Below are 57,541 nucleotides of genomic sequence, written 5' to 3' on the forward strand. Positions count from 1 at the left end.
GGCCGTCCTGCAGGACCTCCCGTGGGATCTGGCGGGCCGCCTGGGGCAGCCGCACGGATATCCACTCGAGGTCACGTGCCACCGCGGCGAGGCCGATCACCAGCAGCAGCCCCACCCGCACCGGCGTGGTGATCGGTGCGAACAGCCCTGAAAGCAGCCACAGCGCGAACAGTGTGCACAGCGCACCACACCACGCGCCGAACCCGAAGGTGGCGACGCTCAGTCGCCCGGTCCACGTCGTCCGCCACACGGGCGAACCCAGCGCATCAGCGCCGTTGAGGCTTCAGGGTGAGGCGGCGAGCGCGTACGCGGCGCTCGCCGCGGCGAGGAACCACAGCCACCCGGCCGCGCTCGTGACCGCCGCGATGACGGCGACGGTGGCGAGCACGGCCAGCACGCCGTCGGGGCGGTGGCGCAGTACGCCACGCCGCCGTGGTGCGGTCGTGCCCGACTGGGACGTGTCCGTGGTCACAGGCAGCCGATCCGCGTGCGGCAGATCGTGCGGAGCGCGCCCGCGTCACCGATCGTGTAGCCGTCGTGGCAGCGGTTGGTGCGCTTGCCGGTCGTGCCGTTGGACTTGCGGCAGTTGCACGCGCGCCAGAACCACCCGTCCTTCGAGCGGTTGCCGCCGCCGGCGTAGCACTGGTTCGGGCGCAGTCGGTGGATGCCGGTGCGTTTGTGCCAGCCGTTGAAGTTGCAGCAGCTGTAGCAGACCGTGCTGCAACAGCAGTCCTTGCAGTTCGCGTAGCCGATGCCGTTGCAGCCGTACCGCGCGATGTCGTAGCCGTCGGCCAGTGCCTCACGCGCCGGGGGGAAGACCCCGAGGGCCGACATGCCGAGCGCCGTCGCGCCGACGAACGCGGTCCGCAGCATTCCGCGGCGCGAGACCCGCGGACGCCACGACGGCGAGCGCAACGTGGACGCGTCGGCGTTGGCGGGTCGGCGGCCGCCGATCGGCGCGATGGCGTCGAGATCCAGCTCGCACCCGGCGTCGTCGACCGTCCGTCCGGCGGCCTCGCCGTCTGCGGTGCGCGGAGCGATTCGGGTGTGGTCGTCGATCACTGGGCCACCTCCGGGCGGGCGTGGTCGGGCAGGTCGAGGCCGGCGGCGGCGATCAGGGGCAGCAACTGCGACACCCCGCCCACCGGGGTCGCCGCGGCGACGCGACCGTCGGCGTCGAGGGCCACGCCGTACGGCAGGGCGGTCGCGCCGACCGCAGTGAAGACGTCGTCGGCACCGGCGACGACCGGTGCACCGACCTCGGCGGCCGTCGGGTCGGTCCCGTCGGCGTACAGCAGCGCGATGTGGTCACGCACGACACGGGACGACAGCGTGGTGCGGACGCCCGCGAGCAGGCCGGCGCAGGCCGAGCAGTCCGCGTCGAGAAGCAGCAGCAGCCGCACACGTGCGGTATCGATCCCGTGGATGGGGGGAACCACCGCGCCGATCCGTCCCTGCGGTGTCCGTCGGGCCGCGGCCGCCGGCAGATCGCGCTGGAGGGCGTGCACCTGCCGCACCAGCCCCGCCACGACCAGTCCCAGCAGCAGCAGGGCGACCCACGTCAGGATCAGCGCGCTAGCGGTGAACGACATGTGCGCCCTCCTCGATCGTCGCGTACGGGCGGTATGTCTCCAGCGCGGACGGTGCCGTCCACAGCAGGACCACGAACGTCGCAGCCGCCAGCCAGGTGACGGTCAGCTCGGGACCGGTGGCGCCCGTCAACGATGGCGCCGTCGTCGCGGCGACCAGGGCGAGCGCGGCGAGCACGCCGGCGCGCAGTGGCACCAGGCCGGTGACGTCCGCACCGGTGGGGGAGCACCCGCAGGGCACCCGCTCGTCGTCGGCCCGGCGCAGCAACACGATCGCGTACCCCGTGAACGCGACGTACAGCACGGTGACCACGAGGTGCGCCAGCGTGGCCGCCGACGTCGGCAGCCGGCCGGCGACCGCGATGACCGCGCCGACGCCGGCACCCATCTCGGCGACCGGCAGCGCGAAGGCTGTGGGGCCGACCATGGTCTCCCCGAGGAGTGCCTGGCGCCGCAGGTCCGAGATCAGCACGCGCGGCGCGGCGAGGTGACCGACACCCGCCACGAGCAGCAGCAGCCCTGGCACGAGACCGGTCAGGAGCTGTCCCAGCGTCTGGTCCGGCACGCTAGCGCCCCGGTCGACCGTTGGCCCTGTCCGAGGCTGGCGTGCCCTCGGTGCACGCGACCTTCAGCCGGCCGAGGCCGCGCTGCAGCGACGGGCGGGTCGTGGCCTGGTCGGGTAGGAGCCGCGTCGCCGAGGAGCGGTTGGCGATCGTGTAGACCGTCTGATGGGGATTGGACCTGTCGACGTACACCTCGCCACCGCGCGCGGGCGTCCCCGCCCAACGTGGGATCTGGCTGCGCACGTGCGGATGCATCGGCGCGACGTCGAGCAGCCCGAGGCCCGGCACGACTTTCGTCAGCTGCGCGGGTGCTTCCCACCCCAGCCCGTCCTGCGCCGGATGCAGTGTCAGACCATGCCGGCCCTCCTCGAGCTCGAGCATGGCCAGCAGGTCGATGACCGTGGCCGGCGCGGCATTGGGGTGGAAGGCGTACAACGACCACCGTCCGCCGATCCACACAACCGCGGTGTGCTGCTGATCGGGCGCGCCCTGGGCGGGTGCGGACCCGGCCAGGAGCCGCCCACCCGCGAACTTGTAGGTCAGGTCGAGCTCCAGCCCGGCGACCTCCTCTGCCGCCCAGCGGGCGAAGTCCCCGGTGCCGGTGACGAACTCCTGCCGGTCGTCGTCGACCAGTGCGATCGCGTGGCTCGTCGCCGGCCTGCCGAGCTCGAAGCCCGGCAGTGAGATGGACACCTGTCCACCAGTGGCAGTCCCGTGACGTACCACCTCGTCCCGCTCGACCATCAGGTGCGCCCCCGCACGTTGCCGCGCTCGTCCGCTCGGACGCGAACAGATCGACGTCAGATTGGCAGCGAACACTACCGTCAGGCGCAGGTCACCGTCAACGAGGCTCGGGGCGTCCCACCCGGTCCGCGCGTCGATCGCGCGCTGGCCGCGTGACCGGTCGGCCAACTTCGTCGGGGCTCAGCGCAGGCAGGGATGAGGGTGGTCACGTAGCGCCAGGACGCGTGCTGCCGCCTCGTCCAGACGTCGCCGTCGCAGGCGGCCCCGACGGACCGCGTCGACCAGTCGGTCGCGCATGCGTCGGGCCTGTGTGCCGTCGGTGGCAAGGACAGCGTCCGCACCGGCGCGGATGGCCTGCTCGGCCGCGGCGGGGAACTTCCAGCGCCGGTGCACGGCGCCCATGCCCACCGAGTCGGTGATCGCGACGCCGTCGAACCCCATGTCGCGCAGCAGGCGGTACGCGGCCGGTGACATGCTGGCCGGCCTCCGCCGATCCAGGTGGCCGTACGTCACGTGGCTGAGCATCACGACCGGCACGTCGCCGGCGATCAGCCGCTCGAACGGTGAGAGGTGGCGGGTGCGCAACTGCTGCGGCGACGCCGTCGAGAGGACCTTCCGGCTGTGGGGGTCGATGCCCGCCGGGACGGCGCCATGGCCGGGGAAGTGCTTGGCTGTGGCCAGGATCCCGGCGTCGCGCAGGCCACGTGCGAATGCCTGCGCATAGCGCCCCGCGACGTCCGGCATCGAGCCGAACGCACGGTCGCCGATCACGCCCGTCGCCGGGCCATCGTCGACGTCGGCCAGCGGCGCGAAGTCCCAGTCGACATCCAGATCCGCCAGCGACCGACCGAGCCGGCGCCCATCGGCGCGCACCTGGGCCGGTGTGAGGGTGGCGGCCATCGTCCGTGGACTCGACGAGGAGCCCAGCAGGGTGCGGAAGCTCGACACCCGCCCACGCTCCTCGTCGGTCGTGATCAGCGGTGCGGGCGCCGGCCCGGTCCGCAGCGCGCGGACCAGGGCGCCGACCTGGGTGGCCGATGTGACGTTGTAGCCGGTGAGGAACACCCCGCCGACGCCGAGCCGGGACAGTTCGGCGACCAGTGGGTCCGCCGGGTCGGTCACGTCGGGCATGCCCACGACCAGCACCAGCGCGGCCAGGCGACGCAGCGGCAGGCCGGCGCACGACGGTGGCAGCGTGACCGGAGGCCGGGCGGCGGTGCCGTCCGGGTCGGCGTCGCCGGACGCTACGTGATCACCCGCCGCCGCGTCGTCGTCCGGTCGGGTCACTTCGGTCTGCGCTCCGGCACCACCGTCGTCGACGGTGGCGGCGCCTCCGGCGCGGGGCGCGACCTGGCAGCCGACGCTGAGCATGACCGCGAGCAGCGCGGCAAGGATCAACAGCGGGGGATGGTGGCGGCGACGCACCGCACTACGGTACGCCGCGGCGACGGTGACGCACACCGACCCACCGGCGGACGGCCGGCCACGAGTGTCGCCGCGGTCATGCCAGGCGACGTGCGATCGCGGGGCGCAGCTCCGCCGGGCCGCTCGGCCGCGTCTGATGCGCCGTCTCGATGCGGACGTCGAGGGCGTCCGCGGCCGCCGTGACGGTGGCGACGTGGTTGTCGAACAGGGTCTCGCTCACGCGTTCCCAGTGCACGGGTGACGGACCCAGGCCTGCCAGGCGTGCCAAGGCGGCGGCGACGAGCCGTCCCGGCGGGCCGACGCCGACGCGGTAGGCGCGCAGCAGCAGCGGCTCGACCGACTGGCGCATCGGCGACGCGACGACCTGATGGACGGGTGTCGTCGCGTTGGGCACGTCGAGCCGGGCGATGTAGCCGTGATGCACGTCGCCGGACAGCACCGTGACCGACATCGGGCCGTCGCGGCGCAGTGCGGCGTTGCCGATCAGGTTGACCATGCGGCGGAACCCCACACGGAACGCCGACCAGTGCTCCAGGTCGAACTCCTGACGCACGTCCTCGGCCCACCGGGCCACACGTCGTCCCCAGGCGCCGCCGACGAGTCGCTCGTTCCACCGCTCCAGGTCGTGCATGCTGCGCGGCATCAGCACGGGCAGGGACGTGGCGAGCAGCAGGTGCCGGCACTGCTCGGCCGCCTTGGCCTCCAGCCAGCGCCACTCGATGTCGTCGAGCATGTCCCGCTCGCCCTCGGTGAGCACGCGAGCGGCGCGGCTGTCGACGACGATCAGGTGGTCATCGCCCAGCCAGCGCTCGAAGCTCCACCGGACGGTCTCCGGGTCGGCGTCGGCGTCCTCGGCGAACCGGTCGAGCAACGTGCCGGCGTCGTCGGACCGGCGGACCCGCTGGTAGAGGTCGTCGGCTGCCAGCGCGGTGGGGCTGAGGTTGCCGATGTGCTGGTAGATCCAGTAGGCGACCAACCCGCCGACGATGCGCTCGTGCCACCACCCGGTGGCGCGGATGTCGTGCAGCCAGCGCTCGGAGATGTTCCAGTCGTCGATGATGTCGTGGTCGTCGAAGATCATCGCGACCGGAACGGTCGACAGCAGCCACCGCACCAACGGCGCCGACCAGCTCTCGCGGTACAGCTGCGTGTACTCGGTGAAGTCGGCGATCTCCTCCCACGGCGGCTGGGTCGTGTCCCGGCGTTCGCGGATGAACGCGCGTGTCTGTGGTGACGCGTCGTCGGCGTACACCTGGTCGCCGAGCAGCAGGAGCAGATCGGGCCACTCGTCCTCGTCGGCGTCGATCATCCGGTGGGCGTACGCGGTCAGCGCGTCGGGACCGAGGCCACGCTCGTCCTCGTACCGCTCCAGGTTCCACGGCGGCTCGAGCGGCGCCGCACCGCGGCACGACCCGAACGCGATCTGCGCGTCCCCGTGGCCGCCCGTGCGGATCACCGGGTCGGGCCGGTCGTAGTCGACCGGCGGCCACACCCGGCGGCCGTCGAGCGCGACCTCGTAGGGGTAGGTGGTGCCCGGCTCGAGGCCGTCGATCTCGACCAGGGCGTAGTGGTGGTCATGGACGGAGAAGGTGGCGACCGTGCTGCCGAGCACCGTGACCTCGCACCGCTCGTCGGTCTCCACCCAGACGGTCGCGGATGTCTCATCGGCGAACCGCTGCAGGGGTCCGAGGACGAGTTCGGCCATGCGCCCTCCCAGGTCGCGGGGGATTGTGGCGGGTCAAGCGTGCCACGCCGGCCGACCGACCGGCGCATCGTGCGACGGAGCCGGGCCACAGGGCCCGGCTCCGTCGTCGACTGGAGGGTGCCGCGTCAGCTCGCGACGTCTCCTCGTGACCGATGTCGCTGTCGCCGCCGCCATTCTGGTCGATGGTCAGCTCTGGCCCCGTCGGCTCGGGGAAGGCGATCGGCCGGCCGTCGACCGGCTTGCCGGCGACGCCGTTCACCGACTCGGTCGAGTACGCGTACGTCCAAGACCGCGAACGCAACCGCATCGCTGCTCACATCGAGCGCCTTCAGCGAGATGTTGTCGAAGGGTGTCGCGGGCCAGGTGGTAGCACTGGTCGTACCGCTCACCAGCCACGCGGCCCCGGATGTCCTGCTGCTCTTCGGTCTTGAGCACTTCGGCGCCGGTGAACGGACCGCCGGCCGGGATGCCGAAGTTGATGAACGAAGGTCAGGTACCGCGCGATGTCGTCGCGCTTCTCGTCGCTCAGGTTCTGGACGTAGCACTCGGAGCCCACGAGACCGAACTCCTCGGCCCCACCAGGCGAACCGCAGCTTGTTGACCGGGTCGTGGCCGGCCAGCTTCAGCGCGACCTCGAGCAGCGCGGCCGAGCCGCTGCCGTTGTCCTGGATGCCAGGTCCGCGTCGGTCGCCTAGACGGATGGACCGCCCGTCGTGGGCCACATCTTCTCGATCTCGGCGTTGAACTCGGCGCCCAGCAGCACGGCGAACGCCGACACGTACAGCCACAGCAGCAGCACGAGCGGGCCGGCCAGCGGGGCGAACAGCGGGTTCGAGATCAGCGATCCCGAGGTGTACAGGCGCAACGCGGCGCTGCCGGCGAGCCACAGCACCATCGCCAGCACCGCGCCGGGGACGTCGCGCCGCCAGGGCGTCGTCCACGGCGCGGCAACGTGGTACAGCGCGGCGAGCAGGGCCGTCGCCGCCACCGCCGCGAACGGCCAGTAGGCGACGCGCCACACCAGGTCGATGATGGTCTCACCCGCGACGACGTACGTGCCGATGACGCGCCCGAACCCGGGGCCGAGCACCAGCAGCGGGATGGCCACCACGCCCAGAACGACCGCGACGATGGTCAGTCCCAGCCCCCAGACCCGGTGCTGCCACGAGCGCCGCTGCTCCGGTAGGTCGTAGGCGATCGTCAGCGCGACGACGATCACGCGCAGGGCGCGTGAGGCCGAGTACAGGGTCAGAATCACGCCGAGCGACGCCAGGTCGCCGCGCCCCTCGGTCAACACGCCCTCGACCACCGGCCGCAGCAACTCGACGGTCTCGTCGGTCAGCACCAGGCCCGCCAGCCCCAGGATCCGATTGGCGGTCTCCTGGGCAAAGCCGGGCACCGCCTCGCCGATGTACCCGACCGTGCCGAGCGCCAGCAGCAGCAGCGGCGGCAACGACAGCAGCACGAAGAAGGCGACCTCGGCGGCGAGTCCCGGCACGCGGTCGTGAAACGCGTCCTCGATGGTCCGCAGGGTCAGTTCGAGCGGGACGCGCAGGCGTTCGGGGCTGCGCTCGATGAGCTGTCGTCTGAAGCGCCACACGGCGAGCGCAGCGTAGCCCAGCACTTCGCGCCGATGTGTTCGGCCGGGCGCACGCGCCGTGCGCAGCATCCGAGAGGGCGCGCGGTTTCGCTCCGCGGCGGCCGAGCACCGGCGACCGGCCTGCCGAGCGCCGGCGATTCGGCCTGCCGGCGCAACGGAACGGGATGCCCGTGTACCGTGGACCGCAGTCGGCGTGAAGCGATGACGGTGGCGGCTGGCGTGCTCGACTGGATGCGGCGGGTCCGCACGGGGCGTGCGGACCCGCGTGACCTGGCGCGCGGACCGGTGGCGCGCCCGCCACCGGTGCGGTCGGCCGTGCACCAGACGCCGGTGCGCGCGCCCGGGCGGCTGCTGGCGATCCGCGTGATGGCCCAGTTCGCCATCGCATCCATCGTCTTCGGCCTGGTGTTCCTCGTGCTCCCGCTGGGTGTGCGGGACGCCCTGATCTACTTCCCGTCGAAGACGGTGCCGCCTCCGGCCGAGGTCGGCCTGGCGGGTGCGGAGGACCTGACGGTGGTCACGCGCGACGGGCTGCGGCTGCGCGCGTGGTACGTGCCGGCTGCCGGAGAACCGGTGGGCGCTGTGCTTGTGCTGCACGGCAACGCCGGCCACCGGGCGCATCGCGCACCGCTCGCGGCCGCGCTGCGCGAACGCGGGCTCGCCACACTGCTGCTCGACTACCGCGGCTTCGGCGGCAACCCCGGTTCGCCGTCGCAGGACGGCCTGCTGGCCGACAGCGAGGCGGCCGCCGTCGCCCTCGAACGTCGCAGCGGCCTCGATCGCGCACGCATCGTCTACTTCGGGGAGTCGATCGGCACGGCGCCCGCGGCCTGGCTCGCCGCCCACCGCCCGCCGGCGGCCGTGGTCCTGCGCTCGCCGTTCCCGAGCCTGACCGACGTCGCGCGCCGTCGGTTCCCGTGGCTGCCGGTCGGGTGGCTGCTGCGTGACCACTACCCGCTCGCGTCGTGGATCGCCGGCTACGACGGTCCGTTGCTGGCGATCGCAGGCAGCAGGGACGATCTGATCCCCGTCCGGTACAGCCGACGGGCCGTCGACGCCGCAGGTGGCGAGGGCCGGCTGGTCGTGGTCGAGGGCGCCGGGCACAACGACCCGGCGCTGCTGGACGGAGACGAGATGCTGGAAGCGATCTCCGGGTTCCTCCGCGACGACGCCGGACTGGCTGTCCGGGACCCCGCATCGTGAGCGTCGCGTCCCACGGGACGCACGGCGCGCGGACTACTGGTGTCTCACGGATACCATCGCGGTCGCCGCCGTCGCGGCACACCACCTCGTCGACTGTGAGCCCCCCATGCCCGAACGCTCTGATCTGCGCAACGTCGCCATCGTGGCGCACGTCGACCACGGCAAGACCACGCTGGTCGATGCGATGCTGTGGCAGTCCGGTGCGTTCCGCGCCAACGCCGACATCGCCGACCGGGTCCTCGACTCGATGGATCTGGAGCGCGAGAAGGGCATCACGATCCTCGCCAAGCACACCGCGGTGGCGTACGGCGGCGTGACGATCAACATCGTGGACACGCCCGGCCACGCCGACTTCGGTGGCGAGGTCGAGCGTGGCCTCGCGATGGTCGACGGGGTGCTGCTGCTGGTCGACGCGTCGGAGGGTCCGCTGCCGCAGACGCGGTTCGTGCTGCGCAAGGCACTCGAGGCGGGTCTGCCGATCATCCTGGTCGTCAACAAGGTCGACCGGCCCGACGCCCGGGTGGCCACCGTCGTCGACGAGGTCTACGAACTGTTCCTCGACCTCGACGCCACCGAGTCGCAGATCGACTTCCCGATCGTCTACTGCATCGCGCGCGACGGCCGGGCGAGCCTCGACCCCGACGAGCGCGGCGCGGACCTCGGGCCACTGTTCGAGCTGCTGCTCTCCCACATCCCATCGCCCACCTACACTGACGGCGCGCCGTTGCAGGCGGCGGTGACCAACCTCGATGCGTCCCCCTACCTGGGCCGGCTGGCGCTGTGCCGCGTGCACGAGGGCGTCATCCGACGCGGGGCGCCGGTCGCGTGGTGTCGCCTGGATGGCGGCATCGAGCGTGTCAAGGTCACTGAGCTGTACGTCACCGACGCGCTCGACCGTGTGGCGGCCGAGGAGGCGCGGGCAGGCGACATCATCGCGATCGCCGGACTCGCTGATGTCACGATCGGTGAGACGCTCGCCGACCCCGACGACCCCCGGCCACTGCCGGCGCTGACCGTCGACGAGCCCAGCCTGTCGATAACGATCGGCACCAACACGTCGCCGCTCGCGGGACGCGACGGCGACAAGGTGACGGCGCGGCTGCTCAAGGCCCGTCTGGACGCGGAGCTCGTCGGCAACGTGTCGCTGCGCGTGCTGCCGACCGACCGGCCCGACACGTGGGAGGTGCAGGGTCGCGGCGAGCTCGCGCTGGCAGTGCTCGTCGAGCTGATGCGCCGCGAGGGCTACGAGCTCACCGTCGGAACCCCGCAGGTGGTCACCCGCCAGATCGACGGCCGCATCCACGAGCCGATGGAGCGGGTCTCGATCGACGTGCCCGAGGAGTACCTGGGGGTGGTCACCCAGCTCTTCGGGCTGCGCAGGGCGCGGATGGAGCACATGGTCAACCACGGCACCGGCTGGGTGCGGATGGAGTACCGGATCCCTGCACGCGGGCTCATCGGCATCCGTACGGAGTTCCTGACCGAGACGCGCGGCACGGGCGTCCTGCACCACGTGTTCGAGGGCCTCGAGCCGTGGCACGGCGACCTGCGGACGCGTCCGACCGGGAGCCTCGTCGCCGACCGCGCCGGGATCGCCACCTCGAACGCGCTGTTCAACCTGCAGCAGCGCGGCACGCTGTTCATCGGTCCGGGCGTCGAGGTGTACGAGGGGATGGTCGTCGGCGAGAATGCGCGCGCCGAGGACATGGACGTCAATCCGACCAAGTCGAAGAAGCTGACGAACGTGCGCGCGGCTGCTGCCGACGAGTTCGTGCGGCTGGTCCCGCCCCGCCCGCTGTCGCTCGAGCAGGCGCTCGAGTTCTGTCGCGTCGACGAGTGCGTCGAGGTCACGCCCGGCGCGGTCCGCCTCCGCAAGGTCGTCCTCGACCAGGCCGGCCGGCGCCGCGCGGCGGCCCGCGCCGCCGTCGCGGGTCAGACCGGATCGTCGGTCGCGCCGCGGTAGGCTGCCGACGCTGGCGCGACGCGGTCGGAGGGAGGTCGGGGCATGATCGGCGGTGTGCGCCACGCACAGGTCGTGGTGGCCGTCGCCGTGCTCATGTCGGCTGGGTGTACGTCTGGAGCCGACGAGGCGTCGTCGGTCGCGACGGCGGCCTCGGACGTTGCGACGACCGCCGAACCGACGGTCGGTGCCCGCGCGGACGACGTCCTGAGCGAGGATGACACCCTGACCACCGACGGCGCCACGGAGCGCTCGACGGCGTCGGCCGCGCCGCGGCCGCCCCTCCCGGAACGCGATCTGCGCGGTGACGATGCCGCCTGGTTCGCGCCGCGGACGTCGCTCATCGTGTTCGGGCTCGGTGGCGATCTGAACGTGCGCAAGCAGCCTGGTGTCGTCGCCCCGATCGTCGGCTACCTGCGCCCCGCCGACGAGATCGTCGCAACGGGCCGGGCCCGGCGCATCTTCGACGAGGTGTGGGTCGAGGTCAGACTGCCGCGCACCAAGAGGACCGGATGGGCCGACCGCCGCTTCCTCGGCGTGGTCGGGCGCGCCGAGAGCATCGGTTCGGAACTGCCGGCCGCCGAGCGGCCATGGGTTGGTCCCGATGTCCTGGATCTCGGTCTCCGGGTGCTCGACGCGCTCGGGCTGCGCCAACTCGGCGATCCCGTGATCTCGGAGACACCGGTCACGCGCAGGACGGTCGCGATCGCGTTCGATCTCCGCGAGGCCAGCGAGTCGCGACTCGGGTACCGCGTCCGTGTGGTCGCGACACCGGTCGAAGCGTCGGAGCGACAGGTCCAGCTCAGCCGCGTCGAGCGCACCTACGTCTGCGCGCGTGCCGTCACCCGCGACGGTCGCTGCCGCTGACGTTCGGCGGAGCGGCCGGGTGCTGCGACGTCGTGCCAGCAGCACCTGGCCGGATCGCGGGTCATCGACCGGGGCGGCGGCCACGCCACGCCGACCATGCGCGGTACAGCGCAGCCGCCGTGCGGTCGTCGGGCTGGACGACGGCCACCGTCCTCGGATCGGGCAGGTCGATCCCGACGCCGGTCGCCGCGGCTGCCAGACGCGCCGCACCCAGCACCGACGCATGGGGTTGGTCGCGCACGTGCAGCGGCCGGCCGAGCACCGTCGCGAGCAGGTGTCGCCAGCGCGGGTCCAGCGACCCGCCGCCCACGAGGTGCACAGGTCCGAGCGGCACGTCGTCGGCGAGCAGCGCGTCGACGCCGTCGCGCAGTGCGAAGGCCACGCCCTCCAGTGCCGACCGCAGCAGGGTGGCGCGGTCGTGGTTGGCCGCCAGACCCTGCCAGGCACCACGCACCGTGGCGTCGTTCAGCGGCGTACGTTCGCCTGTCAGGTAGGCGTGGAACGTGACTCCGTCCGCGCCCACCGGCGCCGTGTCGAGGGCGGTGTGCATCTCGTCCCAGTCCGCACGCAGTACATCGCACACCCATTCGAGCGCGAGGCCGGCGTTCTGGATCGCAGCCATGGCGTACCACCCCGAACGCTCCGCCCGCCGGTAGCGGTGGGTCACGGGATCCGCGACCGGTGCGGGCAGGTCCACCGGCACGACGATCTGCGCGCCGGTGCCGACCGACAGCTGGACGTGCCCGGTTGGCAGGACGTTGCCGTGCAGCGCGCACGCGGTGTCCGCCCCACCTGCGGCCACGGGCACGGGGTCGCGCAGGCCGAGCAGTCGCGCGCCGTCGTCGGTCAGCCTGCCGGCGACGTCGTCCGAGGCGACGACCGGCGGCAGCAGGTCGCCAGGGATGCCCAGCGCATCGAGCACGGCACCGGACCAGGTGTCGGACATCACATCCCACACCAGTGTGGCGGACGCGTCGGAGGGCTCGGTCGCCGCTTCGCCGGTCAGGACCAGCCGCAACCAGTCCTTGGGTGACAGCGCCCAGCGCGTGCGGTCACGCAGCCCGTCGTCAGCGTCGAGCGCCATCGCCAGCATCGGACCGAACATGCCGGGGACGACGGGGTTGCCCAGCGCCCGCCGCTGCGCCACCGGGAGGCGGTCGTACCGCGCGCACGCGCCGGACGCGCGGACGTCCGGCCACAATAACGCGGGTCGTACGGCGAGGCCCGCAGCGTCCGTGCACACCACGCCGTGCATCTGGCCGGACAGTCCGACGGCGGTGACCGGGCCGCCGCCCGCCGCGGCCATGGCGTCGCGGGTGGCGGCGGACGCCGATGCGAGCCACGCGTCGGGTGCGATCTCGGCGGCTCCGGCCTCGGGGCGGTCGATGTGGTGCTGCGCCACCCCGAGGCCGCGTACGTGCCCGCGGTCGTCGACGACCGCCGCCTTCGTCGATCCCGTCCCGAGGTCGATGCCCAGCACGCGCATGCCGGTCAGGGCCTCGGAAGCCGGGTCGGACTACTCGATGAACCCCTCGTCCTGGAGGTACTGGGTGGCGACGTCCTCGGGGAACTCACCGTCGACGTCGACCGCGGCGTTGAGCTCGGTCATCCGCGCCTCGTCCAGCGGTGCGGTGACCGTCGGGAACAGCTCGGCCAGGTCGGGGTTCTCCTCGTTGAACGACGTCGGCATCATCACCGCGGACAGGTAGCTGATGAACGCGTTGTCGGTGTCCTCCATCAACGCCAGGTCCAGCCCGGCGATGCGGCCGTCCGTGGTGAAGACCTCACCGAAGTTGCACGGGTTGCCCTGTGCCGTCGAGTCGTAGATGACGCCGAAGTCCTGCACGGTGAGCTGGTCGTCCGGCCAGTCGACCCCGTAGGTCTCCTCGAAGCGCGGCAGTCCGTCGTCACGTGACTCGAACGTCGGGTCGAGGCACAGCGTCGCCTCGTCCGGGTTGCTCTCGACGAGGTCCGCAACGTCCTGCAACGTGGCGAGGTCGTTCTCCTGCGCGAACTGCTGGTTGGTCGCGATGCCGTACGTGTCGTCGAACGGTGCCGGCTCGGTCCAGAAGATGTCGTTCTGCTCGGCGTCCTGGTCCTTGACCGACTGCCACTGCTCCATCGGATCGTCGATGGGCTCGGCGTTGCCGAGGTAGTTGATCCAGGCGGTCCCGGTGTACTCCCATGCCGCGTCGAGCTCGCCGGCCAGGATCGCGTCACGTGGACCGGCCGGGCTGGGCAGGTCCTCGGTCAGCCGGACCTCGGCCCCGGCGGCCTCCAGCGCCTGGCGCGCGATCTGGCCGAGCACCAGTTGCTCGGTGAAGTCCTTCGAGCCGAACCGCACGGTCGTACCGGACAGATCGAAGTTGTCGCTGATGAGCTCGCCGCCACCGCCCTCGGAACCGCCGGCCGCGGCCTCGCTGTCGCCGGCGCTGTCCGCGGACTCGGCGTCGTCCCCGCCGCATGCGGCGAGTGCGAGGACGAGGGTCAGCGCGAGCGCGAGCCAGCGCGTCGTCGTGACTACCCGATGCATGTGCTCGATCCTTCCGTGTCTACGTGCAGGGTTGCCTTGTGTGATCCGCCCGTCACAGTCCCCTTGGGCGCAGGAAGTCCTCGGCGATGCCACCGAGCCAGTCCGCCATGATGGCCATGCTGGCAGCGCCGACGCTGCCGACGGCGACGGCGAGCATGCGGGTCTGGGCGAACCCGCCGACAATGAGCGCGCCGAACGTACCGGCACCGACGAACGCGCCCAGCACGGATGTCGCCACCGTGAGCACGAGCGTGGTCCGTACGCCGGTCAGCAGGATCGGTACAGACAGCGGGAGCTCGACCTTCAGCAGCACGGCCGCCTTGCTCATGCCCATGCCCCGCGCGGCCTTGATCACGCCGCGGTCGACCTGCTGCAGCCCGACCATGGTGCCTCGCAGCACCGGCAACACGGCGTAGATCACCATGGCGATGATGGTGGCCCGCGTCGGAACCCGCGAGATGCGCAGGACGAAGACCAGGAACACGAGCCCGACCGCGGGCGTGCCCTGCCCGATGTTGGCGATCGCGACCGCGTACGGGGTGATCCGTCGTGCCCATGGACGCGTGAGCGCGACGCCCAGCGGCACCGCGATCAGCAGGATGAACAGCGTTGCCCACAGGGAGATCGTCAGTTGCTCGACCGCAAAGCGGCGGATGTTCGGCGCGTTGATCAGACGGCCCTCGATCGAGTCGAGCTCGCGGCTCTGCACATACAGGTACATCGCGCCACACGCCACGGTGACGGCGAGCGGCACGCCCACATAGCGCGACAGGCGTAGCAGGTGCCGTTCCCGTCCGGCAACGCGCGCGTCGGCCTGGCCTGTCGCGACCGCCGTCACGGCGTGTCCGCCCCGGTGTGCACGTCCTTGGCGTCCCGCTCCAACGCCTCGTCGCGCATCTGGTGGATCGCCGCCGTGATCGTGTCGAGGTCCAGCGTGCCGGCGTACGTGCCGTCCCGGTCGACCACCACCGCGACGCCGTGGTCGCTGACCAGCATCTCCTGCAGGGCGTCGTTGAGCGTGGCGAGCTCGTCGACGGTGGCCTCCACCTGCGTGCCGGCGTCGCGGAGGCTGTCGTGGTGCTCGAGGTCACGGACGCTGACCCAGCGCTGTGGACGGCGCTGGTCGTCCAGGAGCAGCAGATGTCCGCGGCCCGCGTCCTGCAGGGCCTTGCGGGCGTCGGTGACGTCGGCGTCGGCCGTCAGCGTGGGCCAGTGGGCCCACGAGATGTCGAGATCGGCGATGCGGGTGAGATTCAGCCGCTTGAGCACGATTCCCGAGCCGAGGAACTGCTCGACGAACTCACTCGCTGGATCGGACAGGATGTGCTCGGGCGTGTCGTACTGCGCGATGTGGGAGCCCTCCCGTAGGATCGCGATGCGGTCGCCCATCTTGATCGCCTCGTCGATGTCGTGCGTGACGAACACGATCGTCTTGCGGATGTCCTCCTGGATCCGCAGGAACTCGTTCTGCAACCGCTCGCGCGTGATGGGGTCGGTCGCTCCGAAGGGCTCGTCCATGAGCATGACCGGCGGGTCCGCGGCCATTGCGCGCGCCACCCCGACGCGCTGCCGCTGCCCGCCGGACATCTCCTTCGGGTAGCGGTCGCGGTAGGTCTCCGGATCGAGCCCGACGAGGTCGAGCAGTTCGTCGACGCGGTCGCCGATGCGCGCGTCGTCCCAGTCGAGCATCTTCGGCACCGTGGCGATGTTCTGTGCGATCGTCTGGTGCGGGAAGAGGCCTATCTGCTGGATCACGTACCCCATGCGACGCCGCAGGTGGTCGGCGTTGACGTGGGTGACGTCGTCGCCCTCGAGGAAGATGCGCCCCGAGGTCGGCTCGATCAGGCGGTTGATCATCTCGAGCGTCGTGGTCTTGCCGCAGCCGGACGGCCCGACCAGGATGACGATCTCGCCCTCCGGGATGTCGAGATCGATCGCGTCGACCGCGGGCGTCTCCTGACCGGGGTAGCGCTTGGTCAGCTCGTCGAGTCGGATCATCGTCTCGGCGGTCCGTGGCGTCGCGGCGGTCACTGCAGTCCCCTCGGTGTCGTCAGCCGTGTGAGCAGCGCAAGGAGCGCGTCGAGGACCAGCGCGACGAGCACGATGCCGACGGTCCCGACGATGATCTGCGGCCGCGCACGCACGGACGGGAACGCCCCGATCCCACTGAACAGCTCCGCGCCCAGCCCGGGCCCGCTGATCCAGGCGCCGATGGCCGCGATGCCGACGATGAGCACGGTCGACACCCGCACCCCGGACAGGATCACGGGGTAGGCCAGCGGCAGCTCGATGCGCAACAGGCGGTTCCAGCGCCCCATGCCCATGCCGGTCGCGGCCCGCACGATCGCGGGGTCGACCTCGCGCAGCCCGGTCACCGTGTTGCGCACGATCGGCAGCAGCGCGTAGATGACGAGCACCGTGATCGCCGGCGTCCAGCCGAGCCCGACGATCGCGAGCAGGGCCCCGAAGTACGCCAGCGCCGGCACCGTGAACAGGGTGCTGGTCGCGACGAGGAGCAGGGTGACCGCTCGGTCGCTGCGGTACACGAGCACGGCCAGCAGCACGCCCAGCAGGGTCGCAATGCCCACCGCCATGACCACGGCGATGAAGTGCTCGATCGTGAGCTCGAGCACGGTGTCCCACCGTCGGGCGAGGTAGTCGGTGACGCTCACGGTGCCTCTGCCTGCACGCGGGATCCCCCTTTGGCGGGGCCTGTCCACACCGCGCGTCGACGCGCTCGCGGAGGGCCCTACGACATGACCAGTATAGGGGTGGTTCCCCGGGGCGTGAATCAGATGACGTGAGACCAGCGGGTGTGCGGGAGCTGAAACCAGGTGGTCTGACGTCCACCAAGGGCATTGAACTTCGTGGAGCCTGGTTCCACGAAACACGCGGTGGACCGGCTTCGCCGGGCAGGAACCTTCGCGGAGCCTGGTTCCACGAGCCTTGGTCGTCTCGCTGTCGCTCGACTTCCAACGGCCGAGGGAGGCTTCGCCGGACGAGAACTGCCCATTTCGCCCGGTTGACCGCTCTGGTAGACATCTGCCATGTCGGACCGCTGCAACGTACTGTTGGTGATGGCCGATCAGCTGGCCGCACCCTTCCTGCCGATCCACGGGCACCCGGTCGTCAAGGCGCCGCACGTCGAACGCCTGGCGGCCGACGGCGTGGTGTTCACCTCGGCGTACACCCCAAGCCCGCTGTGCGCACCGGCGCGCTTCGCCATGCTCAGCGGCCAGCGCAACAGCCGGATCGGCGGGTATGACAACGCCTCCGAGCTGCCCGCGTCGGTCCCGACGTTCGCGCACCACCTGCGTGCGCTGGGCTACCGCACGACGCTGTGTGGCAAGATGCACTTCATCGGTCCGGACCAGCTCCACGGATTCGAGCGGCGCCTGACCACCGACATCTATCCCGCCGACTTCGGCTGGACGCCGAACTGGGAGCAGCCCGACAGTCGGTTCGAGTGGTGGTTCCACAACACCGACAGCGTGGTCAACGCGGGTGTGGCCGAGGCGACCAATCAGCTCGACTACGACGACGAGGTCGGCTTCCTGGCGGTGCGAGAGTTGCGCGACGCGGCGCGCAGCACCGACGAGCGGCCGTGGATGCTGACCGTGTCGTTCACGCACCCCCATGACCCGTACGTGATGCGCCAGCGCTACTGGGACCGGTACGCCCACGACGACATCGACCTGCCGCGCATCGGCGCATCAGATGTCGACCAGGACCCGCACAGCCGGCGGTTGCGCCACGTGTCCGCGCTCGACACGGTCGAGGTGACCGACGACATCGTGCGCAACGCCCGTCACGCGTACTACGCCGCCGTCACCTACGTGGACGACTGGCTCGGGCTGCTCCTCGAGACGTTGGAGATGACGGGCCAGGCCGATGACACGGTCGTCATCTTCACGGCGGACCACGGTGATCAGCTGGGCGAGCGCGGCCTCTGGTACAAGATGGCGTTCTTCGAGCACGCCGCACGGGTGCCGCTCGTCATCAGCGCACCGGGCGCGGACAGAGGCGTCGAGGTCGCCGACCATGTGTCGCTGCTCGACATCCTGCCGACGCTGGTCGACCTGGCCGGCGGCGATGCGACGTCCGACCTGGGTCACGTGGTCGACGGCGGGAGCCTCGTGCCACAGCTGCACGGTGACCGCGACGCCGGTCGCACGGTGCGCGGTGAGTACCTGGGGGAGGGGGCGATCGCACCGATCCTCATGATCCGGCGGGGACGTTGGAAGTTCGTGTGGTCGGCGCCCGACGGGCCGCAGCTGTTCGACCTGGTGTCCGATCCCCACGAGCGGTCGAACCTGGCACACCAGCAGGCGTACGCCCCGGTGATCGCCGACCACCGCGCCGAGATCGACGAGCACTGGGACCACGAACGCATCCGCCGGGAGGTCATCGCCAGCCAGCGTGCCCGCCGTGTCGTCGACCGGGCGCTGCGCATCGGCCGCCACGTCCCGTGGGACCATGTGCCCATCCCTGACAGCGCCAACCAGTACATGCGCAACCACCTGGACCTCAACGCCTTGGAGCTCGCCCGCCGGCTTCCGGCGGCCACGGCGCGGCGCCGAGCCGTCGGCGATCGCGGCCGCGCCTGACCGCGACCATGAGACCGCGCAGGCGATTCGGACCACACGCGATGTCCGTCGGCCGCCGTGCCTTCCTGGCACGTGCCGGGCGCATCGGCCTCGGGCTCCTGCTCTCATCGGCGACGGTCGCATGCGCCGACACCGTCTCCGGAACGCCCCCGTCGCCGGGCCCGGCCCCACCATCGGGGGCCACACCGACGACGGGCGACACGAGCGAGCGCGCGGCCGCCGGGCTCGACTGGCACCGCGTCGATCTGGGGTTCGTGTCGGCTTACCTGCTGGTCGGCGGGTCCGAGGTCGTGGTCGTGGACACCGGCGTCGACGGCAGTGCCGGTGACATCGAGGAGGCGCTCGACGAATTGGGTCTGGGGTGGTGGGCGGTCACGCACGTCGTGCTCACCCACCACCATCCGGACCACGTCGGGGGTCTACCGGAGGTCGCGTCGGCGACCGACGCGCGGGTGTACGCCGGCGCCGACGACATCGTCAGCATCACCGGTACATCCGACATCACCCCACTGGAGGACGGGGACGAGATCGCCGGCCTCCGGGTCATCGCCACACCTGGTCACACACCGGGCCACATCAGCGTGCTCGAGCCCACCACGCGCGTGCTGGTTGCCGGCGACGCGCTGGTGGGACGCGCCGACGGGTCCGGGGTCTCCGGTCCGGACCCGGCGTACACACAGGACATGGAGACGGCGCAGGCGTCGGTGCGGACCCTGGCGACCTACGACGCCGAGACCGTCGTGTTCGGCCACGGCGAGCCGTTGGAGGCCGGTGCCGGACCGCTGCTCGAGGAACTCGCCGCTCAGCTGTGACGGGTGCCGTCGTCCGAGTACGAATCACGTGGTGGTTGCCATATGACCGAGTTTTCGCGACATCGGGCAACCACCTCGTGATCGCTGACGGAAGGTGGTTGTCGAATGACGAGGTGGGGTCGTCAGGAGGGGTCGGCGGTGGTGGCGGGGATGGCGCGCCCCAACCAGGTGTGCAGGCCGAAGGCCGCCGCCGCGGCTGCGGCGCCGACCAGCAGGCCGTCGCCGAAATCGCCGCCGTCGCTGAGCCGTGCGCCGATCTGTGGGCCCGCCAACCCGGCGACGCCCCACCCGGTGAACACCCGGCCGTAGATCACCCCGAAGTTGTCGGTGCCGAACATGTCGGCGGTGAGCGCCGGGACGAGAGCGGACTGCACGCCGTAGCCGACGCCGACCATCGTGACGAGCACGAGCACCGGAACGGCCGCACGTGCCACCGGCAGCATCAGGCAGCAGGCCGCGAGGCCGACGGTGGCGGCGCGCAGGCCCGGCACACGGCCCGTCCGGTCCGACAGCCAGCCACCGCCGGTCCTGCCGATCAGGTTCCCCGCGCCCACGAGCGCCACCGCGGCTCCCGTCGCAGCGGCGCCGAGCCCGGCGCCGCGTGCCATCGGCGCGGCGTGGGCGACGACCAACAGCGCCGGAAGGGTGCCCAGCAGGAAGGCCGACCAGAGCAGCAGGCCGGCCGATCGCGCTCGCGCGGTCGGCCCGGACGTCGCGTGGCGCTCGCCCGCTCCCGTTGGATCCCCGCCCGCCGCTCGCTGGCGCTCGCCCGCTCCCGTTGGATCCCCGCCCGCCGCTCGCTCACCCGCGCCCAGCAGTGCGGCGCCGACCGTCAGCACGACGCCGACCCCGACCGCCAGCGCGACCATCGCCGCGCGCCAGTCGGCGCGAGCCAGCAGGGCCGTGATCACGGGGGACGCAACGAGCGGCCCGGCCGCGTAGGCGCCGACCACCACGCCGACCGCGAACCCCCGGCGTCGGCCGAAGCAGCGGCTGGCCACCGCCACGGCGCTCGCGTACCCAAGGCCGTTGGCGACGCCGAACAGCCCGCTGTAGCCGACGACCACCCAGGCCAGCGACGGGGCGCGCGCCGCTACGAGCAGGCCCAGCGGGGCGCACACGGCGGCGGCCAGCACGGTCCGCGCCGGCGGCCAGCGGTCGACGGTCCTACCGCTGACGAGGACGATCGTCGCGAACACCGCGACGGCGGCGGAGAACACCGTCGAGATCGTGGCGGCAGTGGCCTCGAAGGCCGCGGCCAGCGGTTCGACGAACAAGCTCCAGGCGAACAGCGAACCCAGGCAGAGGTTGACCGACGCACCGCCGATCAACAGGCGTGCGCGCTCCCGCGGCGCCGACGTCATCGAGGGCACGCTACCCGTGCGGCAGACTGAGACCCCATGGGACTCGATGATGTGGTGCGATCGCACGGCACCATCCGGTTGCCGAGCGACGCTCTCGTCGTGCTCGTGGGACCGTCGGGGTCCGGCAAGTCCTGGTGGGCGCGCCGCCAGTTCGAACCCGCGCAGGTGGTTTCGTCCGACAGGTTGCGGGCGCTGGTGGGCGAGGGGGCACACGATCAACGGGCCGGCGGCGACGCGTTCGCGCTGCTCGACGACATCGTCGACCGTCGGCTGCGGCGCGGACTGCTGACCGTCGTCGACTCGCTCGCGCTCGACGACGACCGGCGGCACAACTACCGGCAGACCGCAGGCCGCCATGGGCGGCCGTGCTACGCGATCGCGTTCGACGCCGATCCCGCGACGTGTCGCGCGCGCAACCGGGACCGTGAGCGACCCGTGCCGGCCAAGGTGCTGGCTGCGCAACTGCGATCCTGGTCGCGGGTGCGCGACCTGCTCGGCGGCGAGGGGTTCGACCGTGTGGCATCCCCGAGCGATGTCGTCGTCGTGCCGCCCGCGCTGCTCGCGGCCCCCGACGAGGCGGGACGCCGTCACCGTGACGTCGGACTGCGCTTCGGGCTGCACATCTCGACGTTCCAGTGGCCGGGGCGGCCGGAGCAGACCGCCGAACGGCTCGCATCCATCGCACGCGCCGCCGAGGACGTCGGCTTCGCGGGCCTCTGGGTGATGGACCACATGATCCAGGTGCCGCAGGTGGGGCGTGAGTGGGAGGACATCCTCGACAGCTACTCGACCCTGGCGTACCTCGCCGCGGTCACGCGTCGGGTTCGCCTGGGCACGCTGGTCACGGCCGTCACGTTCCGCAACGTGATGCACCTGGCCAAGATCATCGCGACGCTCGACGTGCTGAGCGGCGGTCGGGCGGTGTGCGGTCTGGGTGCCGCGTGGTTCGCCAGGGAGCACGAGGCGTACGGTTGGCCGCTACCGCCACCGGTGGAGCGGTTCGCGCTCCTCGAGGATGCCCTGCAGTTGCTGCCCCTGTGCTGGGGTCCCGGCGCACCGGTGTTCGACGGTGGCGTGCTCGGGAGGCGGGAAACGATCTGCTACCCGCGGCCCATCCAGGAGCGTGTGCCGATCCTCGTGGGCGGCGGCGGTGAGCGGCGCACCCTGCGGCTGGTGGCGCGGTACGCCGACGCGTGCAACCTGATGGGTGAGCCCGGGACGGTGCGTCACAAGGTCGGCGTGCTGCACGCGCACTGTCGCGATGTGGAGCGCGATCCCGGTGCGGTGGAGATCACCCACTTGTCGCCGGTGCTGGTCGGACGCGACCGTGGGGAGGTGGATGCGCTGGTCGACCGGCTGCGCGGCCGGGCGACGCGTGCCGCCACGGCGCGGCGGCTGACCGCCGGTACCGTCGACGACCACGTCGACCGGTTCCGGCGGCTCGCCGACGCGGGCGTGCGCACGGCGATGGTCAGCCTCGCCGATCTGGAGGACGCCGCGGCCGTCGAACGGTTCGCGCCGGTGATCGCGGCGTTCGGCCCCACGTCGACCACGCGCGCGTGACGGCGGCCCCCAGTCGACCCGGCTGCGGTCACGTCGTAGGCTGCGCACAGACCACGGGAGGTCGGACGTGTACCGCATGCCGGAGTCCATCAGCGCCCGCCACGTCGACACCGACCGGTTGCGCATGCACTGCCTGGTCCGCGGCCGGGACGACGCCGCGCCGGTCGTGCTCGTCCACGGCAACCTGGCGACCGGGCTGTTCTTCGATGACCTCATGGACCGGGGGCCCGACGACCTGCTCCTCGTCGCACCCGACATGCGTGGCTTCGGCGCGACGCAACGGGCGCCGATCGACGCGACCCGGGGGGCTGCGCGACTGGGCCGACGACGTCCATGCGCTGGTCCGCGCCCTCGCGATCGCGCCGCCGCTCCACCTGATCGGATGGTCGACGGGCGGAGCCGCGATCATGCAGTACGCGATCGACCACCCCGGTGACGTCGCGTCGCTGACGCTGATCGACACGGTGTCGCCGTATGGCTTCGGCGCGACGCGCGGCGCCGACGGCGTGCCCGTGTCCGACGACTTCGCCGGCAGCGGCGCCGGCCTGGCCAATCCCGAGTACGTGCGACGCCTCGCCGACGGCGACGACGGGACCGACAGCGACGTGTCGCCACGCAACGTCATGCGCGCCTTCTACTGGCGGCCGGGGCTCGCGATGGACCCCGACCGGGAGGACGCGCTCGTCGCCGAGGTGCTCGCGACGTACGTCGCCGACACGGGCTACCCGGGCGACGCGACCGCCTCGGACAACTGGCCGGGCGTGGCTCCCGGCCGTTCGGGCATCCTCAACGCGCTGTCGGGCCGGTACCTCGACACCAGCGGCATCGTCGACATCCCGCACAAGCCGCCGATCCTGTGGCTGCACGGTGACGACGACCTCGTCGTCGGCGACCAGTCGATGTTCGACGCGGGAACCCTGGGCAGTCTCGGGGTGCTGCCGGACTGGCCGGGTGCCGACGTGCATCCGCCGCAACCGATGGCCACCCAGATCCGTGCGGTGCTCGACGCCTACGCCGCTCGCGGTGGCCTCGTCGTCGATCATGAGGTCGCCGAGTCGTCGCACGGTCCCTTCATCGACCATCCCGGCGCCTGTGCCGAGCGCATCTATGCCTTCCTGCGCCGATAGGCCCGCTGGTCGGTTGGTCGGGTGGAGCGACGAAGGAGCGGTCGGCGGGCAGGTTCGCCAGCAAGCCGTGTGAACGGCCGGAGCCCGCCGCATCTCGTCGACGCAGCGGGCTCGTAGTGGACGCCCGGCGCTACGGCACGGGGATGATCCGCGTCCGGTCCGCCGGGTTCACCGGATCGCTGTACTCGGCCGCTGTGATGGTGCCCACCCCCGCGATGTAGTCGGCCAGCGACTGCTGGTACGACACGCCGAGCGTCGTGAAGTCATACGTCTCGAACATGTCGTAACCGTCGTTGCCGGCCGCGAGGAAGTCGATCGTCGCGATCGTGACGGGCTCTGACGACACGATCGCGCCACCGGAGACGACGACCGTGCCATCGTCGAGCACCAGATCGACGATGCGGCTGCCCGCCGGCGCGGTCGCGTCGTAGGTGACCGTCATCCCGGCCCACTGCGCGAACGATCCGGCCGCGTCGGGCAGGCCGGCGAGGCCGTGCTCGACCGCTGCGACGAAGTCGGTCGTCGCGACGTCCTCGAGCACCGAGATGAAGTTCGCGAAGGGTGCGATGTCGAACGTGTCGAGCAGGGTGATGTCTCCCGGCCCGATGATCGAGTCGTTGCGGATCCCGCCGCCGTTCTGCAGTGCGACGTCCGGTTCGTTGACGCCGAACTCCGCCGCCCGGCTGGTCGCTGCGGCGAGGTGGGCGTCGGCCATCAGGTTGCCGAGGTTCGTCTCGCGCGTGCGGACGTCGGCCCGGACGCCGTTCAGGCCGACCTCGCTCGTGGCGATGACGGTCTCTGCCAGCGTCTCGAGGTAGGCCGCGACGGGCTGCTCGACGTTTGTCAGGACGAACTGGTCCTGCGGCAGGTCGCCGGTCACCGGTTCGAGCGCGCCGTCGTACCCGACGACCTCGCCCGCCTTGTTGAACTGCAGCACCAGACGACCGACGTCGAAGTAGTCGCCGGGCACGGTCACGACCGGCACGATGTTGCCGTCGGCGTCGATGGCCGTCAGGGGGTAGCTGCCGGCGATGTCTTCGCCGCCGCCGCCGCCGATCACGGCGTCGACGCCCGACAACGACGCGACGAGCGCGAGCTCGTTGTCGATGTCCTGCAGGTGACTGGACACGAGGATCTTGTCGATGCCCTGGGCCGTCAGCGCCTCGACTTCTGCCTGGATGACACGGACGAGTTCCTCGTCGATCACGACGTCGCCGGGGCTGGTGACCTCGCGGAGCTCGGGAGTGGTCACGCCGATGATGCCGATCAGCTCACCGCGCTCCTTGACGACGATGCTCGGGCGGATGCGTCCCTCGTCGACGAGCGCCTGCAGCGCCGGCTCCTGCGAGAAGTCGAGGTTGGCGGACAGGAAGAAGTCGTCGTTGCCCGAGAAGCTGTTGATGAAGTCCGCGAGCACGTCGGGACCGAAGTCGAACTCGTGGTTGCCGATGGTGAACGCGTCATAGTCGAGCGAGTCGAGCGCGATCGCGTCGTACCAGGGGATGCCCTTGTCGAAGCTTGCCTGTAGCTCCGGGCTCGCGAGGAAGTTGTCACCCGCGGTGATCGTCACGACACCCGTCTTGCCGCGCGCCTTCGTCGATCCGGTCAACGCATCGTCGCGCAGGTCATCCAGCAACCAGGCGAACCGGCTGATGCTCCCGGCACCGTTCTCGTCGGGTAGCAGATCGGACTCACCGTCGTTGTTGTGCAGCACGGTGAGGGTGAAGTCGACCTTTGCTTCCTTGTCGGGCGGAGCGGCCGCCGCTGGCATGACCAGGCCGACGACCATGAGCAGTGCCAGCAGCGCGGCCGACACGGCCGTGCCACCGCGGCGCCGAGGCGGGTGCGAGTGCATGCGGGCTACCTTTCGGACGGGACGGGAATGTCGTCGCGCATCAAACGGTACGCGATCCGCGCCGAACGCACGAACCGGTGGACCGGCAACGTCCGGTGAATGTCTGAGGGACCGCGGGCGACGCGCTCCGTTGCGTCGCCGGTCGCGGGCCGGGCTCCGTGTCGACCGGCCGTGTGGCAGGGTCGGCGCCCGAGCGCACATGGGCCGTGTGAGGTGACGATGCGACCTGGGGTGTCGTGAGGCGCTGGCGGATCGTCCTCGCGGTGCTGGGTGGCCTGCTGGCGGCTGTGGTGCTGGCCGCCGCTGTCGGTGCCGCGGTGGCCGTGCGCCGGCCTCGACCGCAGATCGACGGCACGGTGCGCCTCGACGGGCTCGAAGGTCCTGGCGAGGTGTACCGCGACGCCTTCGGGGTGCCGCACGTGTACGCCGACACGGTCGACGACCTGTTCACCGCCCAGGGTTACGTGCACGCGCAGGACCGCTTCTGGCAGATGGACGTGCGCGGGCACACGACGGCGGGACGGCTGTCGGAGCTGTTCGGCGCGGGTCAGATCGACGTCGACCGCGTCATCCGCACCATGGGCTGGCGGCGGATCGCAGAGCGCGAGCTCGAGCTGCTCTCCGCCGACAGCGTGCGGATCCTCGAGGCGTACGCCGACGGCGTCAACGCCTACCTGGCGGACCGCGGGACCGCCGCGATCGCACTGGAGTACACGGTGCTCGGCCTGCAGCGTCCCGGTACGAGCCCGAACCGTGGACGCCGGTCGACAGCCTGGCATGGCTCGACCTGCCGGCGAACGACCTCCATCCGCCGAACGTGCGCAGCAGCAGGTGGCGCCACACGGCCGCCTTCAACCGCGGTCCGGTGGCGGTCGGCGGTGGACCGTCCATCGTCCTGGCGACGGGCTGGACGGCCAGTGCGGGCTACGAGGTCGACTGGGTGCCGTCGATGCGCATGGTGGTGGATCTGGCCGACCTCGACGCGTCGCGCTGGATCGACCTGACCGGAGTGTCCGGCCACGCGTTCTCGGACCACTACACCGACCAGGTGCGGCGGTGGGCCGACGGACGCTCGCTGCCCATGCGCTGGAGCGCCGAGGCGGTCCGCGCCGGCGCGACCGACCGGCTCCGGCTGCTCCCGCCGGCCGGGACCGGGAGGCAGTCCTAAGGGGCGACGGAACGGGCGCACGGCCGCCCGGGGGTATCGTGGCGGACCATGAACGCCGATCCCATGTGGCGCGTTGGGACGGGGTGGATCGCATGAGTCCCGCTGCCGGCCGCTCGTTCGGGGGCTACCGGCTCCTCCGGTCGATCGCGTCCGATGCGATCAGCACCACCTACCTCGCCATGACCGACGACGCGGCCGCCGGCGACAGCGGCGGCCCCCGGTTTGCCGTGCGCGTGATCGGTCGGGTCAGCCAGCGCGATGAGCAGGCAGACGAACTGGTGCAGCAGTTCCTCGCCGAGGCGCAGCGGGCGGGTGCCGTGGATCACCCGTCGATCGTGCGTCCGCGGGATCTCGGCGTGATCGACGGGCATCCGTACGTCGTCGCCCCGTTCATCCGAGCCGTGCCGCTGCGCGACATGCTGTCGCACGGCGGCACCATCAACGAGGCCGCCGCCCTCGCGATCTTCGCGCAGCTCGCCGGTGGGCTCGACGTCGCGCACCGCGCGGACGTCGTGCACGGGTCACTGAGCACCCGGTCGATCTGGATCGGCCCGAGCACCGGCAAGGGGGTGGCCTACGTCGGGTACCTGACGGGGTTTGGGTCGTCGGGACTGCTGCGGGAGCGGTTCGCGCACGAACCACGGGGAGCGCCGGTCGACGACCTGCTGTACGTCGCGCCCGAGCAGTTGCGCGCGCAGTCGCCGACGCGCGCCACCGACCAGTACGCGCTGGCGTGTGCGCTGTACCACACCCTGACGGGTGAGCCGCCGTTCCGGCGCGAGGACCGTGCCAAGCTCTACGGCGCTCACCTGATGGCGCCCGTGCCGACGCTGCTCGACATCGATCCGGCGGCCGATCCAGCCACCAGCGCGGCGCTGCAGCGGGGCATGGACAAGTACCCGTCCAGGCGCTTCGCCAGCTGCGGGCGGCTGATCAACGCGGCGCTCCCGGATCGCGGCGAGACGGACCCTGCGTTGACGGTGACGCCCGCGGCGTCGCAGTCACCGCCCGACCCCTCAGCTGCGCGGCCACGGTGGCCGCTGCTGCTGGTCGTCGGGCTGGGCGTGCTGCTGCTCGGGGTTGTCTGGTTCCTGGCGCGATCCAACGGCGTGGACGCGTCGACGGCACCGGTGGCCGCGCTCGCATCGCAGCCCACGACCGAAACCGGCCGCCCGGCGGCCGCCGCCCCGCCGCGTACGGCACCGCTCGGCCCGGACACCACACGGTGGTCCACCCAGGTCTCCAACGCGGCGGTGACGGCGGTGCACCCGATGAAGGGCAGCGTGCTGGTCGTCGACGAGGACGGAACCGCCGCCCGGGTGGCCGCCGGCGGCGGACGCGTGCGCTGGCGGGCGCTGGTAGGGACCGGATCGGTCACCGTGGGTGGCGGGCTCGTCGTCCACGGCCTCGACGATCTGGGCGCCGTGGACGCCGCGGACGGCGACGACCGCTGGTCCCGCGGCGACGGGCCGACCGCGTCGTTGCACCTGTTCGACGGCACGGTGGTCGGCGCAGCCGAGACGGACGATGGCGCCGAGGTGCTGGCCGTCGCGGTCGCCGACGGTGCGGAGGTCTGGCATGCCAGCGGGCCGGCGCCGCAGTCCGACGCGCGCATCACACTGGCCACCGGCCGTGACCTGATCTACGGCCGGCAGCACGACGTGCTGTTCGCGGTCGAGCCCTCCGGTGCGCTCGGGACCGAGCAGGGCCGCCGACAGGTGGCCACGCCCCGCTGGCAGGTCGACGTACCCGGGCTGTGGCCGGCATTGACCGCGACCGACACGGGTGTCGCCGTGGCGACGCGGTCCGGCGAGGTCTGCCACCACGGGGGCGGTGGCGGGATCGTCGACTGGTGCGCGGACGTCCCGGGTGCCGATCGGGAGCAGCCGCGGCTGTCCGTGACGGGGGACGCGGTCGTCGCCGCCACGTCCCGGGCCGTCGTGGCGCTCGGCCTCGACGACGGCACGGCGCTGTGGAGCTCGGCACCCGGTAGCCCGGCGAACCTCGTCGCGGTCGGCGACGCGGCCGTCGCCATCGCGGACGGCGCGGGTGGCGTGCTCGTGCTGGACGCCGCCACCGGTGACCGGGTGCTCGCCCTGACCGACGTGGGTGTTGTGACGGCGATCGCGAGCCGGGCCGGCTGGATCGCGGTCGGGACCGCCGACGGACGCGTCCTGCGGTTCGATCTCGAGACCGCGTAACGGACGACCGCCCTGTCGTGCCGAGCGCTCCCCGACAGCTTCCAGTTCCGCCGCCACCCCCGTCGTGGCGCACGCGGCTGCGATCGTGGGTCCGGCGTCGGGACCGGAGGGGCCATCGCTGGCAGCTGCTGGGGACAGCCGCCGTGTTCGGCGGCCTGCTGGCGTGGCTGCTCGTCGGTGGCCTCGGACTGTTGCTCCAACCGAGGTTCACGGTGCTCGAGCTCGCCGCCCAGCGGCTCGCGCCGGCGTCAGGCGACGTGCAACCGCCCGTTGAGCAGGTGGCGCCCGACGGCGCGTTCGATCGCGGTTACACGGTCCGGTTCCCCACGCCGGAAGGTGGCCTGGGCACGCTGCTCGACCAGGCCAGGCGGCAACGTTGGCGTGTCGTGGCCACGCCGGGCGGGGGCCGCGCCACACTCGACCGGGAGGGGGTCGTGGCCGTGGTGCGTGCAGGTCCGGCCGTCACGACGGTCCGGACGCGCGTGGCGTCGTGGGTGCGCAGCCGCCAGCGGTGGGCACGGCGGCTGGCCGCCGTCATCGGCGCCGTGCTCGCGACCGGGTGGGTGTGGCGTCAGATCCGCCGGCGCCCGCGTGCGATCTGACGGGCCCGCGCGGCCTGTCCCGTACGCAACATTGGTGAGAATCGTCAGAGTTGATGATGCCTGACCGGCACGATGCGACCATCCTTTCGCTCGAGCCGTTCGCATTGCGGGAGGTGCACACGGCTCCGGGGCCAGGCTGCGTCTCCCCCCTCCGTAGCCTGGCCCCGGATTTCTCCCACACGAGTGGTCCACAGTCATCTCAATGAGAGTGTGCGGCCACCGTCTGCGGTGGCCCGACTGTTCGAGGGCGAGACGTGTTCCCCCCACACGGCTCGCCCTCGAACGCTGTCCGTGCGGTCCGCCAGTTCCCCATTTCTGCGGATGCGGGCGGTCTGCGGTCACGTGACGCTGGCAGCAGCCGCGGAGGACGGTCCGTGGAGGAACGGCGGGAGCACCATGTCCACGATCACCAGCATGTTCCAGAGCGCGTCGCTGCGACGGACGGCGCTGTTCGGGTTCGCCATCGGCTTCGTCGCAGGGCTCATCCCACCACTGCTCACCTGAGTGGGCGGCCGGCCGGGCGGGCCCCGATGACGGGTGCCGGTCAGATGTCCCCGGAGAACGTGTCGCACTGTTCGGGACTGCCGCTCTCGAAGCCACGACGCAGCCACCGGGACCGTTGCTCCGAGGATCCGTGCGTCCAGTTCTCCGGTGAGATCCGCCCGGTCGTCTGCTCCTGTATGCGGTCGTCGCCGATCGCCGCGGCAGCGCGCAGTCCCTCGTCGATGTCGCCTGCATCCATGAGCTCGCGCTCATAGACCGAATGCGCCCAGACCCCCGCGAAGCAGTCAGCCTGCAGCTCCTGGCGGACCGACAACGCGTTGCGTTGGGAGGGGTCGCGCTGTGCCAACCGCCGCACCTGCTCATCGACGCCCAGCAGGTGCTGCACGTGGTGACCGACCTCGTGCGCGAGCACGTACGCCTGCGCGAAGTCTCCGGACGCCCCGAAGCGCTGCGCAAGCTGGCGGTAGAAGGCGAGGTCGATGTACACCCGCTCGTCCGCCGGGCAGTAGAAGGGTCCCGTCGCCGCCGACCCCAGCCCGCAGCCGGTGCTGGTGCTGCCGCTGAACACGACCGGACCCGGTCGGGCGTCGGTCTCGGCCAGCGTCCGCGCGGGGCCGACGGGGTCGTAGCGGCGGCCGGCCGCCTCGAACTCCTGCTCCCACAGCTCCTCGATGTCTCGGGTGACCTGGGCGACGAACTGCCCACCCTCGTCAGCGGGCGGTGCGTCGGGGACCGACATCTGGCCGTCGGGTGCCGGCGGGGCCTCCCCGGGGAACTGGTCGAGCGGGGCGTCGACGTCGAAGGTGCTGCCACCGCCGAACCCACCGTTGAACAGGTACAACACGACCGCGGCGATGATGAGGAGCGGCAGGCTGACCCTGCCTCCGATGGGAATGGGGATGCCCGACATGCCCGGACGCGACCGGCCGACGCCGCCCGAGCCCCGGCGGTCGTCGATCCGGCCCCGGCGGCCCATGCGACGCCATTTCACGCGCGCTCCGTTGTCGCTGTGCGTCCCGTACCCCTGCGGATCGTGTCCCGGGGCGGTCCTGTCAAACGCCGCCGCCGACGGTCGGCGACGCCGAGGTCCGAAATCCGGTTCCGTCGAGCAGCGGGCGGGGGTGCATCTGTCGGTGCACGGCCTCCTGCTCGCAGCGTGCGAGCCAGTCCAGCGCGACGGCACGTGTGAAGGTGGCCGCCGTGCGGTGACGCGTGTCCTGCGCCTCGACGACGATGCGCACCCGCGACCCCACCGGCTCGGCCACCACGCCGTGAAGTGCGCGCCACGCGATCTGTGCGGTGTCGAAGCCCGACCGCACCGCGACGCCGAGGGCCGAGACGGCCACGGCGCTGTGCGCGCGGTTCCACAGGGTCGTGCCGAGCCACAGGCCCGTGCCGAGCACAGCGGCGACCAGCGGGACCGCCACCGGCAGTGGCGGCAGCGTGGCCGCTCCCGCCAGCACGATCAGCAGCACGCTGAGCACGGTCGACCAGAACGTCATGCGCAGTCGGGCGCCCCGTCGGTCGGCGGCGAGCCACGTCCAGCCGTCGCCGTCGGCGGCGACGCGGCTGGGTCGCAGGTCCATGGCTGTGGCTCGGTCTCGTGAACGGTGGACGACCGTGCAGCGTATGCGCCGCGGCGTCGGCATGCGCGCCGGGTTGCGGCTCGCCGCCCGGGGGCGGCGTTGCGGGTGCCGGTCGGTACACTCCGCCGATGCGCAACGAATGCCTGCAGTCGCAGGTCCGCGACCGCAGGCGCCGCCCGTCGGTCGTGCCGATGCGGTCCCACCGACGTCCGGGCCGCACGCTGGCGGGTGCGCCGATCGAACTGGACGGCACCTGAACCCCGGCGCCCCCCTGGTCCACGTCGTTCGGGACGGCGCGGTCGAGGCGCTGCACACCGGACACGTCGCGGTCGTCGAGCCGGACGGCACCCTGGTCGTCGCGCATGGTGACCCCGACGCCGTCATCTATCCGCGCTCGGTCCTCAAGCCGTTCCAGGCGGCCGCAATCCTGGGCATGGCGGCGTTGCAACCTCCGTCCGACGAATGCGCGGTGATGGCCGCGTCCCACACCGGCAGCATTGCACAGCAGGCGGCGGTCACCCGCCTGCTCGATCGGGCCGGCGTGACGGTGACCGACCTGCGGTGTCCTGAGGCGCTGCCCGCCGAGCCGGCGGTCCTGCGCCGCGATCCGGTGCCGACACGGCTGGCGCACAACTGCTCGGGCAAGCACGCCGGCATGCTCCTGGCGACGACCGCGAGCCGTGCCGACCCCACCCGCTACCTGAGCCCGGACGCGCCCGTGCAGGTCGCGGTGCGCCGGGCCCTCGCCGACGTCTGCGGCGCTGATCCGGTCGGTCCCGGTGTCGACGGCTGCGGTGCGCCGGCGTGGCGCCTGCCGGTGGCAGCCGTGGCGCGGGCCTTCGCACGCCTGGCGGCGGCCTGCGAACCCGGCGAGCTGTGGAGCGTAGGCGAGGCCATGCGGACGCATCCCGAGCTCGTCGGTGGTCACGGCGTCGTCGACACCGAGGTGATGCGCGCTGAGCGTCGACTCGTCGCCAAGCGTGGTGCCGAGGGCGTGCTGGGCATCGCCGCGAACACCGCGGCAGGACCGATCGGCATCGTCGTCAAGGTCGCCGATGGCGGGCCGCGCGCGCTCGGGCCCGTCGCGGTGGCCATCGTCGAGCGCCTGGGCCTGCGTGGGCCGGACGCCCTGCGCCGGCCGGCCGTGCTCGGTGGGGGTGTGGTCCATGGCTCGGTCGGGCCGTCGCCCGCGCTGGAGCACACGCTGCAGACGCTGAGGTGACCCGACGCGAAGAGGTGCTAGCAGATGGTTGCAGAAGTGCTTGCAAAAGTATATGTTGTTCCTGTGATCGATGACCGGAACCCACGCAGATGCCCGACGACCGCACCCCCGACGACCTGACCGAATCCGCGGCCGCACGGGTCCGTGACCTCGGCGCGTTCATCCGCGAGCAGCGCAGAGCGGCGAAGCTGTCGCTGCGCACGCTGGCGGACCGCGCAGGCGTCTCGAACCCCTACCTGTCGCAGATCGAACGGGGACTGCGCCGGCCATCCGCCGACATCCTCCAGCGCGTCGCCGAAGCCCTGCGGATCAGTGCCGAATCGCTGTACGTGCAGGCCGGGATGCTCGAGGAGCGGCGCGGCCGCCTCGACGAGCACATCCGCGCGGCGTCCGAGCTCACCGAGAGCCAGAAGCGCTCGCTGCTCGAGATCTACCAGGCGTTCGTCTCGGACGGCCAGCGCCCACAGAACACCAGTGACCGCACACCACCCGAACAGGAGTGACCATGTCCACGCCAACCCCGGAACGCATCACCCGCACCGTCGTCGATGGCGCCCGCACCGCCGGCCGCTCGACCGTCTCGGTTCTCCGCGATGGCGGGTACGCCACCATCGGCGCGACCGACGCCGCGGTGTCCTACGTCCGCACCGTCGGTGCCAAGGCCAACGAGGCGGGCGCCACGCTGCGCACGCTCAAGCTGCCGAAGCCGACCGATGTCACCGCGACGCTGCGGGACCTCGGCACCGGCGTCGAGGAGCAGTTCGAGGCTCTGGCCGGTCGCGGCCGGGAGGTCGTCGGCTCGCTGCAGGGCAGCCGTGCGACACGCGATGCGGTGGACCGCACGCGTACCGCCCGCAGCCAGGTGAAGGCGGCGGCCACCAGCGTCCGCCGTGCCGGCGAGGCGACCACCGACGCCGTCGACGAGGCGGTCGAACGTGTCGGTGAGCGCGCCGATGCCGACTACGCGGCCATGACGGTCGAGGAGCTGCGCAGCCTTGCGCGCGCCCGCGACATCGAAGGCCGTTCCGACATGAACAAGGCCGAGCTGGTCGACGCGCTCAGCAACGCCTGACACCCACCTCGAACGACACGCCCCCGGTGCGCGCCGGGGGCGTCGTCGTGCGGGTGGGTCGGGATGAACCCCGGGTCGGGACGAATCGGGGTGCGGTGCGTGCGTGCCCCGCGCCGGTGGGCATGGTTCGGCCCGCCAACGTCCACCACGCGCGGTCCGTGGCTACCATCGTCTGTCGGATCGCCCGGAGCGTTGTAGAGGGTGGGATGCCGTCATGGGCAGGAGGCGAGATGCAGGGCAGGGCCGATGACGGCGTCGACGTGGTCGACGCCAGACCGTCGGACCGTGCAGGGCCGAGGCCGCGTCGCGTCGCGCTGCTGAGCGTGCACACGTCGCCACTCGCCCAGCCGGGCACCGGCGACGGTGGCGGCATGAACGTCTTCGTCGCGGCGCTCGCCAGCCACCTGTGCGCGCTCGACATCGACGTCGACGTCTTCACACGGGCAACGGGCGCCGACCTCCCCCCGACGGTCACGCTCGACGACGGCGCGCGGGTCCACCACATCGAGGCGGGCCCGGTGTCGCTGCCCAAGGACGATCTCGCGTCCCACCTGTGCGCGTTCTACCTCGCGGTCGCGGCGCACCCCGCGATGGCCTCCGTCGACGTGCTCCACGGCCACTACTGGATGAGCGGCTGGGTCGGACGGCGGCTGCGCGCGCGCCGTGGCGTCCCCCTCGTCCAGCGCTTCCACACCCTCGCGCACGTGAAGGACGCCGGGCGGACGGCCAGCGAGGCGCCGGAGCCGATGCTGCGCCTGGCGGCCGAGCGCCGGGTCGTGGCGGCAGCGGACGCGGTGCTCGCGGCGACCACCTCCGAGGCGGCGATGCTACGCCGGGAGTACCGCGCGACGCCGGGGCAGTTGCACATCGTCCCACCCGGCGTCAACACCGCCACGTTCACCCCTGCGGCCGACCGCCTCTCGGCACGTCAGGAGCTCGGCGGAGGCCGCCTGCTGCTGTTCGTCGGGCGGCTGCAGCCGCTCAAGGGTCCCGACACGGCGATCCGCACGTTGGGCGCGCTCGACAGGTACCTGCCGGACGACGGCGTCCCGACGCGGCTGCTGATCGTCGGTGGGCCCAGCGGCAACGGCCATGGCACGGTCGATCCGCCGGCACTGCGCCGCCTGGCCGACGCGTTGGGGGTCGGCGATCGCGTCGCGCTCCTGGCCCCACGTCAGCACGCGCAACTCGCGCCCCTGTACCGCGCCGCCGACGTGGTGCTGATGCCCAGCCGCTCGGAGAGCTTCGGGCTCGTCGCGCTCGAGGCACAGGCCTGTGGCACGCCGGTGGTCGGCGCCGATGTCGGCGGGCTCGGGGAGTTGCTCGCCGGTGGGGGCGGCACCGTGGTGCGGGGACACCGGCCGGACGCCTACGCGCAGGCAGCACTGCCGTACCTCGTCGACGCGACGCATCGCCACCGCGCGTCCCAGGCCGCGGTCGCGAGCGCCCAACGCTACAGCTGGCGAACCACCACGGAGCAGACGCTCGACGTCTACCGCGCCGTGCTCGCGGCCCGGTCCGCACCGATGCGGGGGCAGCGCGGTGCCTGAAGGCCCCCGCCAGCGCGCACGGGCGGCCGTCGACCGCTGGGTCGCAGCGCACGACGGTCCGGTGGAACGGGACGACGGCCGCTGGATGGTGATGCTCGCCGGCGAGCACAAGCGCACCATCGGGGTGACGCTCTCGGTCGGTGATCACACGCTGACTGCGCAGTCGTTCTTCATGCGGGCGCCGGACGAGGACCGCGAGCGGGTCTACGACCTCCTGCTGCGCCGGCACATGCGCAGCTACACCCTGCGCTTCGCGCTCCATCCCGACGGCGACGTGCTCCTCGTCGGCGTGCTGCCGCTCGAGGCCGTGACCGACGTCGAGCTCGACCGCATGCTCGGGCAGTTGCTCGAGGTTGCGGACGCCACCTTCGACGAGGCGCTACGACGTGGGTTCGCCACGTACATCTCGCGGGAACAGGCGTGGCGCGAGCAGACCGGCCTGCCGCGCAACCCCATCACCTAGGCCGCGGCTGTGCGCGCGTGGTCGGGTGTCATCGTGGACGACGACACGAGGACGACGACACGAGAGGATCCGGGACATGGACGACGATGTCGCCGCGCGGCGGACGAGGGAGCGCCGGCGCCGTGAAGACCTGCTCGCAGGCATGCGCCTCGCGGCGCGCCTCCGTGACGCGAACCCGCCATCGCCGGGCCGCGCAGAGCAGGAACGCCACCAGCGACGGGACCGCATCGCCGGGTTGCTGCGGCAGATCGAGGAGGGCGACCCGGACGCCAGCTACATCGACGACGAGACGGCGGGGATGCTGCGGGGTGAGCTGGCGAGGCTCGACGAGGTGACGGGCGCGGACCGGCCCGATGACGCCGTCGTGCGGCCCCTGGTCACGATCACGCGACGCAACACCATCCTGTACTGCGAGCGGTGGCCTGAGACGGTCGAGTTCTACGGCTCCCACCTCGGCCTGACCGTGCTGGCGCGACGGGACTGGTTCGTCGAGTTCGCGCTCGGCGCGGACTCGGCGCTGAGCGTCGCCGACGCGTCGCGGACGACCATCGAGCCGGTCGAGGGGCAGGGCATCACGCTGAGCTGGCGCGTCGCCGACCTCGCGGCGACGCGGACGCGGCTGGTGGACAACGGGCTCGAGCTGACGCCGGTCCGCCGGGTCTGGGACGCCGTGGCCTGTTACCTGTTCGACCCCGAGGGCCACCGGATCGAGCTGTGGTCCGACGGGCCCGAGCCGTGAGCCGGTGGTCGCTGGACCGGGGATCCGCCCCTCCTTGACCGGCGCGCGCGTGCTTGGGAGGACGGGCGGCGCGCCTCGGATCCGCGCGGCGGGGGCGGTCGCCGCGGGTGTCGCCGTGCTGCACGCCCATGGAAGGCGACGGGCGCTACGGTCTGCGGATGCATTCCGACGTCGCAGCTGTGCACGAGGTCACCGACGAGCTCATCGCGGCGATGGCACGGTTGCTGCCGCAGCTGTCGCCCGGGGCGGCGGCGCTCGATGCCCAGCAGCTCCAACAGCTCATCGACGCCGACGCCACGACCGTGCTCGTGGCCCGGACGGCCGAGGGGATCGTCGGCACGCTGACCCTCGTGCTCTTCGCCGTGCCGACCGGAAGGCGGGCGCGCATCGAGGACGTCGTCGTCGACCGGTCCGCACGCGGGCAGGGCGTCGGGGCCGCCCTCACGCTCGAAGCTGTGCGGTTGGCGCGGGCCGCGGGTGCCCGGACGATCGATCTGACCTCGCGGCCGTCGCGGCAGGCCGCCAACCGCCTGTACGAGCGCCTCGGCTTCAACCCGCGGGAATCACGGGTGTACCGCTACAGCAGGCAGCTGTAGCTGACGCCGTGCCGGACATGCCGCCGGAACCGTGGCCGCTGTGACACCATGCATCCGCAGTGCGTGAACATCGGCGGTGCGGGCAAGCCTGACGGTAGCTGCCGGCACGGGAAGGGACGGGCATGGCGCGCGCGCTGATCGTCGTGGACACACAGAACGGGTTCCTGCGCGAAGGCAACCTCGCCAGCGAAGACTGCCTGGCGGCGCTGCCTGCCATCCAGGCCGAGGTTGAACGTGCGCTCGCGGCGGGCGAGCGCGTGTTCTTCACCGCCGACACGCACGAGCCCGACGACAAGGAGTTCGAGATCTTCCCGCCGCACTGCGTCCGCGGCAGCCACGAGGCCGCGCTGGTGGACGAGCTGCGGGGCTACCTCGAGCGTGACGATTGCCACCTGGTCGCCAAACGCCGGTACTCGGCGCTGTTCGAGACCGAGCTCGAGGGCCTGTTGCACCGCTTTGACATCGACGACGTCCGGATCTGTGGCGTGTGCACCGACATCTGCGTGCAGCACACGACTGCGGACCTCCGCAACCGCGACATCGCGGTGACCGTGGTCGCGCCGGCGACCGCGACGTTCGATGCGCCTGGTCACGATGTGGACGAGGTGCAGCAGTTCTCGCTGGCACACATGGAGCACATCCTCGGCGCGACCATCGAGCCGGCGGCGGCGCCATGAAGGTGCTGCGACAGGCGCTCATCGCGGCGAGCGAGAGCGACGTACTGGAGCGGCAGGTCACCACGCGGGACCTGACACGTCGCATCGCCATGCGCTTCATCGCCGGCGAGACGCTCGATGACGGTCTCGCGGCCGTCCGGGACGTGGCCGCGCGGGGCTGCACGGCCACGCTGGACTTCCTGGGCGAGGCGGTCAGCAGCGCCGATGACGCACGTCGCGCGCAGGACAAGATCGTGGCGGCGTGTGCCCGCATCGGCGACGAGTCACTGCCGTCGGGCATCTCGGTCAAGCCGACCCAGATGGGCCTGACGCTGGACCAGGACCTGGCGTTCAAGCTGATCGCGGAGATCGCGAGCGAGGCGAAGCGGTTCGGGGGCCATGTCAACATCGACATGGAGGGCTCGGACACGACCGAGGCGACTGTCGCGCTGACGGAGCGGCTGCGCGACGCGGGACACGACAACGTCGGATGTGCGCTGCAGTCCTACCTGCACCGTACGCCGGACGACATCGAACGGTTGACCGCGGCGGGAGCCAGCCTGCGCCTGATCAAGGGCGCCTACGACGAGCCACCGGAGGTCGCCTACCAGAACAAGGCCGAGGTCGACGCCAGCTTCCGCCGCAGCACCGACTGGTTGCTCGAACACGGGCACTACCCGAAGATCGCGACGCACGACAACGCGTTGATCGAGTACACGAAGCGCACGGTGATCCGCCTTGGCCGCTCGCCGGACGACTTCGAGTTCCAGATGCTGTACGGCGTGCGCACGCCGCTGCAGGACGCGCTCGCGTCCGCCGGCTGGCGGATGCGTGTCTACATCCCGTTCGGTGCACAGTGGTATCCGTACTTCATGCGGCGCATCGCCGAACGGCCGGCGAACATGGTGTTCTTCATGCGGGCGCTCGTCGGCTCGTGACCCGCCGGGACCGCCGGCGCGTCTGCTGAACGTCACCGTCCGCGGTGCCGGCCTGCCGCGGGAGGACGCGCGTCGATCGCGTCGTACCACCAGATGCGGTCAACCCGCCGCGCGCCGGTTAGGCTCGTGGCCCATGAGCGACAGCGAGCTGCAGAACCCACGACTGACCATCCTCGGCGCCGGACGCATGGGAGAGGCGCTGCTCTCGGGCCTCTTGCGGTCCGGCGCGTGGCGCACCGACCAGATCGTGTGCACGACCCGGAGCGAACGGCGGGCCACCGAGGTCGCCGAACGCCACGACGTCACCGTCCACACCGACTCTCCGGAAGCGGCGGCTGGCGCGGACATCGTGCTGCTGGCCGTGAAGCCGCAGAGCATGGCGGTGCTGCTGAACGAGATCGCGCCCAAGCTGCACCGCGGCCAGACGGTGATCTCGGTCGCCGCAGGGGTGTCGACGACGACCATCGAGTCCGCCCTGCTCGAGGACATCCCCGTCGTGCGGGTGATGTCGAACGTGCCGGTGCAGGTCGACGAGGCGATGAGCGTCCTGGCGGCCGGCGCCCACGCCGGGCCCGCGGACGTCGAGGTCGCCCGCACCATCTTCGGGCACGTCGGCAAGGTGCTCGAGCTGGCCGAGGAGCAGTTGGACGCCGTCACCGGCCTGTCAGGTTCGGGCCCCGCCTACGTGTTCCTGTTGGCCGAGACGATGATCGAGGCCGGCATCCTGCTGGGGATCTCGCGTGACGTCGCGACCGAGCTGATCACCCAGACGATGGTCGGGAGCGCCAAGATGCTGCGTGACACCGGACGGCATCCGGTCGAGCTGCGCGAGTCGGTGACGTCACCGGGTGGCACGACCATCGCCGGCATCCGCGTGCTGGAGCAGGAGCGCGTGCGCGCCGCGTTCATCAACGCGATCGAGGCGGCGACGCTGCGGTCGCGCGAGCTCGGCGCCTGACCTCATCCGCCGGGACCGCACGGTCCGGGAGACGGACCCGGCGGCGGGAAAGTGTGGGCGAGGCCGGCATGTGCCGATAGCATTGCCTGTATGAACGCCCTAGACCCCTCCGGTGCGATGACCACCTCACGATCCGGTGTGCGTGCCAAGCTGCTCGAGGAGTTCGAGGGCGCCTGGCGCGACGGTTCGCCGGTGTTTGCGTGCTGCCGTCGCAGCGTCGCGACCGCCGTCGGCGACGTCGACCTCGTCGAACTCGCGGCAGCCGGCCCCACCGAGCGTGTCCACATGCTGCGCGGCCCCGTCGAGGCGGCGCAACCCGAGCACCTCGCCGCCCACCGGTGCTGCTCGAACCACCTCGCCGATCTGGCGTTCGACGCGCCCGATCTGATCGCCGCGCCGATCCACAGCAGCTGACCGGCGCCCGCCTCGGCGGGGCGGTAGCCGAAGCCAGGCGTGACGGGGATCCGCGCAACCGCGCGGCGGCGTTCAGAGATCCGGGCGCACGACCTGTCGCGCCGTCACCTCGCCGTCACGGAGCCGCCGGACCGCCTGCGGCAGTCCGTCCAACGGGATCTCCTCGACCAGCGGCGCGAGCACGACGTCGCCGTCGAGCACGTTCCGGGCCAGCGCCGGGAGGTCGCGCTCGGGCTCGACGCCGCCCAGATAGGTGCCGACCAGGCGCTTCTCCGCGATCAGCTCGAACGCATCCAACGTGATGGTGGCGGTGGTCGGCAGGAGCCCGACGACCGTCGCCTGACCTCCGGGGGCGAGCGCACGCCAGGCGGCCTCGACCGTCGCGGGAAGACCCAGGACCTCGAAGCAGTGGTCCACACCACCCCCAATGACCGCGCGGACCAGGACGTCCGCGGGCCGATCGTCGGCCTCCAGCGCATCGGTCGCGCCCAACTCCACCGCCAGGCGCAGCGCCGCCGCGTTGCGATCGATCGCGATCACCCGCGCGGCACCCGCCCGTGCGGCCGCCTGCACGACGTTCAGACCGACGCCGCCGCAACCGATCACGGCGACGGACTGGCCAGTCCGCACCCTGGCCGCGGTGCGGACCGCCCCGAACCCGGTGGCGACCGCGCATCCCAGCAGTGCCGCGTGGACCGCCGGCAGGTCGCAGGACACCGGGACAGCCCCCGACCGCGGGACCACTGCGTACTCGGCCCATGACGACACACCGGTGAAGTGGTGCAACGGCGCGCCGTCGAGGCGGAGCGCCGTGGCGCTGCCGTCGATCGTGCCGGTGCTGGCCAGCGAGGCCGCCCACGCGCACGCACGTCTGTGGCCGGCGGCACACGCGGCACACCGGCCGCACCACGGCAGGATCGTCAGCACCACCTGCTCGCCCACTGCCAGATCGTCGACGCCGGCACCCAGTTGGACGACGCGTCCGGCCGCTTCATGACCGGGCACGATGGGCATGGGCTTCGGCAACCGCCCGTCGACGACACTGACGTCGCTGGCACAGACACCGGTCGCTGTGATCCGCACGAGCACCTCGCCCGCCGCGGGCGGACGCAGATCGACCTCCCGGATCTCCAGCGGTCCACCGGCGGCAGTGCATACCGCGGCGCGCATCCTCACGGCCGCCCCGCGATGCCGTCGGCGGTCACCACGACCTGCGCAACCCGCCGGCCCGCGACCTGGTCGGTGTCGAGGGTCACACCGAGCCCGGGCGCGTCGGGCGCGACGACCACGCCGTCGTGCGCGGTGGTGGGCGACGCGAGCATGAAGTCGCGCCGCTGGGGCGTCCACCCCGCGGGATCGCAGGGGAATTCCAGGAACGGGCCACCGCCGGCGCCGGCGCACACGTGCAGGTTGGCCAGCAGGCCGATCCCGTCGTTCCACGTGTGGGGCGTGTACCAGCGCCCGCGCCGCAGCGCGAGCTCGGCGATCGTGCGACCGCGCCACATGCCCGACAGCACGGCGTCGGGCTGGTGCACGTCGTAGCGGTCGTCCTCGACGTCGGAGACCAGCTGGTCGAACGTGCGTGTGAACTCGCCGCCGGCGATGCGGACGCGTGAGCGAGCGCGTAGGGTCGCGATCCCGCCGTGGTCGGTGGCCGGCAGCGGCTCCTCGAGCCACGTCACGTCGAGCTCCGCGAACGCGTCGGCGAACCGCTGCGCAGTCCGCAGGTCGATCGCCGGGGCGGTGTCGCCGACCATGCGCCAGGCCTGGTTCAGGTCGACCATCAACGCCATCGCGGGTCCGACGGCGTCCCGCACCGCCTGCACCTGACCGATCGAGGTGGCGGGGCGGTGCGCGTCGACCCGCAGCTTGCAGGCCCGGAAGCCATCGTCGCACAGGTCTCGCGCCACGCCTGCCAGCTCCTCGGCGTCGCGACGTGCGCCCAACGACGCGTAGGCGTCGAGGCGGTCGGCCACGCCGCCGAACAGCCGCCACACCGGCTGGCCGTACACCTTCCCGATCAGATCCCACAGGGCGGCCTCGACCGGCCACGGCCGGCCCGCGTGCAGATCGATGGTCTCCAGGCGCCGGACCTGCTGCTCGATGCGCAGCGGGTCGGTGCCGATCAGCCTCGGCAGGTGTTCGACGACCCCGTGCAGGTGGTCGCCGCCTCCGATGCCGACGTGGCCGTCGTCGGTCTCGACCCGCACGATCGTGGCGGCCAGGGTCGTGCGGGGGACGGGGTCCCAGCTGGCCACGAACGGCGGGTCGAGTGGCAGCTCGAGACGGTCCACGACGATGCGGGTGATCTTCACGTGCCGCCTGACGTCATCATCCGGACAGCGATCACACGTCCGGCGGTGTCGTTGGCGTCCGGATCGCGTCGTTGGACCGCGTCGGGCCGCGCCGCGCCACCCTGGGTCGACGGATGGCGGGTCACAGGGCGATCCAGGTCGTCTTGAGCTGGGTCAGGTGGTCGAACGCGTGCAGCGAGCGGTCGCGCCCGCCGAACCCCGACGCCTTGTAGCCGCCGAACGGGGTCGCCAGATCACTGATGTCGAAGGTGTTGACCCACACCGTGCCGGCCCGCAGCTCGCGGGCCACACGGTGCGCCCGCGTGAGGTCACGGGTCCACACCGCGGCCGCCAACCCGTAGTCGGTGTCGTTGCCCAGCGCGATCGCGCGATCGGGTTCGCCATCGAAGCGGTGCACCGTCAACACCGGGCCGAAGATCTCGTCGCGGGCGATCTGCATCGCGTTGTCGACGCCACCGAAGATCGTCGGCTCGACGTAGTACCCGCCGTCGACCGGAGCGACGGTTCGGCCGCCGATCCGCACGTCCGCCTCCCGCTGGCCCAGCTCCAGGTAGCCGGTGACGCGTTCGTGCTGCTCGCGACTGACGATGGCGCCCATGCGCGTCCCGGCGTCCAGCGGATCGCCGGGTCGTAGGCGGTCGGCGGTCTCGGCGATGCCGGCGAGCAGGTCGTCCTCGATGCCGGCCTCGACCACGAGGCGCGATCCGGCGTGGCAGGTCTGCCCGGCGTTGTAGAAGATCCCGTAGGCGATCGACCGCGCGGCGGCGCCCAGGTCGGGGCAGTCGGCGAAGACGACCTGCGGGCTCTTGCCACCGAGCTCGAGCGCGACCTCCTTGAGGTTCGACTCGGCAGCGTAGGTCAGGAAGCGTCGTCCGACCGCAGTCGATCCGGTGAACGCGACGGCGTCGACGTCGGGGTGCCGGCCGAGCGGCTCGCCGGCCGACGGGCCGTCGCCGGGCACCACGTTGAGCACACCGTCCGGCAGGCCGGCCTCGGCGGCCAGTCGACCCAGCAGCAGCGCCGACAGCGGTGACTGCTCGGCGGGCTTGAGGACGACGGTGTTGCCGACGGCCAGGGCCGGGGCGATCTTCCACGCGGCGAGGATCAGCGGGTAGTTCCACGGGATCACCGCGCCCACCACGCCGATCGGTTCACGGCGGACGAGCGCGAGCGCGTCCGGCCCGGTGGGGGCGATCTCGTCATACAGCTTGTCGATCGCCTCCGCGTACCAGCGGATCGTGTTCGCACAGCCGGGGACGTCGGCGCGCAGTGCGTCGGTGATCGGCTTTCCCACGTCGAGTGACTCGAGCAGTGCGAGCTCGTCGCGATGCGCGTCGACCGCGTCCGCGAATGCCAGCAGCGTCCGCTTGCGCGATCGGGGCGAGCGGTTGCGCCAGCGACCGTCGTCGAAGGCACGGCGCGCAGCGGCGACCGCGGCGTCGATGTCCGCGGCATCGCCGTTGGGCACCTCGGCGAGCACGCGGCCGTCGCGCGGGCTGATGTCGGCGAACGTCGATGCCGACCGCGGGTCGCGGTGCTCGCCGTCGATGAAGGGGCGGACCTCGGGTCTGAGATCCGCGGCGCGGTCGCGCCAGTCGGTGGTGGTCGTCATCGGCTCGGTCGCTTCCTGTCGTCGGACGTCGTGCGGAGGTACCGGCGTCGGTGTCATCGCCCGCCGGAGCACATCTCGATGGCCGCCGCGGCGGGATCGCTCGGGAAGCGCAGCCGAGTCAGCGACGCGGCTGCGGCGATGTTGGCGACGAACCTCTGGGGGGTCAACGGCTGCGTGATGGCAGCGTCGAGCTCGCGGAGCGGCGGGCAGGACATCGCCTCAGCCGCCGCGGCCGCGGCATCCCGCACGTCCGCCGGCACGGCACCGTCGGCGCCGTAGCGGCCCCACACCCACGACAGCGGCAACGGCTTGTCGTGGCCGGGCCGCCTGCGCTCGTCCAGCCGCAGGCGTGCCGTGTACGCGTCCGCGAGACCGAGGCGGTCGAGCACGTACACGTCCCGGCCGGCCGCCATGCCGGGCAGCCCGATGGCGCCCGCCTCGTACACGACGGTGGCGGTCGTGTGGTCGGTCAACGGGTGGGCGCCTTCGTCGACGATGAGCGAGCGCCGCCCGGCCGCGGCCAGTCGCGCCGCCCGCCGCCCATGTTCCACGCGTGCGTAGCCCGCGAAGTCGTCGAGTGTGACCGGATGCTGCGTGTCCGTCGCGAGGACGTAGAAGCTGCGCTGGTCGGAGATCCCGTCGCGCACGCCTGCGGTGCCGGCCGGCGGACGCAGTGCCACAGCGGCCACGAATGCCCAGCAGGCGACGACGGCGACCGCGCCGGCCTGGACCGGTGACCGCACGCGTAGCACGGCGACCGGAGCGAGCAGCGCGAACAGCGCCGGCAGCAGCATGCGCGCGTGCATGAAGTCGCCGCCGCCCCGTACGACCGCCAACGCGTGCAGCGCACCCGCCAGCGGTAGCGCGACGCGGACGATGCGGCGCCGACCGTCGTCGCGCGCCGCCGCAGAGGCGACGAGCGCGATGAGGGCCGCGACGGGCACGACGATGGCGTAGGTGCGCGCCAGATCGGTGACGTACAGCCAGCCCTGCGCCCAGTTGGCCTGCGTGGCCTCCTTGGCGATCGCCGTGGTCGGGACCAGCGCCGCGTAGTATCCCATCCGCAGGACCTCGACCACCGTGGGCAGCGCTGCGGCGGCGATGACGAGCGCGACCAGCGTCCGCCGGCCGTGGTGGCGGCAGATGACGAGCAACGCGACGCCGGTCACGGCACTGAACACGGCGAAGTCGGGCCGCAGCAGGGGACCGAGGCCGATGAGCACGGCCGCACCGATCAGCCGTGGCCGGCTGGCGCCTGTGTTCGGCGCGCCCGGCAGGTCCGTGCTGGCGAGCCGGGCCAGCACCGCGCAGCAGGCGCCGAGCCAGGCCGTGCCGAGGCCGGTCTCGAGACCCGACGTCGCGAAGTCCCATGCCGGTGAGAGCCCGATCCACACCAGTGCGCCGACCGGGATCAGGCGGCCGGCACGTGGCTCCAGGCGCCGCGCGCCGATCATCGCCAGACCCAGGCCCGCCACCGCGAAGGCCAGACCCATCACCACCGCCAGCCATTCGACGGGAGCCGGCACGACGACGCGGGCGACGACGAGGAGCGCGAGCCACACGGGGCTCGTCACCGCCTCGACGCGCTCGCCGATGTTGTAGACCGCACCGTGCCCGTCGAGGATGTGCTCGACGACGCGGAAGACGATGAACGCGTCATCGCCGTTCCAGCGGCGCGACCATCCCAGCAGAGCGGCGATGGCGAGCGTCGCCACCAGCACCACCGTGGTTGCTGTGGGCCGCCGGACAACGGCGCGCGCGGCCGGCGCCGTGCGCCGCCGCGTCGCGTCGATCACCGATGCCCCGGACATGTCGCACCGAGCCTACGTGCCTGACGAGGCGGAGCGGTCGGCACAGTCACGTGCCCCCGGGCGTGCGGTGGCGGTTGGTGCCGGGGTCGCCCGTTGGGTTGCCACGGTGGTGGGTGACGCGTTCGTCGTGGCGCGGACGCGGCACGGCCCCCGCCATGGCGGGGGCCGTGGTCGGTCAAGTGGTGCGGATCAGCCGCCCTCGCAGCCGCCCAGCAGGTCGTTGTCGTTCAGGAACGACTCGGCGACCGCCTGTGGCCGCTCGCCGTCGGACGACCTGCGCTTGTTCAGCTCGGTCATCTGCTCCTGCGACAGGGCCTCGGCGATCGGCGCGAAGCACGCCTCCAGCGCCTCGCCGTACTGCTCGTAGACGTCGCGCGTGAACACCGGCGACGCGTTGTACAGCGGGAAGAACGACTGATCGTCCTCCAGCACGGACAGGTCCAGAGCGGCGATGCGGCCGTCGGTGGTGAAGATCTCACCGAAGTTGCACGGGTCGCCCTTGTCGATGGCCGAGTAGATCACGCCCGTGTCAAGACCGGTGACCTCGCTGTTCGGGAACTCGTAGCCGTACTGCTCCTCCATGCCGGGCAGGCCGTCCTCGCGGGACTCGAACTCGGTCTCGACGCACAGTGACGCCTGCTCTGGGTTGTTCTCGATCAGCGGACCGAGGTCGCTGAGCGCCTCGGGATTGCCGAGCTGGTCCGCGGCCTCGCTACGGAACGCCAGGCCGTAGGTGTTGTTGAACGGCGCCGGTGCAAGCCACACCAGGTTGTTCTCCTGCAGGTCCTCCTCCCTGACCGCGTTGTACTGCTCCTCGCGGTCGGGGATCGGATCGGTGTGGCCCAGGTGGTTGATCCAGCCGGTGCCGGTGTACTCCCAGTAGTGCTGGATCTGGCCGCTCAGCAGGGCCTGGCGATTCGCGTCGGTGCCGCCCAGGTTGACCTGGTCGTCGACGCTCGCGCCGGCGGCCTCGAGCGCCGTCACGGAGATGTAGCCGAGGATCTGCTGCTCGTCGAAGTCCTTCGACCCGACGGTGATCTGCGCGCCATCGAGCGCCTCGGTGCCGGCCGTGAGCTCACCCCCCTCGCTGCCGCCGGACGCGGTCGTGGCCTCGCCACCGCCACCGCTCTCCAGCTGATCACCGCCGCCGCATGCCGCGGCGAGCAGTGCCAGCGCGGCGAAGAGCGCCAGCAGAACTGATTTCGAGCGTCGCACGTGGGTTCCTTTCGCATTCCTCGGATGCACGGCGCAGGCGCTGCCATGGCGCCAGCGTTTGTCAGAGCCCCTTGGGCTTCAGCCACTCCTCGATGAGGCCCCCGACGTAGTCGACCAGCAGCGCCAGCACGGCAGCCATCACCGCGCCGGTGATGAGCACGGGCGTCCGCTTCAGGTTGAAGCCGGTGAAGATGATGAAGCCGAGGCCACCGCCGCCGAACAGGAACGCCAGGGTCGCGGTGCCCACGTTCAAGATCAGGGCGGTCCGGACCCCGGCGAGCACGACCGGGATCGCAAGGGGCAGCTCGATCTTGCGCAGCACCTGACGCTGGGACATGCCCATGCCGCTGCCAGCCTCGAGGATGTCGCGGTCGACGCCATCCAGCCCAACCATCGTGTTGCGCAGGATCGGCAGGAAGGAGACCGCGACGAGGGCGGCGACCACGGGCACCACACCGGTGCTCGGGAGGACCGGCACGGCCCCGAAGGCGATGAAGATGATGGCCAACAGCCCCAGTGACGGGATGGCCTGCCCGGCATTGCCGATGCCGATGATCACCGGCGCCAGTCGTCGCGTCCCAGGACGGGTCGCCACGATGCCGAGTGGCACGGCCAGCGCCACGACGATGATGGTCGACAAGACCGTCAGGTAGATGTGACGTTGTGTCTGGCCCAACACGTTGTCCAGGGTGATGTTGCGCGCCTCGATCGAGTCGAGCTCCTGACCGCTGAGCCACACGACCAGCAGCACCAGCACGATGGTGACGAACACCGGGATGCTGGCGTAGTGCACCAGCTTCTGCCGCGTGGTCATCGCGTCCGGGTCGGTGCGGACCTCCGACCTGGCCGCCTGCGTGTCCAGCTGGGCCCGTCTATCGAGGCCGTCGTCGGTCTGCGTGGGCGCGCTCACGCGATCGCCTCCTCCGGCGGGAGCTTCGCGGCCCGGTAGTACTCTTCGGTCTGCTCGCGCATGCCCTGGATCGCCTGCATGATCGTGTCGATGTCGACCAGGCCCTGATAGGAGCCCTTGCCGTCGACCACGACCGCGCAACCGGCGTTGCTGACGATCATCTCGTTGAGCGCGTCCGACAGCGTGGCCTGCGGCTCGACCTGCGCCTCGTGGGGCAGCCCGCTGTTGCGCAGATCGCCTTCGCGCTTGAAGTCGGTGGCACGCAGCCACCGTTGTGGACGTCCCTGGCTGTCGAGCACCAGCAGGGCGGTCCAGTGCGACTCGTGCAGCTTGTTGAACAGCGCGTCCCGTGAGTCATCGAAGGTGCCCGTCGGTACGTCGCTGTGGTAGTCGACGTCACGCACCCGGGACAGGTTGAGCCGCTTCAGTGAGGCGCCCGATCCGATGAAGTCCTCGACGAAGTCGTCCGCGGGTGCGGTCAGGATCGTCTCGGGGGTGTCGAACTGCGCGATCACCGACTGGTCCCGCAGGATCGCGATGCGGTCGCCCATCTTGATCGCCTCGTCGATGTCATGGGTGACGAAGACGATGGTCTTGTTGATCTCTTCCTGCAGGCGCAGGAACTCGTTCTGCAGGCGCTCACGCGTGATGGGGTCGATCGCGCCGAACGGCTCATCCATCAGCATGATGTCGGGGTCGGCACTCATGGCGCGAGCGACGCCGATGCGCTGGCGCTGACCGCCCGACAGCTCCTTAGGGTAGCGGTCCCGGAACCGTGCGGGATCCAGCCCGACCGTGTCGAGCAGTTCGTCGACGCGGTCGTCGACCTTCTTCTTGTCCCAGCCCAGCAATCGCGGCACCGTCGCGATGTTGTGGTGGATGGTGCGGTGGGGGAACAGACCGATCTGTTGGATGACGTAGCCGATCTGGCGTCGCAGCTGATCGGGGTCGGCGCTCATCACGTTCTCGCCCGACAGGTAGATCTCCCCCGAGGTCGGCTCGATCAGACGGTTGATCATCTTCATGGTCGTGGTCTTGCCGCAGCCCGACGGACCGACGAGCACGACGATCTCGCCCTCGGGGATGTCCATGTTCACCGACTTCACGGCCGGCTCGGACATGCCGGGATAGATCTTTGTCAGCTCCCTGAGCTGGATCTTGTACTCGCTCACGTCGCATCCACCTTCTGTCTCGACGCCCGGGCCGGCCGCTCCACCTGATGTGTCACTGCAGTCCTTTCGACGTGGTCAGCCGTCCGATGACCTGGTACAGAGCGTCGAACAGCAGGGCGAGGATGAGGATGGCCAACGTGCCGCCGAAGATGGACTCGGTCGCTCCGACGCTGCCGATCCGCCGGATGCCGTTGTAGATCTCATTGCCCAGGCCGCCGCCGCCGATCAGGGCGGCGACCGCGGCGATGCCGACGGTCAGCTGCGTGGCGACCCGGATCCCGGTCAGGATGACCGGCCAGGCGACGGGCAGCTCCATCTGCAGCAGGCGCTGGGCGTTGCCCATGCCCATGCCGCGTGCCGACTCGATCATCGCGGGGTCGACCGACTGCAGGCCCGCGAGCGTGTTGCGCGCGATCGGCAGCAGTGCATACCCGGTCAGCGCGACGATCACCGGGCGGTTGCCGATGCCGAGGTAGGGGATCAGGGCGGCGAACAACGCGAGCGACGGGATCGTCAGGATGAGTGACGTCGTGTTCATGATCGGCCCACGCAGCAACGAGGACCGGTGGGCGATGATCCCGAGCACCATGGCGATGATCGTCGCCAGCACAATGGGGACGACGACCAGCCAGATGTGCTCGAGCGACTGCTCGATCAGGACGTCAATGGTGCCGGGTGCGGTCAGGTACTCGATGAAGCTCATCGTCTGCGTCGTCCCTCCTGTCCGCTGTGACCGCGTCGCGCGCGGCTCGTCAACGCGGCACAGCCCTCGCTCCCAAGGTTGCGGACTGCGCAACGGCCGCGGGCACCGGGCGGTATGACAACGGTAGCAGATGCCGCCGGATGGATGATAGGGGCATTTGGCGGCGGCCGGTAGGCGGTCCCGCAACGTTCGGACGGCCTCGCCCGCAACCGCTTACGCGCCGACCTACAGTGGCGCACCGGCAGGGCATCGTCGGAAGGACCGTAGCGCGGTGGACGTCGCCGGATCGCCGAGCGGGCGTCGGCTGTTGTGTGCCGCGGTCGCGGTCGTGCTGCTCGGCGGCTGCTCAGCCGACGACACGCCGGTGGTCGAGGTCACCACCGTGTCCGTCGGTGATGTGACCGAGACGATCTCCGCGCCTGCAGTCGTGCAGGCCGCCAACCGACAGGACGTCGCGGCATCGGCGCCCGGCGTGGTCGCGGAGATCCGACGGCGTGACGGCCGCCGGGTCGCCGCGGGCGAGCTGGTGGTGCGCCTCGTCAACGACGACGTCGAGTTGGCGCTCGAACAGGCGCAGGCGGCACAGGCAGCTCTGGACGCGTCGCGGTCCGGCGTGCGCATCGACCCGCCCGGAGACGCCGCCGTGGCGGCCTCGCGCCAGTCGGTCGCCGACCTCGACGCCGATGTGGGCCCTGACCTCGCGGCCGCACGCCGTCGGGCGGCGGCCATCGACGACCCTGCTGCGCGGCAGGCCGCGCAGCAGACCGTTGCCATGCTCGAGGAGACCTACCACGACGTGCGCGACGCGCTGCTCGCGACCGGTCGGGCGGCGGCACAGCAGCAGAACGCCGTCGCCGCGTCCTTCGCAGACGCACTGAACCAGGCGCTCGCGCAGGCCACCGCCGGACAGGCCGCGCAGGCGGCGGGCGCCGCCGACGCGGCCGAGGCGCAGGCCGAGGACCTCGACCTGTTCGCGCCGATCGACGGGGTCGTCGAACTCGGGCGCGCCGCCACCAGCACCACGCCGGTCGTTCCCGACGAGCTGGGGAATGGTGCCGCGGAGGCGCTCGCGGGTGGTCTGGGCGCCGCGTCCGCCGCGCAGGGTGGCAGGCTGCAGGTCGGCAGCGAGGTCGCGCCGGGACAAACAGTGTTCACCGTGTTCAACACCCGGCAGCTGTACGTGCAGGCGGACGTCGACGAGATCGACGCGCCCGCGTTGCAGGCCGGGCAGCGGGCGGAGGTGCTGCTCGACGCGTTCCCCGACCGGGCGTTCGACGGCGAGGTGACCAGCGTGGCCATCGAGGCACAGACCGGCACGACCGGCGGCGTGTCGTATCCGGTGCGCATCCGGTTGCTCGACGTCCCTGACGAGCAGCGCAGGCGCCCCCGCCTGGGCATGACGGCGAGCGCCGAGATCGTCACCGACACGGTCACGTCCGATCAGGTTGTGCCGGCCCGTTCGATCGTGCGCCGCGACGGGGGACAGGCGGTGTTCATCGTCCGGGACGGTCGTGCAGAGCTGGTCCGCGTGGACGTCGACGCGCTCGGTGAGGAGCGGGCGGCCGTGACGTCGTCGCAGCTGAGCACGGACGACCCCGTGATCGTGTCCGGGTACGAAGACCTGCTCGACGGCGATGCCGTCCGCGTCACCGATGCGTCCGCCAGCGAGCGCTGAGGCGCCGCCCGTGACTCCGGCGGTGGCGGTCGACAACGTGACGCGCTCGTACCGTCTCGGCTCACGCGACGACGGTGTGCCGGCGTTGCGGGGTGTGTCGTTCGAGATCCCCCCGGGCGCGTTCGTGGCGATCGTCGGGCCGAGCGGCTCCGGCAAGTCGACACTGCTGAACCTGTTGGGCGCGCTCGATCGGCCGACCAGCGGATCGGTCCGGCTGGAGGGGCGCGACGTCGCATCGCTGTCGGACGCGCAGCTCGCTCGCCTGCGCAACAGCAGGATCGGCTTCGTGTTCCAGCAGTTCCACCTGCTCGCGCGCACGTCGGCGATCGACAACGTCGCACTGCCGCTGGTGTACGCGGGCCTGCCGCGCGGTGAGCGCGTCGACCGCGCCCGCGACGCGTTGGTCGCTGTCGGCCTGGGTCACCGCCTCGATCACCATCCCACCGAGCTGTCGGGAGGCGAGCAGCAGCGGGTCGCCATGGCCCGCGCGCTGGTCACCGGTCCGCGCCTGCTGCTCGCCGACGAGCCGACCGGCAACCTCGACACCGCGACCGGCGACGCCGTGATGCAGCTGCTCGAGCAGCTGAACGCCGAGCGGGGGACCGCACTGATCGTCATCACCCACGATCCGGAGGTCGCCGGCCGGGCGCCGCGTCAGATCCGGCTGCGCGACGGCCTGATCGAGTTCGACGACGCTGGCGACGCGCCATGACCTTCATCGAGTCGATGCGCGTGGCGCTGACAGCGATCCGCGCCAACCGCCTGCGTTCGGGGCTGACGGTGCTCGGGGTCGTCATCGGCGTGCTGTCGGTCGTGCTGCTCGTCGCGGTCGGCTCCGGGGCGCGCGCGGTCGTGACGGCCGGCGTCGAGGATCTGGGATCGAACCTGCTGCTCGTCGCGCCGGGCAGCTTCGAGTTCGGCCAGGCGCCCACCCGCAGCCAGTTCACGCTCGAGGACATCGAATCGCTGTCGCGCCAGCTGCGTGACCGGGCGCGGGTCACCGGCTCGATCGCCAGCGGCGAACGGGTGCGCAGCGACACGGGCGCTGCGTTCACCAGCGTCATCGGCGTGACCGCTGACTTCGACGACGTGGTCAACCGACCGATCGCGCGCGGCGAGTTCCTGAACGAGTCGGACCTGGCCACGGCGCGCCGCGTCGCTGTGCTCGGTGCCACCGCCGCCGACGGCCTGTTCGGCGGGATCGACCCGATCGCGCGGCAGATCACGGTCGGCGGCCTGCGCTTCCGCGTGATCGGCACCGTCGAGCCACTGGGCTCGGCGCTCGGCGTCGACCGTGACAGCCAGGTGTACGTGCCGCTGACCGCTGCCCAGCGGCTGTTCGGCATCCGCACGATCGACACGCTGTTCGTCCGGGCCGACGACCGCGACGGTCTCGACGACGTGACGGCGACCATCGAGCGGGTGCTCTCCGAGCGGTTCGAACCCGACGAGTTCTCGATCCTGTCCCAGGATGAGATCCTCGGCGTGGCCGGCCGCATCCTCGACACGCTGACCCTGGTGCTGGCCGCGATCGCGGGCATCAGCCTGCTCGTGGGCGGCATCGGTGTGAGCAACATCATGTTGGTCTCGGTCAGCGAGCGGACCCGCGAGATCGGCTTGCGCAAGGCGCTGGGGGCACGCACGAGCGAGATCACCCGACAGTTCCTCGTCGAGGCGATCGTGCTGTGCGGCATCGGCGGCGTGCTCGGTGTGGCGGGTGGGGTGGGGTTGTCCTATGTGGCCGAGCGCTTCACACCGGTGCCCGCCGAGGTGACGTGGTGGAGCGTGGCACTGGCGTTCGGGGTGAGCGTCGCCGTGGGTGTGATCTTCGGGGTGTTCCCCGCGCGACGGGCGGGGCGCATGGACCCGGTCGCCGCCCTGCGCCGCGAGTGAGCGGCCCACCTGGCCGTGGCAGCGCGCCCCCGTGGGGCGGGGCGGGTCGGCACGCAGGTGGGGGTTGACGGCACCGGCAACAATGGGCGACGCCGTGTCCAGCGAGGAGGCCTGATGACGACCGCACTCATCTGGGGCGACGACGACCTGCACTACGACTTCGGGCCTGACCACCCGCTCAATCCCATCCGCGTGAAGCTGACGGTGGCACTGATCCGCGCATGTGGCCTCGTCGATGCCGACGGCGTCGAGGTGCTGCCCAGGGCGGCGTTCACGACCGACGACGTCCTGACCATCCACGACGCTCCCTATGTCGAGGCCGTGATGGCGGCATCCGAGGACCCCCACAGCGGCGCCGGGTTCGAATTCGGACTGGGATGGGGCGACAACCCGACCTTCGCCGGCATGCACGACGCGTCGCTCGAGGTCTGCGGTGCGTCCGTCGCCGCCGCCGAGAACGTGTGGACGGGGCGCGTCGCGCATGCCTTCAATCCCGCCGGGGGCCTGCACCACGCGATGCGCGGCCGCGCATCGGGGTTCTGCATCTATGACGACCCCGTCGCGGCCATCGAGTGGCTGCTGGCCAACGGCGCCGGCCGCGTCGGTTACGTCGACGTCGACACCCACCACGGCGATGGTGTCCAGGCCTACTACTACGACAACCCGCGGGTCCTGACGATCAGCTTGCACGAGTCCGGTCGCTATCTGTTCCCCGGCACCGGGTTCACCGATGAGATCGGAGAGGGTGACGCGCGCGGGACCGCGCTCAACGTGCCGCTCGAGCCGGCCACGACCGGTGACATCTGGTTGTCGGCGTTCGACGCGGTGGTGCCCGACGCGCTGGACGCCTTCGCTCCCGACGCGCTGGTCACGCAGCTCGGGTGTGACACCCACGCGACCGATCCGCTGGCGCACCTCGGCCTGATCACCGACGACTACATGAGCGTCGCGACACGATTGCACGACCTCGCCCACCGCCACGCGCATGGTCGGTGGGTCGCGCTGGGGGGTGGTGGCTACCAGCTGGCGACTGTGGTGCCGCGTGCCTGGACGATCTACTTCGCCGAGCTGTGTGGCGGCGACCTGCCGCACGAGGTGCCGTGGGGCTGGTTGCACGAGGCGGAGGCGGCGGCGGGCGTGCGGCCGCCGCCGACCTTCCACGATCGCCAGGTGATGCTGCTACCCGAACGGGAGGAGCGGGTGCGCCACGCAGCCGACGACGCGGTCGAGCGCCTGCGACGGACGGCCTTCGACCACCTCGAGCGGCACACCTGAGCGGCGCCGGTCGGGGCCGTGCGGCACTCTGGCAGCAGTCGGCGCCGGTCCCGGGACGAACGGGCGGCCGCCGGCGTGCGATGCTCGACCGACGCGACGGGGACGCCGATGACCACCGAGCTCACGACGGAGCTGGCCGACCATCTGGTGCACGCGCAGCTGGCCGGCGAGGTCCAGACGAGCCCGCGAAGCACGATCAACAACTGTCACCGGATGGCCCGCGGCCACGACAACTACACATTCGGTCTCGACGACTGGCGGGAGATCACAGCGCAGGACGCCATCGACGCCGTGCGCGTGATCTGCGGCAGTGACCCGCTCGACGCCGACGATCCGGACGGCCCGGGATGGATCGATCCCGACGCCGCGCTCCGTGGCATCGCGGTGCACCGTCGCCGGCTGCGCCAGGCCGCCGGGTCGGGCGGTGTGCGCGCGTTGTTCGCCACCGGGCATCCCACAGGGCTGCTCGCCCATTACCAGGCGCTGGCGCGTGCGTTGCAGCAGCACGGAAGTCTGCTGCTTTCGCCACTGGACGACGAGTGGGTCGACTGGGACCGTACGGGGCGGCAGCTCGGCATCCGCTTCCTCGACGGTGTCGCGTGCGTGTACGACGGCGGATCGCTGCGCCACACGCACCGCAGCGTCTTCATGGAAGCGATGCTCGGGGCGCTGGACGTCGGGACCGTGGACCTGGTGGTGGGTGACCACGGCATGGCGGGTGCCGCGATCGCCGCAGGTGTGCCGGCGCTGTCGATCGCCGACGTCAACGACCCCGCCCTGCCGGTCGCGCAGGTGCGCGGTCGCACCGACGGGGTGCTGCCGATCGACGACAACCTCGCGCCCGCGAAGTTCGTGCCCGTCACCGCCGCGATGCTGGATTGGCGCTGAGGGAAGGGTGGCGGCGGTGGCGGTCCTGCGCGTGTTTCGTGGAACCAGGCTCCGCGAAGTTCGTGCCCGTCACGGCCGCGATGTTGGATTGGCGCTGAGCGGTCAGGTCAACGGTTCGAGACCTCCGCGCAGGACGCTGTCGGTGGAGTGCGTGGGATCACCGTCGGCTGGTTCACGTGAGATGTCGACCACCGAGAACACGTCCACGTCGACCGCTGCCGGGACCTGGTAGACACGCCCGGCGTCGATCGGACCGAGTGACACCATCTCGGTACCGTCCGCCGCGAGCAGCCACAGCTCGTAGTAGCCGTCGATCGCGGGCAGGGTCACCGTATCGACCCGCAACGCACGCTGGTCGCCCTCGGCGGTGAGCACCGCCGAGCCCCCGTCGATCTCGGCGAGCGGCTCGAGCGTCGCCTCCGCGACCACATCACCGCCGTCGGCGCCCCCGTCGCCCATCATCGGCAGGAGCGCTGCCGCGGCCAGCACGACGACGAGGACGAGCGCGGCCGCGGCGGCCCAGGGCTGTCGCCACGCGGACTGTCGAAGTTCGGCGGCGGTCGGTACCGGGATCTCGCCGACGTCACTCAACTCGCGCACGACCCGATCCCAGATCGCCTCGGGTGGCGCGGGTGGCATGTCGTCGGGCTCGGCGTGTCGAGCGCGCTCCGACACGTTGCGCAGCACCTCGACCTCGCGGGCACACCGTGCGCAGTCGTCCAGATGCTCGACGTCTCCGGAGTCGATCGACTCCGGGTCGACCGCGATCGCGGCCAACTGGTCCGGGTGCAGGTGGTCCATCATCGTCTGATCGCCGCCGCGGTCTCCGCGGACGTGTCGCCACGTTGCTGCATGCGCGTCACGGGCCGTCCGTTTCGTCGTCGAGGAAGCGTCGCAGCCGCTGCATGCCACGACGAACGTGGCTCTTGACGGTGCCCAGCGGCATGCCGAGCTTGTCGGAGATCTGCTGGTGCGTCAGATCATGGTAGAAGGCCAGTTCGAGGACGAGTTGCTGCTCGGGACGCAGCCAGCTGAGTGCCTCGGCGACCAGCAGGCGGTCGGCGGTCGTCGAGGCCTCGTCGACGATGCTGGTGCGGTCCTCCATGACCGTCCTGCGCTCACGTTCGAGGCGTCGCAGTCGGTCGATCGCCTTGAACCGGGCGATGCCCAGCAGCCATGACAGCAGGCTCGCGCGCTCCGGGTCGTACCTGCGGCGCTGCCGCCACGCTGCGACGAAGACCTGCTGCACGAGATCCTCGGCATCCTCGTTGGACGGCAACAGCCGTTGGCCGTAGGCCAGCACCGCGCCGCCGCAGATGTCGAACGCGGCGCGCAGGACGGCCGGGTCGTCGCTGCCGAACCGCGACTCGACATCGGCCTCCAGCGGCGTCCGTGGGTGCAGCCGTCCGTCCCTTGCGGAACCCCGCCGGCCGTCGATCATCGCTCGCTCAGCCGGTCGGCGTGGCGAACACGACGATGTTGTCGCGGTAGTGGCGGCTGGACGGATCGAACTCGCCGCCGCACGTGATCAGCGCCAGGCGCGGGTCTCCGTCACGGCGGAAGATGTCCCCTGTCGGCAGGTCCACCTTGGGGATCTGACGGATCTCGTCGACCACGAAGGCGCGCGTGGTGCCGTCGCTCATGTCCACCTCGACGATAGCGCCTGCCTCGAGCGCATCGAGGTGGTAGAAGACGCCCTTGCCCTGCGTGCGGCTGTCGATGTGCGCCGTGAGCACCGCTGAACCGGCGTCGTCACCCGGCGCGGGCCCGTACTCGTACCAGCCGATGCGTGAGATGTCGACGGGAACCGTCATCTTGCCGTCGGGATCGACGCCGACCGGGTCGATCGGCGATCCGGCCACACCCATCGCGTCGACGGTCAGGCT

56 protein-coding genes and 1 pseudogene (1 of these 57 cut by a window edge) are annotated in these 57,541 nt (G+C 71.6%); 28 read left to right on the forward strand and 29 right to left on the reverse strand.

All coding sequences use genetic code 11. From position 1 onward, the window contains the following. The 9 genes from VFZ70_01135 to VFZ70_01175 form a co-directional block, all read right to left on the reverse strand. Positions 1-250 (reverse strand): hypothetical protein (locus tag VFZ70_01135; protein HEX6254391.1); only part of this gene is annotated, 250 nt, incomplete at its 3' end. Positions 251-283: 33 nt separating this feature from the next. Then, positions 284-472, reverse strand: coding sequence for a hypothetical protein (locus VFZ70_01140; GenBank protein ID HEX6254392.1), 189 nt, complete (start codon positions 470-472; stop codon positions 284-286). After that, complete coding sequence (locus VFZ70_01145; protein HEX6254393.1) at positions 469-1,062, reverse strand: hypothetical protein; 594 nt, start codon at positions 1,060-1,062, stop codon at positions 469-471. Before VFZ70_01145 ends, VFZ70_01140 begins: the two co-directional genes overlap by 4 nt. Further along, a complete protein-coding gene (locus VFZ70_01150; GenBank protein HEX6254394.1) occupies positions 1,059-1,592 on the reverse strand; it encodes a hypothetical protein in 534 nt (177 codons plus the stop codon). Before VFZ70_01150 ends, VFZ70_01145 begins: the two co-directional genes overlap by 4 nt. Further along, a complete protein-coding gene (locus VFZ70_01155) occupies positions 1,576-2,154 on the reverse strand; it encodes a MauE/DoxX family redox-associated membrane protein (protein HEX6254395.1) in 579 nt (192 codons plus the stop codon). The genes VFZ70_01150 and VFZ70_01155 overlap by 17 nt, the downstream gene beginning before the upstream one ends. 1 nt (position 2,155) lies before the next feature. Next, complete coding sequence (locus VFZ70_01160) at positions 2,156-2,845, reverse strand: hypothetical protein (GenBank protein ID HEX6254396.1); 690 nt, start codon at positions 2,843-2,845, stop codon at positions 2,156-2,158. A gap of 231 nt (positions 2,846-3,076) precedes the next feature. Next, positions 3,077-4,321 (reverse strand): glycoside hydrolase family 3 N-terminal domain-containing protein, encoded by a 1,245-nt coding sequence (locus VFZ70_01165; protein HEX6254397.1) that lies wholly within the window; start codon positions 4,319-4,321, stop codon positions 3,077-3,079. Between the two features lie 76 nt (positions 4,322-4,397). After that, the gene (locus tag VFZ70_01170; GenBank protein HEX6254398.1) at positions 4,398-6,026 is read right to left on the reverse strand and encodes an alkaline phosphatase D family protein; all 1,629 of its coding nucleotides are present in this window, start codon (positions 6,024-6,026) and stop codon (positions 4,398-4,400) included. 691 nt (positions 6,027-6,717) lie between these two features. Next, complete coding sequence (locus VFZ70_01175) at positions 6,718-7,650, reverse strand: YihY/virulence factor BrkB family protein (GenBank protein ID HEX6254399.1); 933 nt, start codon at positions 7,648-7,650, stop codon at positions 6,718-6,720. 177 nt (positions 7,651-7,827) lie between these two features. Here VFZ70_01175 and VFZ70_01180 point away from each other — a divergent pair, with 177 nt between their 5' ends. The 3 genes from VFZ70_01180 to VFZ70_01190 all read left to right on the forward strand — a co-directional run bounded on the left by VFZ70_01180 (position 7,828) and on the right by VFZ70_01190 (position 11,656). Further along, positions 7,828-8,829: an alpha/beta hydrolase gene (locus tag VFZ70_01180; GenBank protein ID HEX6254400.1), complete on the forward strand. Its 1,002-nt coding sequence runs from the start codon at positions 7,828-7,830 to the stop codon at positions 8,827-8,829. A gap of 106 nt (positions 8,830-8,935) precedes the next feature. Then, on the forward strand, positions 8,936-10,792 hold the full coding sequence (typA, locus tag VFZ70_01185; protein ID HEX6254401.1) for a translational GTPase TypA: 1,857 nt from the start codon (positions 8,936-8,938) through the stop codon (positions 10,790-10,792). Positions 10,793-10,834: 42 nt separating this feature from the next. Further along, the gene (locus tag VFZ70_01190; GenBank protein ID HEX6254402.1) at positions 10,835-11,656 is read left to right on the forward strand and encodes an SH3 domain-containing protein; all 822 of its coding nucleotides are present in this window, start codon (positions 10,835-10,837) and stop codon (positions 11,654-11,656) included. A gap of 61 nt (positions 11,657-11,717) precedes the next feature. Here the strand turns inward: VFZ70_01190 and VFZ70_01195 are convergent, their stop codons facing one another. From VFZ70_01195 to VFZ70_01215, 5 genes are read right to left on the reverse strand one after another with little or no spacing between them, the layout of a single operon-like run. Further along, positions 11,718-13,142 (reverse strand): FGGY family carbohydrate kinase, encoded by a 1,425-nt coding sequence (locus VFZ70_01195; GenBank protein HEX6254403.1) that lies wholly within the window; start codon positions 13,140-13,142, stop codon positions 11,718-11,720. A gap of 30 nt (positions 13,143-13,172) precedes the next feature. Continuing rightward, a complete protein-coding gene (locus VFZ70_01200; GenBank protein ID HEX6254404.1) occupies positions 13,173-14,189 on the reverse strand; it encodes a glycine betaine ABC transporter substrate-binding protein in 1,017 nt (338 codons plus the stop codon). Positions 14,190-14,241: 52 nt separating this feature from the next. Then, complete coding sequence (locus VFZ70_01205) at positions 14,242-15,027, reverse strand: ABC transporter permease (protein HEX6254405.1); 786 nt, start codon at positions 15,025-15,027, stop codon at positions 14,242-14,244. Beyond that, the gene (locus VFZ70_01210; GenBank protein ID HEX6254406.1) at positions 15,024-16,220 is read right to left on the reverse strand and encodes a betaine/proline/choline family ABC transporter ATP-binding protein; all 1,197 of its coding nucleotides are present in this window, start codon (positions 16,218-16,220) and stop codon (positions 15,024-15,026) included. The genes VFZ70_01205 and VFZ70_01210 overlap by 4 nt, the downstream gene beginning before the upstream one ends. Then, entirely contained in the window at positions 16,217-16,861 is a 645-nt protein-coding gene (locus VFZ70_01215; protein HEX6254407.1) for an ABC transporter permease, read from the reverse strand. The genes VFZ70_01210 and VFZ70_01215 overlap by 4 nt, the downstream gene beginning before the upstream one ends. 375 nt (positions 16,862-17,236) lie before the next feature. Between VFZ70_01215 and betC the strand changes: the two genes are divergently transcribed. Further along, positions 17,237-18,796 carry a choline-sulfatase gene (betC, locus tag VFZ70_01220; protein ID HEX6254408.1) on the forward strand — a complete coding sequence of 520 codons (1,560 nt, stop codon included), beginning with the start codon at positions 17,237-17,239 and terminating at the stop codon, positions 18,794-18,796. Between the two features lie 41 nt (positions 18,797-18,837). Beyond that, positions 18,838-19,608 (forward strand): MBL fold metallo-hydrolase, encoded by a 771-nt coding sequence (locus VFZ70_01225; protein HEX6254409.1) that lies wholly within the window; start codon positions 18,838-18,840, stop codon positions 19,606-19,608. 122 nt (positions 19,609-19,730) lie between these two features. Here VFZ70_01225 and VFZ70_01230 read toward each other — a convergent pair whose 3' ends face one another. Next, positions 19,731-20,972: an MFS transporter gene (locus VFZ70_01230; GenBank protein HEX6254410.1), complete on the reverse strand. Its 1,242-nt coding sequence runs from the start codon at positions 20,970-20,972 to the stop codon at positions 19,731-19,733. Between the two features lie 36 nt (positions 20,973-21,008). Here VFZ70_01230 and VFZ70_01235 point away from each other — a divergent pair, with 36 nt between their 5' ends. The 3 genes from VFZ70_01235 to VFZ70_01245 all read left to right on the forward strand — a co-directional run bounded on the left by VFZ70_01235 (position 21,009) and on the right by VFZ70_01245 (position 23,662). Next, positions 21,009-22,535 carry a TIGR03560 family F420-dependent LLM class oxidoreductase gene (locus VFZ70_01235; protein HEX6254411.1) on the forward strand — a complete coding sequence of 509 codons (1,527 nt, stop codon included), beginning with the start codon at positions 21,009-21,011 and terminating at the stop codon, positions 22,533-22,535. Positions 22,536-22,611: 76 nt separating this feature from the next. Further along, positions 22,612-22,971, forward strand: a complete 360-nt coding sequence (locus VFZ70_01240; GenBank protein HEX6254412.1) for a hypothetical protein — start codon at positions 22,612-22,614, stop codon at positions 22,969-22,971. Next, the gene (locus VFZ70_01245; GenBank protein HEX6254413.1) at positions 22,943-23,662 is read left to right on the forward strand and encodes a hypothetical protein; all 720 of its coding nucleotides are present in this window, start codon (positions 22,943-22,945) and stop codon (positions 23,660-23,662) included. Before VFZ70_01240 ends, VFZ70_01245 begins: the two co-directional genes overlap by 29 nt. Before the next feature lie 130 nt (positions 23,663-23,792). Here the strand turns inward: VFZ70_01245 and VFZ70_01250 are convergent, their stop codons facing one another. After that, positions 23,793-25,517 (reverse strand): 5'-nucleotidase C-terminal domain-containing protein, encoded by a 1,725-nt coding sequence (locus tag VFZ70_01250; protein ID HEX6254414.1) that lies wholly within the window; start codon positions 25,515-25,517, stop codon positions 23,793-23,795. Positions 25,518-25,906: 389 nt separating this feature from the next. On the opposite strand from VFZ70_01250, the pseudogene VFZ70_01255 reads away from it, so the two are divergent. The 4 genes and pseudogenes from VFZ70_01255 (at position 25,907) to VFZ70_01270 (ending at position 29,488) form a co-directional block, all read left to right on the forward strand. Beyond that, positions 25,907-26,239: pseudogene (locus VFZ70_01255) on the forward strand (penicillin acylase family protein). Between the two features lie 143 nt (positions 26,240-26,382). Then, positions 26,383-26,685, forward strand: coding sequence for a penicillin acylase family protein (locus tag VFZ70_01260; protein ID HEX6254415.1), 303 nt, complete (start codon positions 26,383-26,385; stop codon positions 26,683-26,685). A gap of 92 nt (positions 26,686-26,777) precedes the next feature. After that, on the forward strand, positions 26,778-28,886 hold the full coding sequence (locus VFZ70_01265; protein ID HEX6254416.1) for a PQQ-binding-like beta-propeller repeat protein: 2,109 nt from the start codon (positions 26,778-26,780) through the stop codon (positions 28,884-28,886). Positions 28,887-29,029: 143 nt separating this feature from the next. Beyond that, entirely contained in the window at positions 29,030-29,488 is a 459-nt protein-coding gene (locus tag VFZ70_01270) for a hypothetical protein (GenBank protein HEX6254417.1), read from the forward strand. 544 nt (positions 29,489-30,032) lie between these two features. Here the strand turns inward: VFZ70_01270 and VFZ70_01275 are convergent. Both VFZ70_01275 and VFZ70_01280 read right to left on the reverse strand, forming a co-directional pair. After that, entirely contained in the window at positions 30,033-30,983 is a 951-nt protein-coding gene (locus VFZ70_01275) for a neutral zinc metallopeptidase (protein HEX6254418.1), read from the reverse strand. Positions 30,984-31,044: 61 nt separating this feature from the next. Further along, positions 31,045-31,578 carry a hypothetical protein gene (locus VFZ70_01280; GenBank protein ID HEX6254419.1) on the reverse strand — a complete coding sequence of 178 codons (534 nt, stop codon included), beginning with the start codon at positions 31,576-31,578 and terminating at the stop codon, positions 31,045-31,047. 139 nt (positions 31,579-31,717) lie between these two features. Between VFZ70_01280 and VFZ70_01285 the strand changes: the two genes are divergently transcribed. The 11 genes from VFZ70_01285 to VFZ70_01335 all read left to right on the forward strand — a co-directional run bounded on the left by VFZ70_01285 (position 31,718) and on the right by VFZ70_01335 (position 40,186). Next, a complete protein-coding gene (locus VFZ70_01285) occupies positions 31,718-32,800 on the forward strand; it encodes an asparaginase (protein ID HEX6254420.1) in 1,083 nt (360 codons plus the stop codon). Positions 32,801-32,889: 89 nt separating this feature from the next. After that, a complete protein-coding gene (locus VFZ70_01290; protein ID HEX6254421.1) occupies positions 32,890-33,303 on the forward strand; it encodes a helix-turn-helix transcriptional regulator in 414 nt (137 codons plus the stop codon). Positions 33,304-33,305: 2 nt separating this feature from the next. Beyond that, positions 33,306-33,872, forward strand: a complete 567-nt coding sequence (locus tag VFZ70_01295) for a Rho termination factor N-terminal domain-containing protein (protein HEX6254422.1) — start codon at positions 33,306-33,308, stop codon at positions 33,870-33,872. A 230-nt stretch (positions 33,873-34,102) separates the two neighbouring features. Then, positions 34,103-35,422, forward strand: coding sequence for a glycosyltransferase (locus VFZ70_01300; GenBank protein ID HEX6254423.1), 1,320 nt, complete (start codon positions 34,103-34,105; stop codon positions 35,420-35,422). Further along, entirely contained in the window at positions 35,415-35,885 is a 471-nt protein-coding gene (locus VFZ70_01305; protein ID HEX6254424.1) for a YbjN domain-containing protein, read from the forward strand. Before VFZ70_01300 ends, VFZ70_01305 begins: the two co-directional genes overlap by 8 nt. Before the next feature lie 76 nt (positions 35,886-35,961). Then, positions 35,962-36,624: a VOC family protein gene (locus VFZ70_01310; GenBank protein HEX6254425.1), complete on the forward strand. Its 663-nt coding sequence runs from the start codon at positions 35,962-35,964 to the stop codon at positions 36,622-36,624. A 128-nt stretch (positions 36,625-36,752) separates the two neighbouring features. Then, positions 36,753-37,220: a GNAT family N-acetyltransferase gene (locus tag VFZ70_01315; protein ID HEX6254426.1), complete on the forward strand. Its 468-nt coding sequence runs from the start codon at positions 36,753-36,755 to the stop codon at positions 37,218-37,220. A 122-nt stretch (positions 37,221-37,342) separates the two neighbouring features. After that, a complete protein-coding gene (locus tag VFZ70_01320) occupies positions 37,343-37,897 on the forward strand; it encodes an isochorismatase family cysteine hydrolase (GenBank protein HEX6254427.1) in 555 nt (184 codons plus the stop codon). Further along, positions 37,894-38,814 carry a proline dehydrogenase family protein gene (locus VFZ70_01325; protein HEX6254428.1) on the forward strand — a complete coding sequence of 307 codons (921 nt, stop codon included), beginning with the start codon at positions 37,894-37,896 and terminating at the stop codon, positions 38,812-38,814. The genes VFZ70_01320 and VFZ70_01325 overlap by 4 nt, the downstream gene beginning before the upstream one ends. Before the next feature lie 133 nt (positions 38,815-38,947). Next, a complete protein-coding gene (gene proC / locus VFZ70_01330; protein HEX6254429.1) occupies positions 38,948-39,772 on the forward strand; it encodes a pyrroline-5-carboxylate reductase in 825 nt (274 codons plus the stop codon). 138 nt (positions 39,773-39,910) lie between these two features. Further along, on the forward strand, positions 39,911-40,186 hold the full coding sequence (locus VFZ70_01335; GenBank protein HEX6254430.1) for a hypothetical protein: 276 nt from the start codon (positions 39,911-39,913) through the stop codon (positions 40,184-40,186). 72 nt (positions 40,187-40,258) lie between these two features. Here VFZ70_01335 and VFZ70_01340 read toward each other — a convergent pair whose 3' ends face one another. The 8 genes from VFZ70_01340 to VFZ70_01375 all read right to left on the reverse strand — a co-directional run bounded on the left by VFZ70_01340 (position 40,259) and on the right by VFZ70_01375 (position 49,924). Continuing rightward, positions 40,259-41,356 (reverse strand): alcohol dehydrogenase catalytic domain-containing protein, encoded by a 1,098-nt coding sequence (locus VFZ70_01340; protein HEX6254431.1) that lies wholly within the window; start codon positions 41,354-41,356, stop codon positions 40,259-40,261. A gap of 2 nt (positions 41,357-41,358) precedes the next feature. Continuing rightward, positions 41,359-42,501 carry a mandelate racemase/muconate lactonizing enzyme family protein gene (locus VFZ70_01345; protein HEX6254432.1) on the reverse strand — a complete coding sequence of 381 codons (1,143 nt, stop codon included), beginning with the start codon at positions 42,499-42,501 and terminating at the stop codon, positions 41,359-41,361. Between the two features lie 121 nt (positions 42,502-42,622). Further along, a complete protein-coding gene (locus tag VFZ70_01350) occupies positions 42,623-44,113 on the reverse strand; it encodes an aldehyde dehydrogenase (GenBank protein ID HEX6254433.1) in 1,491 nt (496 codons plus the stop codon). 53 nt (positions 44,114-44,166) lie between these two features. Continuing rightward, on the reverse strand, positions 44,167-45,924 hold the full coding sequence (locus tag VFZ70_01355) for a hypothetical protein (GenBank protein ID HEX6254434.1): 1,758 nt from the start codon (positions 45,922-45,924) through the stop codon (positions 44,167-44,169). Between the two features lie 189 nt (positions 45,925-46,113). Beyond that, positions 46,114-47,139: a glycine betaine ABC transporter substrate-binding protein gene (locus tag VFZ70_01360; GenBank protein HEX6254435.1), complete on the reverse strand. Its 1,026-nt coding sequence runs from the start codon at positions 47,137-47,139 to the stop codon at positions 46,114-46,116. A gap of 61 nt (positions 47,140-47,200) precedes the next feature. Continuing rightward, the gene (locus VFZ70_01365; GenBank protein HEX6254436.1) at positions 47,201-48,049 is read right to left on the reverse strand and encodes an ABC transporter permease; all 849 of its coding nucleotides are present in this window, start codon (positions 48,047-48,049) and stop codon (positions 47,201-47,203) included. Then, positions 48,046-49,221, reverse strand: a complete 1,176-nt coding sequence (locus VFZ70_01370) for a betaine/proline/choline family ABC transporter ATP-binding protein (GenBank protein ID HEX6254437.1) — start codon at positions 49,219-49,221, stop codon at positions 48,046-48,048. Before VFZ70_01370 ends, VFZ70_01365 begins: the two co-directional genes overlap by 4 nt. A 52-nt stretch (positions 49,222-49,273) precedes the next feature. Continuing rightward, the gene (locus VFZ70_01375; GenBank protein ID HEX6254438.1) at positions 49,274-49,924 is read right to left on the reverse strand and encodes an ABC transporter permease; all 651 of its coding nucleotides are present in this window, start codon (positions 49,922-49,924) and stop codon (positions 49,274-49,276) included. Between the two features lie 271 nt (positions 49,925-50,195). Here VFZ70_01375 and VFZ70_01380 point away from each other — a divergent pair, with 271 nt between their 5' ends. The 5 genes from VFZ70_01380 to VFZ70_01400 all read left to right on the forward strand — a co-directional run bounded on the left by VFZ70_01380 (position 50,196) and on the right by VFZ70_01400 (position 55,655). Next, positions 50,196-51,599 (forward strand): efflux RND transporter periplasmic adaptor subunit, encoded by a 1,404-nt coding sequence (locus VFZ70_01380; GenBank protein ID HEX6254439.1) that lies wholly within the window; start codon positions 50,196-50,198, stop codon positions 51,597-51,599. Positions 51,600-51,609: 10 nt separating this feature from the next. Further along, entirely contained in the window at positions 51,610-52,311 is a 702-nt protein-coding gene (locus VFZ70_01385; protein HEX6254440.1) for an ABC transporter ATP-binding protein, read from the forward strand. Continuing rightward, entirely contained in the window at positions 52,308-53,492 is a 1,185-nt protein-coding gene (locus VFZ70_01390; GenBank protein ID HEX6254441.1) for an ABC transporter permease, read from the forward strand. Before VFZ70_01385 ends, VFZ70_01390 begins: the two co-directional genes overlap by 4 nt. Positions 53,493-53,606: 114 nt before the next feature. Further along, a complete protein-coding gene (locus VFZ70_01395; protein HEX6254442.1) occupies positions 53,607-54,767 on the forward strand; it encodes an acetoin utilization protein AcuC in 1,161 nt (386 codons plus the stop codon). Positions 54,768-54,875: 108 nt separating this feature from the next. Then, on the forward strand, positions 54,876-55,655 hold the full coding sequence (locus VFZ70_01400; GenBank protein HEX6254443.1) for a phosphatase: 780 nt from the start codon (positions 54,876-54,878) through the stop codon (positions 55,653-55,655). 102 nt (positions 55,656-55,757) lie between these two features. Here VFZ70_01400 and VFZ70_01405 read toward each other — a convergent pair whose 3' ends face one another. The 3 genes in view from VFZ70_01405 to VFZ70_01415 are tightly spaced (at most 55 nt apart) and all read right to left on the reverse strand, a layout consistent with a single transcriptional unit that may run on beyond the window. Continuing rightward, entirely contained in the window at positions 55,758-56,459 is a 702-nt protein-coding gene (locus VFZ70_01405) for an anti-sigma factor (GenBank protein ID HEX6254444.1), read from the reverse strand. A 55-nt stretch (positions 56,460-56,514) separates the two neighbouring features. After that, complete coding sequence (locus VFZ70_01410) at positions 56,515-57,096, reverse strand: sigma-70 family RNA polymerase sigma factor (protein HEX6254445.1); 582 nt, start codon at positions 57,094-57,096, stop codon at positions 56,515-56,517. A 7-nt stretch (positions 57,097-57,103) separates the two neighbouring features. Continuing rightward, positions 57,104-57,541, reverse strand: the 3' portion of a protein-coding gene (locus VFZ70_01415; protein ID HEX6254446.1) for a class F sortase. The gene runs 273 nt beyond the window's last position; the window shows 438 of its 711 coding nt (coding positions 274-711); its start codon lies beyond the right edge, outside the window — the gene reads right to left on this strand; the stop codon is at positions 57,104-57,106.

This window comes from Euzebyales bacterium (assembly GCA_036374135.1).
Taxonomy (GTDB): Bacteria; Actinomycetota; Nitriliruptoria; order Euzebyales; family JAHELV01; genus JAHELV01.

Bases quoted from the DNA above. Each gene is read 5' to 3' on its own strand.
- VFZ70_01200 (HEX6254404.1), bottom strand. From the start codon at position 14,189: ATGCATCGGGTAGTCACGACGACGCGCTGGCTCGCGCTCGCGCTGACC.
- VFZ70_01285 (HEX6254420.1), top strand. From the start codon at position 31,718: ATGCCTGCAGTCGCAGGTCCGCGACCGCAGGCGCCGCCCGTCGGTCGT.
- VFZ70_01245 (HEX6254413.1), top strand. From the start codon at position 22,943: ATGCAGTACGCGATCGACCACCCCGGTGACGTCGCGTCGCTGACGCTG.
- VFZ70_01400 (HEX6254443.1), top strand. From the start codon at position 54,876: ATGACCACCGAGCTCACGACGGAGCTGGCCGACCATCTGGTGCACGCG.
- VFZ70_01395 (HEX6254442.1), top strand. From the start codon at position 53,607: ATGACGACCGCACTCATCTGGGGCGACGACGACCTGCACTACGACTTC.
- VFZ70_01265 (HEX6254416.1), top strand. From the start codon at position 26,778: ATGAGTCCCGCTGCCGGCCGCTCGTTCGGGGGCTACCGGCTCCTCCGG.
- VFZ70_01195 (HEX6254403.1), bottom strand. From the start codon at position 13,142: ATGCGCGTGCTGGGCATCGACCTCGGGACGGGATCGACGAAGGCGGCG.
- VFZ70_01280 (HEX6254419.1), bottom strand. From the start codon at position 31,578: ATGGACCTGCGACCCAGCCGCGTCGCCGCCGACGGCGACGGCTGGACG.
- VFZ70_01325 (HEX6254428.1), top strand. From the start codon at position 37,894: ATGAAGGTGCTGCGACAGGCGCTCATCGCGGCGAGCGAGAGCGACGTA.
- VFZ70_01180 (HEX6254400.1), top strand. From the start codon at position 7,828: ATGACGGTGGCGGCTGGCGTGCTCGACTGGATGCGGCGGGTCCGCACG.
- VFZ70_01240 (HEX6254412.1), top strand. From the start codon at position 22,612: ATGCCGGAGTCCATCAGCGCCCGCCACGTCGACACCGACCGGTTGCGC.
- VFZ70_01230 (HEX6254410.1), bottom strand. From the start codon at position 20,972: ATGACGTCGGCGCCGCGGGAGCGCGCACGCCTGTTGATCGGCGGTGCG.
- VFZ70_01410 (HEX6254445.1), bottom strand. From the start codon at position 57,096: ATGATCGACGGCCGGCGGGGTTCCGCAAGGGACGGACGGCTGCACCCA.
- VFZ70_01190 (HEX6254402.1), top strand. From the start codon at position 10,835: ATGATCGGCGGTGTGCGCCACGCACAGGTCGTGGTGGCCGTCGCCGTG.
- proC (HEX6254429.1), top strand. From the start codon at position 38,948: ATGAGCGACAGCGAGCTGCAGAACCCACGACTGACCATCCTCGGCGCC.
- VFZ70_01295 (HEX6254422.1), top strand. From the start codon at position 33,306: ATGTCCACGCCAACCCCGGAACGCATCACCCGCACCGTCGTCGATGGC.
- VFZ70_01340 (HEX6254431.1), bottom strand. From the start codon at position 41,356: ATGCGCGCCGCGGTATGCACTGCCGCCGGTGGACCGCTGGAGATCCGG.
- VFZ70_01315 (HEX6254426.1), top strand. From the start codon at position 36,753: ATGGAAGGCGACGGGCGCTACGGTCTGCGGATGCATTCCGACGTCGCA.
- VFZ70_01290 (HEX6254421.1), top strand. From the start codon at position 32,890: ATGCCCGACGACCGCACCCCCGACGACCTGACCGAATCCGCGGCCGCA.
- VFZ70_01300 (HEX6254423.1), top strand. From the start codon at position 34,103: ATGCAGGGCAGGGCCGATGACGGCGTCGACGTGGTCGACGCCAGACCG.
- VFZ70_01350 (HEX6254433.1), bottom strand. From the start codon at position 44,113: ATGACGACCACCACCGACTGGCGCGACCGCGCCGCGGATCTCAGACCC.
- VFZ70_01225 (HEX6254409.1), top strand. From the start codon at position 18,838: ATGTCCGTCGGCCGCCGTGCCTTCCTGGCACGTGCCGGGCGCATCGGC.
- VFZ70_01390 (HEX6254441.1), top strand. From the start codon at position 52,308: ATGACCTTCATCGAGTCGATGCGCGTGGCGCTGACAGCGATCCGCGCC.
- VFZ70_01235 (HEX6254411.1), top strand. From the start codon at position 21,009: ATGGGACTCGATGATGTGGTGCGATCGCACGGCACCATCCGGTTGCCG.
- betC (HEX6254408.1), top strand. From the start codon at position 17,237: ATGTCGGACCGCTGCAACGTACTGTTGGTGATGGCCGATCAGCTGGCC.
- VFZ70_01355 (HEX6254434.1), bottom strand. From the start codon at position 45,924: ATGTCCGGGGCATCGGTGATCGACGCGACGCGGCGGCGCACGGCGCCG.
- typA (HEX6254401.1), top strand. From the start codon at position 8,936: ATGCCCGAACGCTCTGATCTGCGCAACGTCGCCATCGTGGCGCACGTC.
- VFZ70_01375 (HEX6254438.1), bottom strand. From the start codon at position 49,924: ATGAGCTTCATCGAGTACCTGACCGCACCCGGCACCATTGACGTCCTG.
- VFZ70_01170 (HEX6254398.1), bottom strand. From the start codon at position 6,026: ATGGCCGAACTCGTCCTCGGACCCCTGCAGCGGTTCGCCGATGAGACA.
- VFZ70_01310 (HEX6254425.1), top strand. From the start codon at position 35,962: ATGGACGACGATGTCGCCGCGCGGCGGACGAGGGAGCGCCGGCGCCGT.
- VFZ70_01150 (HEX6254394.1), bottom strand. From the start codon at position 1,592: ATGTCGTTCACCGCTAGCGCGCTGATCCTGACGTGGGTCGCCCTGCTG.
- VFZ70_01320 (HEX6254427.1), top strand. From the start codon at position 37,343: ATGGCGCGCGCGCTGATCGTCGTGGACACACAGAACGGGTTCCTGCGC.
- VFZ70_01250 (HEX6254414.1), bottom strand. From the start codon at position 25,517: ATGCACTCGCACCCGCCTCGGCGCCGCGGTGGCACGGCCGTGTCGGCC.
- VFZ70_01405 (HEX6254444.1), bottom strand. From the start codon at position 56,459: ATGATGGACCACCTGCACCCGGACCAGTTGGCCGCGATCGCGGTCGAC.